This window comes from Oryzibacillus soli (genome assembly GCF_051594765.1).
In the GTDB taxonomy this organism is placed as follows: domain Bacteria; phylum Bacillota; class Bacilli; order Paenibacillales; family NBRC-103111; genus Paenibacillus_AR.
The window spans coordinates 288,358-346,028 of record NZ_JBPPGJ010000002.1 but is presented as its reverse complement, the minus strand read 5'-3'; the positions used below and the strand labels follow the sequence as shown (position 1 = coordinate 346,028).

The following is a 57,671-nucleotide window of genomic DNA, read 5'->3' as shown; positions in this document are numbered from 1 at the left end:
ATCGATATGGCGACCATCGCCAAGGAAGTGGAGCTTCGCCATAAGAAGGCCTACACCGCCCAGGAAGGTCGCGACCGTGTCCTGGAGAGCGGCGGCCAGCTTCAATGGCGTGCCGAAGGCGAGGAGCACATGTACAACCCGGAGACCATCTATACGCTGCAGACCGCCTGCCGCACCGGGGACTACGGCTTGTACAAGAAGTACTCCAAGCTGATCAACCGCGACGACGAAGTGAAATATACCCTCCGCAGCCTGATGGAGTTCAAGAAAGAGCGCCGTTCCATTCCGCTGGACGAGGTGGAGCCGCTGGAATCCATCTTCAAGCGCTTCAAGACCGGCGCCATGTCCTTCGGCTCCATCTCGAAGGAGGCGCATGAGGCGCTGGCCATCGCGATGAACCGCATCGGCGGACGCAGCAACACCGGCGAGGGCGGCGAGCATCCGGAGCGCTTCATTCCGGACGCCAACGGCGATTCCCGCCGCAGCTCCATCAAGCAGGTGGCTTCCGGACGCTTCGGCGTGACGAGCAACTACCTGGTGAACGCGGACGAGATTCAGATCAAGATGGCGCAGGGCGCCAAGCCGGGTGAAGGCGGACAGCTGCCGGGCCGCAAGGTGTATCCTTGGGTTGCGGAAGTCCGCGGCGTAACCGCAGGCGTGGGCTTGATCTCGCCGCCGCCGCACCATGACATCTACTCCATCGAGGACCTGGCGGAGCTGATCCACGACCTGAAGAACGCCAACCCGCGTGCCCGGATCAGCGTGAAGCTGGTATCCGAGGTGGGTGTAGGCACCATCGCCGCAGGCGTGGCGAAGGGCAAAGCGGACGTCGTGCTGATCTCCGGCTATGACGGCGGCACCGGCGCATCGCCGCAAACCTCCATTCACAACGCAGGTCTTCCGTGGGAGCTCGGCCTGGCCGAAACCCATCAGACGCTCCTGCTCAACAACCTGCGCAGCCGGGTCACGGTGGAAACCGACGGCAAGCTCCTGACCGGCCGCGACGTCGTCGTTGCAGCACTGCTGGGCGCCGAGGAATTCGGCTTCGCGACCACGCCGCTGATCGCACTGGGCTGCGTCATGATGCGCGTGTGCCACCTGGACACCTGTCCGGTGGGCATCGCGACCCAGAATCCGGAGCTCCGTGCCAAATTCGCCGGCGACCCGCAGCATGTCGTCAACTTCATGACGTTCATCGCCGAAGAAGCGCGCGAGCTGATGGCGGAGCTGGGCTTCCGGTCCATCGAAGAGATGGTCGGACGCACGGACGTGCTGGAGACCGCCCATGCGGAGAATCATTGGAAAGCCAAGGGCTTGAACCTGTCCGCCCTGCTTCACCAGCCGGAGGTTCCGGCCGATTATGGCAGCTATTGCCAGATGGAGCAGGACCACGGCCTGGAGAAGTCTCTCGATATGAAGGAGCTGCTGTCTGTATGTAAGCCGGCTCTGGAGAATAAAGAGAACGTCCATGCGATCATGCCGATCAAGAACGTGAACCGCGTCGTCGGCACGATCCTGGGCAGCGAAGTGACCCGCCGTTACGGGCTGGAGGGCCTGCCACACGACACCATCCGCCTGCACTTCAACGGCTCCGCCGGACAAAGCTTCGGCGCCTTCGTACCGAAGGGCATCACCCTGTCCCTGGAAGGCGACGCCAACGACTACGTGGGCAAAGGCCTCTCCGGCGGCAAAATCGTCATCTTCCCGCCCGAGCGCTCCTCCTTCGTGCCGGAAGAGAACGTCATTATCGGCAACACGGCCTTCTACGGCGCCACCGACGGGGAAGCATACATCCGCGGTGTGGCCGGCGAGCGGTTTGCCGTTCGGAACTCCGGCGTGCGCGTTGTCGTCGAGGGTGTAGGCGACCACGGCTGTGAGTACATGACCGGCGGACGCGTGGTCGTACTGGGCCCGACCGGCCGCAACTTTGCCGCAGGGATGTCCGGCGGTGTGGCGTTCGTGTATGACGCCGACGGCACCTTCAAGAGCAAGATCAACAAGGAAATGGTCTTCGTCGAGAGCCTGACCGAGCAGTATGAGGTCAACGAGGTCAAGCTGATGATCCGCAACCATGTCAAATATACCGGCAGCTCCGTAGGCCACCGGATTCTCGACAACTGGGAAGAGAGTGTCTTCAACTTCGTCAAGGTCATTCCGCAGGATTACAAGCGGATGTTCGAGTCCATCGAGAAGGCGAAGCTGACCGGCTTGAACCAGGACGAAGCCATCATGGCCGCATTCAAGGAAAACATGAGCAGCGCCGCCCGCGTCGGAGGCAACTAAGCCCAGCATGGCTTGGAGCGGATGGAGAGCCGATCGGCTCTCCGGCCGTTCCGGGCGTATAACCTTAGGAGGAGAATCATGGGAAAACCAACAGGTTTTATGGAATACAAGCGTGAACTCCCGGCTGACGAAGCTCCGTTGTCGCGGATCGGCCATTTTGGGGAATTCCACGAGCACATGTCAGAAGATAGTCTTCGCACCCAGGGCGCACGCTGCATGGACTGCGGCATTCCATACTGCCACACCGGCAAGCTTCTGAACGGCATGGCAGCCGGCTGTCCGGTTCACAATCTGATTCCGGAATGGAACGATCTGGTGTACCGCGGCATGTGGCGCGAAGCGCTGGACCGTCTGCACAAGACCAACAACTTCCCGGAGTTTACCGGCCGCGTCTGTCCGGCGCCCTGCGAGGGCTCCTGCACCGTCGGTCTGAACGACAGCTCCGTGACCATTAAGAACATCGAGTACTCCATCATCGAGCACGGCTTCGAGCACGGCTGGGTTAACGCCGAGCCTCCGAAGACCCGCACCGGCAAGAAGGTGGCGGTGATCGGCTCCGGTCCCTCCGGCTTGGCTGCGGCGGCCCAACTGAACAAAGCCGGGCACACCGTCACGGTCTTCGAGCGTGCGGACCGCGCCGGCGGCCTGCTCATGTACGGCATCCCGAACATGAAGCTGGACAAAAAAGTGGTTCAGCGCCGCGTAGATCTGCTGGCCGAGGAAGGCGTCACCTTCGTGACCAATACCGAGGTGGGCAAGGACTACCCCGTTGAGAAGCTGAAGGCCGAATTCGACGCCATCGTGCTCTGCGGCGGTGCCACCAAGGGCCGTGACCTTCCGGTGGAAGGCCGCGACCTGAAGGGCATCCACCTGGCGATGGAATTCCTGCACAAGAACACCAAGTCCCTTCTGGATTCCAATCTGGAGGACGGCGAATACATCACCGCAGCCGGCAAGGACGTCATCGTCATCGGCGGCGGCGATACCGGTACGGACTGCGTGGGCACCTCCCTGCGCCACGGCTGCAGCTCCGTGTACCAGTTCGAGATCATGCCGAAGGCTCCGGAAGGCCGGGCCGGCAACAACCCTTGGCCGGAATGGCCGAAGGTGTACAAGATGGATTACGGCCAGGAGGAGGCTGCGGCCAAGTACGGCGGCGATCCCCGGCAGTATCTGATCTCCACGAAGAAGTTCGTGGGCGATGAGAATGGCCACGTGAAGGAAGTTCATACCGTTCTCATCGAGTGGAAGAAGGATGCCAACGGCCGGTTCGCACCGGTCGAGGTTCCGGGCAGCGACCGTGTGTTCCCGGCGCAGCTTGTGCTTTTGGCCCTGGGCTTCACCGGTCCGGAGAACCAGCTCTTGGACCAGCTGGGCGTCGAGAAGGATGAGCGCTCCAATGCCAAGGCTGCTTACGGCAAGTATGCCACCAATGTGGAGGGTGTCTTCGCTGCCGGCGACATGCGCCGCGGCCAATCTTTGGTCGTCTGGGCCATCAACGAGGGCCGTGAGGCGGCACGTGAAGTGGACCGCTTCCTGATGGGCGCCACCAACCTGCCGTAATCGAATCTGTTGCAACTGACTGTCCTTTCGCCGTGGATTCGGCGAAAGGGCATTTTTTTTGTATAATGAACCCATCGGATGATAGCGGGAGGGTACGAACAAGAATGGACAAGCTGAAGGAATTGGCGGAACGGCTGTGCGGCGAGGGTAAGCTGGTGCAGGCGGTATTAAGCGGTCCCCGGTCGAAGACGCCGGAGGCGCCGAGCAAGATCAAGATCAAGCCGCTCTTGCTTAAGGGCGATCGGGTATATCAGTTCGAACGTACGGTGGGGGCTAAGGTCTTCCACGAGAACGTGGCGCCGGAGGAAGCGGGAAGCAGGCTGGCGGATTGGCTGGCCGGGGCCTTCAAGCAGGGGCTGCTGCAGACCGCGGAGGCGGACTACCAGGTGCTGGTGGACAAGAAGGGCAAGGTGTCCATCCTGGAGCGGGGCGCCACCAAGCAGGAGGCGGAGCTCACCCATAACCGGAAGAAGCATTACGTGCTGGAGGAAGGCACGCCCGTGCCGTTTCTGGTGGAGCTGGGAGTGATGAACGCCCAGGGCAAGGTGCTGGCGCAGAAGTATGATAAGTTCCGCCAGATTAACCGCTACCTGGAGATGATCGGAGACATCGTTCCCCATCTGAAGAAGGACCGGAAGCTCCGGATCGTGGATTTTGGCTGCGGAAAATCGTACTTGACCTTCGCTCTGTACCACTATCTCGTGTACATCCGCAAGCTGGATGTAGAGATTATCGGACTAGACCTGAAGGAGGACGTCATCACCCATTGCTCCGCCTTGGCCGGACAGTTCGGTTACGCAGGACTTCGCTTCCAGGCGGGGGACATTCAGGATTACCGCGACGAGCAGCCGGCGGATATGGTGGTGACGCTCCACGCCTGCGATACGGCCACGGATGCGGCGCTGGAGAAGGCGGTCCGGTGGAACGCCGACGTCATTCTGTCCGTGCCCTGCTGCCAGCATGAGCTGAACCGTCAGATCAAGAGCGAGACCCTGTCTCCGATGCTGAACCACGGGATCATCAAGGAGCGTCTGGCGGCGCTGGCCACCGACTCGATCCGGGCCCATCTGCTGGAGCTGGTCGGCTACAAGACCCAGCTGCTGGAGTTCATCGACATGGAGCATACGCCCAAAAACCTGCTGATCCGTGCGGTCCGCCAGACCTCGGCGCCTTCGCCGAAACAACAAGAGAAACTGTCGGAGGCCTATAAGACCTTCAAGCAGTTTCTCCATGCGGATCCTTATCTGGAACGGGCCTTGCAGGACAAGCTGGCTCCAATTCTCGGCACTCCCGCCGGCAGGGAGTAGATTGGCTTCATCACAGCATACCTTCATCCTGGGCCTTCTTCGTAGCCTGGATGCGGTCGCGCACGTCCATCTTGGAATAGATGCTAGAGATATAGTTCTTCACCGTGCCCTCCGAAAGGAACAGCTTCTCCGCAATCTCCCGGTTGTTCAGTCCGTCGGAGATGCAGTGGAGAACCTGGAGCTCGCGGTCGCTTAAGCCGTAGGCCGAGCCCCCGCCGCCCCGGACCGCTGCTTCCTCGGCGGGACCGCCGGATGCTGCGGGGGCGCTGCTTTCCTGCCGGCCGCCCTGAAGGCGGTTGACCAGCATCTTGGCGATGTCCTGGGGGATGAGCGTCCCGCCTCGGTTCACCCACTTGATCCCGGCAGCCAGATCCCGGGGATGGATCGCCTTCAGCAGATAGCCTTCGGCGCCTGCACTCAAGGCGTCCACCACATAGGCGATCTCCTGGAACGTGGTCAATATGATCACGCGGATGTGGGGCCACTGCGCCTTGATCCGGCGGGTGGCTTCCACTCCGTCCATCTCGGGCATATGGATATCCATCAGCACCACGTCAGGCTGGTGCTCTGCGCACAGCTCCACGGCCATCCGGCCGTTCTCCGCCAGGCCGACCACCTGGATATCCGGATCCATGTCGAGTACGATATGCAGACTTTCCCGGATCAGGTCCTGATCATCCGTTAAGAGCAGCTTAATTTCCTTCATCCTGCATCCTCCTTCGATATGCGAATTCCATCTGCAAGCGGCTTACCGGCGGATCGGGATCCGGCAGCGCACCTCGGTTCCCCGGTCCCTGGAGGAGGTAACCTCCAGACTGCCCTGGAGGGCATCAAGACGCTCCCTCATGGAGTTCAGGCCGAAGCCGGCCTCCAGCTGCTCGGAGCCGATGCCGTCATCGGATACCGTGAGCCGGACACCTCCCTCGAGATACGCCAGCGTCACGTAGACCGTTGCGGCCTGCCCATGGCGCTTGGCATTCGTCAGCGCCTCCTGCAGGCATCGGATCAGCGTCAGCTGCACCTGCTTGGGCAGCTCGAACTCCGTTCCTTCCTGCTGGATGCCGATCTTGGTGCCGGTATGGACGGCGAACTCTTGAGCCAGGTGGGAAAACTGCTGCAGGAAGGTTCCTTCCTCTTCCTGGGGAGCGATCTGGTGAATGCTGCGCCGAACCTCCTCCAGGCCGTTGCGGGTCACCTGGCGCAGCACCTCCAGCTTATCCTTCGCCTTGTCGGGAGCCGTATCCATCAGATAGGACACGGCATCCATGCCCATGACGACGGAGGTGAACGTATGTCCCACCGTGTCGTGAAGCTCCCGGGCCATCCGGTTCCGCTCCTCCAGAAGCGTCAGCTTTTCGACCTGGTTGGCATACTGCTCCAACGCCTTATTCTGCTCCTGGATGAGCCGGTACTGCCGCAGATTCTCCTCATACAGCTTCTTCACCCCATGGGTGGAGAGCCACATCCGCTGGATGCCGTAGCCCAAGGCGAACAGGGAGCCCAGGCTGACCATATGGTTGAAGAGATGGGCGAATTCGACCGGTTCGTCCATGAGCAGCAGATTCTCCGCAACGGGTAGCGCAACGAGGAACAGCACCATATTGAAGGGAAGCAGCTTGCCCCTGGAGTGGAAGGCGATCAGGAGCAGCATGACCGTGACGATTCCGATGAATTCGCGGCCATTCAGGTAGATCAGGTACATCTCCAGAGAGCCGCAGGTGGCAAGTACGACGAAGGGCAGAGCCAGCCGGTTCGTATAGTAGGGCCGCCAGACGGCCAAGGTCGCGAAGTAGGAGACCAGGACCCACCCGGCCACCAGAAATCTCATCCCCAGACTTCCCATTCCGGCCTCGGTGAAGATGAACAGGATCCCCATCCCCAGCCAGGAGGTTAAGATGCCGAACAAGGCCCAGTCCACCCACTGCCATGCCCTGCGTTCGATGACCATATGACGCCGTTTCCCCTCTCGATTGAAACCTATGGATTCGAAAACCCGTTATAATGGTAATTGTCCATTTCATTGTACTTCAGAACGGCTGAATCCTAAAGTGATTACAGTCATGTGACTCCGAGCATGACCCGGCGAAGAGGCCTTCATATGACTTGACGTGTCAGATTAATGACCGGAGGGACTATGCAAACCGCTTCAGAAAAGCTATGATGAGTGACAGGAATTGGGATTTGGAGGGGAAGAAATGAGCGAACCCATCGTTCAGCTTCACAACGTGACCAAACGGATCGGCTCCAAAACGATTATCGACAAGCTCAGCTTCGAGGTCCCCCGGGGAGAGGTGTTCGGCTTCCTTGGCCCTAACGGAGCGGGCAAGACGACCACCATCCGGATGATGGTCGGCCTGATGTCCATTACCGAAGGGGATGTGCTGATCGGAGGTTACAGCATCACGGATCATTTCGAGAAGGCCATCAAGCAGGTGGGGGCCATCGTCGAGAATCCGGAGATGTACAAATATTTGTCCGGGTGGAACAACCTGAAGCATTTCGCCCGGATGGTGCCCGGGATTACCAAGCACCGGATCCAGGAGGTTGTCGCTCTGGTCGGCCTGCAGAACCGGATCCACGATAAGGTGAAGACCTACTCCCTGGGTATGCGTCAGCGCTTGGGGGTAGCTCAGGCCCTGCTGCACAAGCCTGCGCTCTTGATTCTGGATGAACCGACCAACGGCCTGGATCCTGCGGGCATCCGGGAGCTGCGGGATTACCTCCGGCGTCTGGCCAAGGAAGAAGGCATCTCCGTCGTCGTCTCAAGCCATCTCTTGTCGGAGATGGAGCTGATGTGCGACCGGGTGGCCATCATCCAGAACGGCAGGCTGGTGGACGTACGTTTGATCAAGGACATCATGCAGGAGGAGCAGCGGTCCTCCGTCGTATTCGAGGTATCCGACGTGGAGGAGGCCCGGCAAGCGCTCTCCCAGAATCCGGGCGGATTCCCGGCGGAGGTTCAGCAGGGCGGCATCATCCTCCAACTGGACCGGGAGGAGATCGCCGAGGTTACGGCGCTGCTCGTTCACGCGGGAATCAAGATCTATGCCATCAAGCCCGTAGCGAAGTCGCTGGAGGACAAATTCTTGGAAATGACGGGAAGTGATCAGATTGCTTAATCTCATCCAGAATGAGAACATGAAGATCTACCGCCGTCTCCGGACTTGGATCCTGGCCGGCATCCTGGTGACCCTGGTGGTCGGGACCTCCCTGATCACCAGGTCTACCGCCAACCGACACAACGAAGGCTGGGAGGCCGAGGCTCGGAGCAGCATCGCCTTGAGCGAGCAACGGTTGGCCGACCGGGCGGATATGCCGGACCTGGCCAAGGAGGAGATGCGGCGGACCATCGCCGTCAACCAATACCGATTGGACAACGGCATTCCGCCCTCGAACCAAACGCTCTGGGGCGTGGTACTGAGCATGTCCGAATGGATCCAGATCGTGACCATCTTCACGGTGGTGGTGGCGGCGGATATTGTGGCGGGCGAGTTTACGGCAGGCACCATCAAGCTCCTGCTCATCCGACCGGCCAGCCGGTCCAAAATCCTGATGTCCAAATATTTGGCCACCATCGGCTTCTCCATTCTGCTGCTGGTCACCCTGTTCGGCACCACGTTCATCTTGAACGGCTTCCTGTATGGCTTTACGGATGTGGGCTCGCCCTATCTGCACGTGGACGCCTCCATGAAGGTGCAGGAGAGCAGCATGCTGCTGCACGCCTTGAATACCTATGCACTGAAATGTGTGGAGCTGATTATGGTCGTAACCCTGGCCTTCATGATCTCCACGGTGTTCCGGAGCAGCTCCTTGTCCATCGGCTTGTCCCTGTTGATGCTGTTCCTGGGTCAGGCGATCACGCTGTTCTTTAGCCAGTGGAGCTGGGGAAGGTTCTGGCTGTTCTCCAATACGGACCTGACTCAATACCTGGAGGGGAAGCCTATGTTCGACGGCATGACCATGTCCGCCTCCATCGCCATCCTGCTGGTATATTTCATTGTGTTTAACCTGCTGAGCTGGTCCATCTTCAACAGACGTGACGTGGCGGCTTAGGAAGAATCCCCGTTCGGGGGTTCTTTTTCATATCCGTTGATTCTTAGCGGCAGAGAGATCGGAGGGTGTTATGGGAAGACAGACGAAGAAGATCGCAGAGATTGTGGGCAAGGTCGTGCTCCTCCTGGTCATGGCCTTCGCGGCAGTTATGGCGGTTATGCTGGTCATCGGCGTGGTCGTGGCGCTGCAGCATGTTCGCTCGGGCGGAAGCGTGGGAGACGGGGGAATTAACCTGTCGCCGGGGAGATGGTCGACCTTCGTCCAGCCCGTGTGCTTTATCGCGGCGCCGCTGCTGATGTACCTGAGCTTCGAGCGCAAGAGAGGCTGGAGCATGGGAGTCAAGCAACCGCTGCCCTTGGCTTGCCGGAGGTTGGGGGAAGGAATGGGATGGGGCGTCTTGCTCATCACGATATCCTTTGCGGGGATCGGTGCGGCGGGAGGCTACCGGCTCATCGATGCGGGGGTCCGTGCCGGAGAAGGAGGAGGGCTGGCAGTCTGGTTCCTGCTCTTCATCTTCGTCGCCATCAACGAGGAGCTGATGACCAGGGGCTATGTCCAAGGGCTGATCCGGTACCATTACGGCCCCTGGCCCGCAGTGGCGGTGACCTCGCTGCTCTTCGCCTCCTTGCATCTGGGCAATGACGATATTCTCCAGAACCCGGTTCCCCTCTTGGAGCTGTTCGCAGCCGGCGTTCTGCTCGGCGTCTCGAGAGAGGTGTCCGGTGGGCTGTGGATGCCTATCGGGCTGCACTTGACCTGGAATTTCTTCCAGGGGAACGTCTACGGCTTCGCCGTCTCCGGGAAGCCGGTGGAATCCTTCATCCGCCTGGAGGCACGGGGGGCCGAATGGTTGTCCGGAGGAGGCTTCGGCGCGGAGGGAAGCCTGATCACCCTGCTGGTTACGGCTGCAGGCACCTGGATGGTGTACCGGTGGTACTCCCGACGGACTGTAGGGAGGAACATGGGCCAGGAGAGGGGCTTCTACTGAAAACGGCGGTTTCGGGGAACAATGGTAATCCGGAGGACCCCATTCCAGCATGAGCTGCATGAAGGAGGGAGCTGGCCCATGGTTTGGATCGTTGTCATCCTGATTCTTTTCATCTTCCAGATCATCACGATACTGGTCTCGGAATTCCGCCATCCGGAGAAAACGGTGGCCTGGCTGGCCGTCCTCTTCATTCTCCCCGTGATCGGCTTCGTCATGTATTATTTTCTGGCCAAGAGCTACACGCGGCGCCGGATCGTGAAGCGCAAGACCCACCGGCTCATGATGGAGATGCGGAGGGATCTGCAGCGGCTCTCCCGCCTGTTGAAGAAAGGCTCCCGGGGCTCCAGGGCCATCGAAGGGGACGAACGGCTATTCGGCCTGCTCAGCAACCTTCCGGGAGCACCCATAACCAAGTGCAACGAAGTGGAGTTCTACTACAACGGCTGTGATACCTTCGAAGCTATCCTCCAGGCTATGGAGGAGGCGCGAGATCATATCCATATGGAATATTACACCTTCCGGAACGACGAGACGGGACGCCGCTTCATCGATCTGATGACCAGGAAGGCCGCGGAGGGGGTGAAGGTCCGGTTTCTCTACGACGGAATCGGCTCCTTGGATATGCCGGACCGGACCGTCCGCTTGCTGGAGGACGCGGGGATCGAGACGGGCTGCTTCCTGCCGCCGCTCTTCGCCTTGGCCGATAAGCGCTTGAACTACCGCAATCACAGGAAGATCGTGGTGGTGGACGGACTGACCGGCTTTCTCGGGGGTATCAATGTCGGAGATGAATACGTGGGCCGGAACCCCAGATTGGGCTACTGGAGGGACACCCACATGAAGGTGGTGGGGGATGCCGTGTATTACCTGCAGAACACCTTCATTCAGGACTGGTACTTCGTCAAGGGGGACCTGCTGCACGACGGACGCTACCTGCCGGAGCACGAGTGCATGGGCGAGGATCTGGTCCAGATCGTCAACAGCGGGCCGGACGCCCATTGGGACACCATCCTGGAGGTGTATTTCTCCGCTGTGGCCACGGCGAAGAACAGGCTGTACATCACGACCCCTTACTTCATCCCGGAGCCGGGCATCCGTCTCGCCCTGAAGACGGCGGCCATCAGCGGAGTGGATGTCCGGATCATTCTGCCCAAGATCCCCGATACGCGGATCGTACACTGGGCCTCCTTGTCCTACCTGGAGGAGCTGCTCCAGTCAGGGGTCCGGTTCTACATGTATGCCAAGGGCTTCATTCACAGCAAGATGCTGATCGTCGACGACAAGATGGCCACGGTGGGCACCGCCAATATGGATATGCGGAGCTTCTTCAGCAACTTCGAGCAGAATGCCATCCTGTTCGACCGGCATCTGATCCAGAAGCTGGAGCGTCAGTTCCGGCTCGACCTGAAGGAATGCGAGGAGGTGGCCTTGTCCGAATTCGAGCGCCGCTCCCGGCTTCAGAGAGGCAAGGAGATCCTGGGCCGGATGCTGTCGCCGCTGTTCTAAAGGCCCCCGCTCCACGCCAAAACGTCCCGGTTCCCCCGCATTCAGCGCGGAGCCGGGACGTTTTGGCGTGGGGGGAAGACCGTCCTGTGACGGTCCCATACCCTTACCCTTGCCCGAGAATAGCCAACACCCGGTCCAGCGATTGGGGAGGCACCCGGTCGATCAGGTCGCCCATGCGGGCCAGCCGCTCCTCGATGTTCAGGAGATGGAAGTCCCGAGGATCGCAGCCGGACTCCACTTCCTGCCATAGAAGCGGGGTTGACAGGGTGGCTCCGGCCCGAGCCCTCGGAGTATAAGGAGCGGAGAGGGTCTTGCCGAACCAGTGCTGGAGGTAATCCACGTAGATCAGATCGCCCCGGTTCTTCTTCAGACGCTCGATGGTGAAGAGACTCGGGTGGGTCTCCACCAGGTAGTGTCCGACAAAATGCCCTACCGCCCTCAGCTGCTCGAAGGTGTAGCCCTTGCGGATCGGGACATAGATCTGCACGCCTGTGGCACCGGAGGTCTTGGGCACCGATTGGATCCCCATCTTGTCGAGGGCCTCGCCGACCAGACGGGCGGCCTGCATGATTCGGGGCTCCTCCTCCAGGCTCGGATCGATGTCGATGAGCCATTCGGCCGGAAGCTCTTCGCCGATGTAATGCAGCGACGGGTGGAACTCCAGGCAGGCCAGATTGCCCAGCCAGACCAGCGTGGGGATGCTGTCCAGGACCACATAGTTAATGCCCTGGAAGGGAGCCGTCCGGACGAAGGGGGGGAGGGGATCCGGCGCGTTCTTCTGGTAGAAGAACTTCGGGTCTCCGGCTCCGTGCGGATACCGGATGGTGGTCAGATACCGGTTGCGGGTGTACTTCAGCAGATACGGGGCCAGAGCGATGAGCTTCTGCAGGTAGAGGAGCTTCGAAATCCCCATCTCCGGGAAGAGCGGCTTATCCGGATTCGTAATGGTCAGCTCGTGGCCTTCGATGACAACCGTGCCTTTGGTGGTGCGGGGCTTCACACCGGTACCGGCCATGCGGGATCCTCCTCTCTTATCGCATCATGCTTCGTCACCGGGCAGCTCCACCAGCTTCGGATGCCTCAAGAGGCCGGCGTCCGTCACCTCGAGACCGGTGACCCTGCAGCGGAAGGGCTGCGCGAGCCAGCCCAGCTTCACGCCCTTCAGGTCGGAGGGGAGCGTAGCGAACGGCCGGTTCCCCGGTCCGTCCTCCTTCAGCTCCCGCTCCATCAGACGGCGCTTCGAGGCCTCGGTCAGCCCCAGGGACACCCGCCCGAAGTAGTAACCGTCGGACGCCATGACGAGGCTGGCCAGACGGCCTTCGTTGAAGGTGTAGCCCAGAATCTCGACGTCCAGCACCAGAGCGGTCTTCTTCTTGAACCAGTCCTTATGCTTCTTGCCCTCGCGGTAGGGGCCGGACAGCCGCTTGGCGACGATGCCCTCCCAGCCCCGTTCCTCCACCCATCCCCACAGCGCGCGATGGTCCGGGAATAGATCAGTAACGAAGAGCCGCTCCCGCTTCTCGGGAAAAAGACGCAGGAGCTCCTCATGACGCTCCCGGTACGGACGGTTCCGCCAATCCTTCCCTCCGGCGTGGAGCACGTCGAAGAGCACGAACTGGACGGGATCCGCGGTCCCGGCCTGTTGAATGGTGGCTGAGGTCCGAAGCCGCTCCCGCTGGAGCACCTTCTGGAAGACGGGCCGCCCCTTGGCCGTATCGAAGACGACAACCTCTCCGTCCAGGAGGAAAGGGCCCTCCAGCTCGGACAGCACCCGGACCAGCTCCGGGTAAGCGCTGTTCTTCGGCAGGAGCCTCCGGGAGAAGAGCTCCACCTGCCCCCGGTCGATCCGGGCCAGCATGCGGACGCCGTCCCACTTCAGCTGATAGCCCCAATCGGGTCCCTCCGGGACCTCGTCTACGGCGATGGGCTTCATCGGATCTGTGGGCAGAACCATATGGGTTCGGTGTAGGATGGACATGCCGCGCTACACCGTCTCTTTCACCTTGCGGGGCCGGCCGCGCTTCGGTTTGGCCTCGTCCGTGCCTGTTGCAGGGGCCGCTTCGTCCGCTCCACTGGCTGCAGCAGCCTTGCGTTCCGTGCCTCCGGCTGGCTTCTTCCCCGCAGCCGCGGGCTCCGGAGCGGCGGATTTGACCGCATCCAGGCTGGCCTGCAGGGCGGACATAAGGTCGATGACGTTGGTCTTCTGCGGGGTGTCGGGGGCCACCCGGATATCCTCGCCCGCCACCTTGTGGCGGATGGCCTCCAGGACGGCGTCGCGGTATTCGTCCGTATATTTTTCCGGTTCGAAGGGTGTGGACAGCTGCTCGATGAGCATCTTGGCCATGGTCAGCTCCTTCTCGTTCACCCCGGCATTCTCCGGCAGGTTGGGCACCTGGGAGACGGGCCGGATCTCATCGGGGTAGAAGATGGTTTCCATGGCCAGGCAGCGTTCGATAACCCGGATGGCGGCCAGACTGCTCTTGGAGCGGATGGATACCTTGGCGATGCCGATCTTGCCGGTTTCGGTCAGGGAGCGGAGCAGCAGGTTGTAAGCATTGGAGCCGGTATCCGCGGGGGCCAGGTAGTAGGTCTTCTGGAAGTAGACCGGATCGATCTCCTGGAGGTCCACGAAATCCAGAATCTTGATCTCCTTATTAGCTTCGCCGCCCAGCTGCTCCAGCTCCTCCTTATCGAAGAGGACGAACCGGCCCTGCTCGTATTCATAGCCCTTCACGATGTCGTTCCACTCCACCTCCGTGTCGCACGTTTGGCACTTGCGGACGAAGTTCAGCGGGGTGGAGCAGGCTTTGTGCAGCATCCTCATGGAGATGTCCTTATCCTCCGTGGCACTGAACATCTTGACCGGCACATGGACAAGCCCGAAGCTGATGGCGCCTTTCCAGACGGTATGCATGGAGTCCGTCCTCCTTTTTTTAGGCGGCCGAGGGGCCGCAGGAATGGGTGAAGCACGATTATCCTGTTCATTTTATGAAGCCGAAGCCGCGATCATGAATGAGACTTTCGCATTTCGGAGAAAACTGTATGGGAAGTTTATGCAGCCCTGCAAATATCCGTTGGTAACAGTGTGGCCAAATGAGGCGGATATTAAAAGTTGAGGAAGAGGAATGGGAGGAGGGGAACCTATGGATGTGACACGCGCCAAGGAGATCATCGGCCTGGATCAGACCATCGACGTGAAGCTGGACGGCGTACCGGTCTGGATTGACAGCGTAGACACGGGCAGCGGCAGCGCGACGGTGCATGTGAAGAACAACCCGAACAGCAAGAAGACCGTATCCGTTCAGGAGCTTCAAGAGATTTAACCCCGTATGGGTACAAAAGTGGGCTGTCCACCGCAAGCGGAGGGCAGCCTTTCTATTTGCCGCGGGCCGGGAACCGCTCGGCAGGGTTTTATTCTATGAAGGCTGTGCTATAATAGGTTGAATAAGGATCGGAGGGATCGCCATGCCCGGGCTGGATGAATTCGGGTTAATCCGCATGCTGACGTCCGGCCGGACTCCGTCGGGTGCCGATACCGGAAGCGGCGTGGCTGTGGGCATCGGCGACGATGCGGCGGTGCTGAACGGCCGGCCCGGCCGTCAGTGGGTCGTCTCCTGCGATACGATGGTGCAGGAGATCCATTTTAAACCGGAGACCATGACCTACGGCGCCATCGGCTTCAAGGCCATGGCATCCAATATCAGCGACATGGCGGCGATGGGGGCTGAGCCCCGGTTCGCCGTCATCGCCCTGTCGGTGCCGAAGGAAGTACCGGAGGAGCGGCTGCGGGAGCTGTACGACGGACTGTACGAATGTGCGGACCGGTACGGGGTAGCCATCGTGGGCGGCGACACGACGGGGCATCCAGGCGGCTTGACGGTCACCGTTACCGTCATCGGCGAGGTGGAAGCGGGACGCGCGCTGCTGCGCTCCTCCGCCAAGCCCGGTGACACCGTATTCGTCACCGGACCGTTGGGGCTGTCGGCCGGAGGCCTGGATGCACTGCTTCGCAGAGGCGGCAGCGCCTATGATGCTTCGGGCATGCCGGAGCATTGGATTCCCCTGGTGCAGGCGCACCAGCGTCCGCTGCCGCAGGTGGAGGCCGGCCGTATTCTGGCGGAGAGCGGACTGGGGCGGGCGTTGAACGATGTAAGCGACGGGCTGGCCAGCGAAGCCTGGGAGCTGGCGGAGGCCTCCCGCTGCACGCTGCTTCTGGAGGAGGCGTCCCTTCGGATCACGCCGGAGCTGGCCCGGTACGGGCAGGAAGCCGGCAGGGATCCATTGGAGTGGATGCTCTACGGGGGCGAGGACTATCAGCTGGTCGGTACGGCGGTAGCCGCCGATTACGTCCTGCTGGAGGAGCTGTTCGCCGAACGGGGGCTTGCGCTCCATGCCGTCGGACAGGCTCTTCCCACGGAGAACGGGGAACCGGGCGTGCTGCTCCGGAGGCGGGACGGCAGCCTAACCCCGCTGGGCAAGCGGGGATACAATCATTTTCAATAACGGGCCACCATAGATTGGAACGAGGAGGAGACCGGCGTGGAACAGAAGCCGCATTCCTATCAATTTGATTCCCGGGGCGAAGCGGATACGTACCGCTTGGCCAAGGAGCTGACCCGGCTGTTCGTGCCGGGCTCCATCATCGGCCTGGACGGCGACCTCGGGGCGGGGAAGACGACCTTCTCCAAGGCGGTGGGCGAGGCGCTGGAGGTGCAGGAGACCGTCAACAGTCCCACCTTCACCATCATCAAGGAATATGAAGGACGGACCATGCCGTTCTATCATATGGACGTCTACCGCATTTCCTTGGAGGAGGCGGAGGACATGGGCTTGGACGATTATTTCTACGGCGACGGCGTGACCTTGGTTGAATGGGCCTCGATCATCGAGGACCTGATCCCGGAGGAGCGGCTGTCCGTCTATATCGAGAACACCGGCTGGACGGAGCGGCGGTTCCATCTGGCGCCTGTAGGGGCCGTCTACGAGAAGTGGTGTTCGGTACTGAAGGAGCAGGGACTGATCCATGAAGAGCATGAATAGAAACAGGGAAGAAGGCGGTCTGCGCCTGCTTGCCTTGGATACGGCTACGGCCAATATGTCGGTGGCGCTTCTCGAGGGAGGCGTCACGAGGAAGGAAATCGATACGGCGGCGGAACGGAACCACTCGCTGTATCTGCTCCCCTCGGTGCTGGAGGCGTTGGAGGATCTGGGCTGGACCACGGAGGAGCTGCAGGGTATCGTTGTCGGCCGGGGGCCGGGCTCCTACACGGGGGTACGGATCGGCGTTACGGCGGCGAAGACGCTGGCTTGGGCGCTGCGGGTGCCGGTAGCGGGCGTATCCACGCTGGAAGCTATGGCCGGCGGCGCTTGTTCGGCATGGAGCCGGGAATCGTCCCGGGTCAGTTCCCGCGAAGACGCCGGCTCCGGAGTAGGCATGGCAGACCTGGGCTGTTGGGTCGTTCCGCTTATGAATGCCCGTCGGGGGCAGGCTTTTACCGCATGGTTCGAGAAGTCCGGAAGCGGAGAAGCCGCCGAAGACGTGTTCGCCTCGGGCTGGTCCCGAAGGCAGGAGGACGGCATCCGCTTGATGGAGCGCTGGGCCGGAGAGCTCCTGGAGGAGCTTCGGCATGCGGACCGGAAGCCGGACACTGTGCTCTTTACGGGGGAGACGGAATGTTTCGCCGAGCTCCTGTCGCAGTTCGCCGCTGAGGCGGAGGAGTTGGGGATCCGGACGGCCGTACTGCCGTATGGGGTGCAGGCCCGGTATATCGGACAGCTTGGGGCGCTTCGGTTTGCCGCAGGAGATGTGGACGACGTGCACGGGCTGCTGCCGAATTATACACAGCTTCCGGAGGCCGAGGTCCGTTTGCTTGCCGCGACGGGCGTGAAGAAGTAGGACGACTTTACAGGGAATCAGGAGGGAGCGGTATGGAGCTTCCGGTTAGAGGCTTGGCAGACGCGCAGGATCCGTCCTTTCGCCCCATGCGGGTGGATGATATCGAGACCATATGCGAGATTGAGGTGGAGGCCTTCCCGACGCCGTGGACGGCAGGGGCGTTCCATAATGAGCTGACGAACAACCATTTTGCCCATTACCTGGTGATGGAGATGGAGCGCCGCATTGCGGGTTATGCCGGCATGTGGATTATCATGGACGAGGCCCATATTACGAATATTGCGGTGCGCTCTCCCTTCCGCGGCCGGGGCTGGGGCGAGCGTCTCCTGACGGAGCTCCGGGCGAATGCCAAGAAGCTGGGAGCCCGGCGCATGACGCTGGAGGTCAGGGTGACCAACCGGGTAGCCCAGAACCTGTACGAAAAAATGGGCTTCCGCTCCGTCGGAGTGCGGAAAGGCTACTATACGGACAACAACGAGGATGCCCTGATCATGTGGACGGACATCCTGTAGGGAACGGTGGAATCGAACATGACAGACCATAATGGACGGGAGCCGCAACCGCGGCCCTGCCTTCTCTTAGCCATCGAGACCAGCTGCGACGAGACCTCTGTCGCGGTGGTCGAGGACGGACGGACCATCCGGTCCAACATCATCTCCAGCCAGATCGAGACGCACAAGAAATTCGGCGGCGTGGTGCCGGAGGTGGCGTCCCGCCAGCATGTGGAGAGCATCACCTGGATCATCGAGGAAGCGGTGGACCGGGCGGGCATCACGCTGGCGGATGTGACGGCCATTGCCGTAACCCAGGGACCCGGGCTGGTGGGCTCGCTTCTGGTGGGTCTGGTGGCAGCCAAGTCGCTGGCGCTGGCGCTGCGGGTTCCCTTGATCGGTGTCCACCACATCGCTGGGCATATCTACGCCAACCGCTTCGTGGAGGAGATCCTCTACCCCAGCCTGGCGCTGGTCGTCTCGGGCGGCCACACGGAGCTGGTGGTGCTGGAGGCTCCCGGCCAATTCCGGATCATCGGGCGGACCCGGGATGATGCAGTGGGCGAGGCCTATGATAAGGTAGCCCGCGCCTTGGGGCTGCCCTATCCCGGCGGCCCCCATCTGGACCGGCTCGCCCACGAGGCGGACGGGGCGCTGAAGCTGCCCCGGGCCTGGCTCGAGCCGGAATCCTACGATTTCAGCTTCAGCGGGCTGAAATCGGCGGTGCTGGCCGCGCTGAACCAGGCGCGGATGAAAGGGCAGGACCTTGCCCCGGCCCACGTGGCAAGGGGGTTCCAGGACTCCGTCATCGACGTATTGACGGAGAAGGCCATGCGCGCCGCCACGGAGTTCGGCGCGAAGCAGCTGCTGTTGGCCGGCGGCGTGGCGGCCAACAAGGGCCTGCGCACAGCGCTGGCGGAACGGTGCGGGAGGAGAGGCCTCCCGCTGGTGGTTCCGCCGCTTGCGCTGTGCACGGACAACGCGGCGATGATCGCCGCCGCGGCGCACTTGAAGTGGGAGAGAGGCGAATTCGCCGATCTCTCCCTGAAGGCGGAAGCCCTCGTGTCCCTCGAGGGCTGGTCGGTGAAGTGAAGCGGCACGGCGTTGCGGGTACGCGGACAGTGGGGCCTACCCCGTGCGGGTACGCTGTCCCATTTTGGGAACACAACGATGCCCGTGACCTGGAGAAGACGCTTGGGAGAGAACGCTGCCCAAGCGTCTTTTTTGATGGGGAGGTACGGCGCAGACTTCTTCTACTAACCGAGGGGTTGAAGAAGATATTAACAGGTATCGGTATCTTTTTGTGGATACAGTTATGCACAGGGTGTGTTGATATTGTGGATATGTGGGGAAAAGCCGCGATTTTCAAGGAGCAGTTACCCACTTTCCTGCGCGAAACCTGTGTAAAACGCAATGGTGGATACTGGGGATATTGGGGATAATATTGTGAAGAACTCCAAGGACTCCACTTGCAGGTTGTGGAAAAGTTCAGACAATTCAAACATTAGCTATGTGGATAAGACGCTTTTGGACGAAGTTATCAACAAGGGACAACTCTCATTGGTTTGATAGCACCCTTTGTTTGGTTCACACACCTTAGGTTCTCCGGATCGCACCACACCCGACGCTTCACCGAAGAAATGAAGGCCGCCGATGGCCTTCATTTCCCAAGGACCACGCGTCCTCTCGCTGGAAGGCCCTCCATGGCCTTCATCCCCAGCACCGTGCTACCCCAGACGTCTCCTCGCCGAATGAAGGCCGCCGATGGCCTTCATTCCTCCAGGACCACGCGTTCCTCTCGCTTGAAGGCCCTCCATGGCCTTGAGCCCTCGGCCCTGCGTGCCATCTCAGGACCTCCGCCCATAAAGACGCCAAAAAGCCGGACTCGGATAACCCAAGTCCGGCCTTCGCTTATTCCATCATGCCCTCCCAAGCCGCGTAGGCTTGCTCCAGCTCCAGCTTCCGCTTGTCGATGGCCTCGTTCTTCTCCTGGACCAGGACGTAGTCCTGATACACCTCGGGCCGCGTCAGCTCCTCCTCGAGAGCGGCGATCTCGCCCTCCAGCCGGGCGATGTCCTGCTCCAGCTGCTCGAGACGCCGCTGCCGGTTCCGCTCCTCGCGCTTGGCCTGCTTGTCGGCCTCATAGCTGCCCTTACCGGCAACCGCCGCCGATGGGCCGCCCGCACCGGCCGACTCTGCAGCCGCCGCTCCTCCGGCAGCCGAACCCGGGGCGCCGAGCCCTCCGGCACCCTTCGATGGGCCGGGAGCACCGGCTCCTCCGGCGGTACCGCCTCCTTCGGCCAGGAACTCGGCCTGCTCCAGCTTTTTCTCCAGATAATCGTCGTAGTTGCCCAGGTAACCCGTGATGCCGTCGGGTGACAGCTCCAGGATCCGGTCCGCCATCTTGTTCAAGAAGTATCGGTCGTGGGAGATGAAGAGCAGGGTGCCCTCATAGTCCATCAGGGCGGCTTCCAGCACCTCTTTGCTGTAGAGATCCAAGTGGTTCGTCGGCTCGTCCAGGATCAGCACGTTGGCATTCTGCAGCATAAGCTTGGCCAGCGCGACCCGAGCCTTCTCTCCGCCGGAGAGGGAGGAGATCCGTTTGAACACGTCCTCGCCGCTAAAGAGGAAATTCCCCAGTACGGTCCGGATCCGGGCCTCCTCCAGATGGGGATACTCGTTCCAGACCTCGTCGAGCACCGTATTAACCGGGTTCAGGCCCGATTGCTCTTGATCATAGAAGCCGATCTGAACGTTGGTGCCCCAATAGTACGTTCCCATGGCCGGCTTCAGCTGGCCGGTGAGCACCTTCAGCAGGGTGGACTTGCCGATGCCGTTGGGACCGATGAGAGCGGCCGTATCTCCGCGCGACAGCTGGAAGGTGGCGTTGCGGAAGAGCATCGGACCGCCGTCGAAGGAGACAGCCAGGCTGTTGGCGTCCAGAACGTCCCTCCCGGATTTCTGTCCGGCCTCGAAGCTGAAGGAGGCCCGCTTCAGGTCTCCCATCGGCTTGTCGATCCGGTCCAGCTTCTCCAGCGCCTTGCGCCGGCTCTGGGCCCGCTTGGTAGTGGAAGCGCGTACGATGTTCTTCTGGATGAAGTCCTCCATCCGGGCAATCTCGTCCTGCTGCTTCTCAAACTGCTTCATTTGGCTCTCATATTCCGCTGCCTTCAGGTCCATGAAGCGGGTGTAATTGCCGGTATAGCGCTTGGACTGGTGCCTCTCGATCTCGTAGATGACCGTGACCAGAGCGTCTAGGAAATACCGGTCATGGGACACGACCAGAATGGCACCGGGATAGGAGCGCAGATAGCCCTCCAGCCAGGTCAGCGTTTGGATGTCCAGGTGGTTGGTCGGTTCGTCCAGCATCAGCACGTCCGGCTGCTGGAGCAGCATCTTGGCCAGAGCAAGCCGAGTACGCTGTCCGCCGCTCAACGTGGAGATCACCGTTTCGGGAGGGAAAGTCCCGAAGCCCATGCCGTGCAGGATACTGCGGATCCGGGATTCCATCTCGTACCCGCCCTTCTCCCGGAACCATTCCTGCCGCAGGGAGTACTTGTGCAGCAGCTCCTCGTAAATTCTCTCATCCTCGTGGATCTTCGGGTAGGCCATGGCGGCTTCCATCTCCCGAAGCTCGCGTTCGGTCTCCAAGAGGGGAGTGAACACATCGAGCATCTCCGCCCAGATCGTACGGTCGGTATTCAACCCGCTGTTCTGGGCCAGATATCCGACACGAACCTCTTTGCTCTTGAAAATTTCGCCGCTGTCATATGACATTTCCCCGGAAATGATCTGTAATAATGTCGATTTGCCGGCTCCGTTGACGCCGACTAGACCGATGCGCTCCCGGTCTTGAACTTGTACGGTTATGTTCGACAGCACCGCGCGGGTGCCGTAGCTTTTGGTAATATTCGATGCCTGCAGCAAAATCGCCATTACGTTATTCCCTCCAACATGCTGACCCTATCCTATGATTCCGTTCCTATATCAGTGTACCATATCCGGCCTTCTTCCTCACTACGGAGTACGGCTATAACCGAACATTCCGGAGATGGGGCTGTTGGAATGGCCATCGTGCACCCTTTTTTCACACTCCCGAAGTTATGTTACAATAGAAGGAAGACATTTAGGAACAGCTGCGGACAACGGTCATCCGGCAATGGCCCAAGGAGGGAACCCAACATGGCACCGGACAAAAGCGTGCTTCGCCGAAGCGTTCTGAAGCTGCGGGAGAGTCTGGACCCCTCGGAGCGGCGGTTGAAGTCCGAACGCTTATGCGGACGGCTCCTGTCGGTATTGGCGGATCATCCCGGCTTGGCCGGCGGAGGGGGCCTGTTCATGTACATGCCCTTCGGTCATGAGCCGGATATTTTTCCGGTGGCGGAATGGTGCTGGAAGCAGGGAATTCCTGTCATCGTGCCGAAAACCATACGGGAGCCCCGCCGGCTCCGGCTTCACCGGATCCAGGGCCCGGAGCTGCTGGCTCCCGGCACCTGGGGCATTCCGGAACCCCTCGCAGGGGCTCCGGAAGCCGATGCAGGGGACATCGTGGCGGTGTTGGTTCCGGGAGTTGCATTCGATCGCTCCGGCGGAAGGCTTGGTTACGGAGGCGGGTATTATGACCGTTTCTTCGCTGAGCTTCGCCAGGCGGGGAGGAAGCCGCTGAAGCTTGCTCCGGCCTTCGAGATCCAGCTCGTGGAGGAGGTTCCGATGGAGCCGCACGACGAGCGGATGGATCTGATCATGACGGAGACGGGGCGTTACGAACCGGATTCAACCGGACAGGAGGAACAACAGGATGGCGGAGCAGGACAACCTGACGCATTTTAACGATCAAGGCCGCGCGCGTATGGTGGATATCTCGGACAAGCCGGTGACGGAGCGCTCCGCCACGGCGGAGACCACCGTGAAGATGAAGCCGGAGACGCTGGCCCGGATCAAGGAGGGCGGCATCGCCAAAGGGGATGTAAGAGCGGTCGCCCAGGTAGCCGGCATCATGGCCGCGAAGAAAACCTCCGATTGGATCCCCATGTGCCACCCGCTGGCATTGACGGGCGTCAATATCAGCTTCTCGGATAACGGCGTGGATGAGCTCTATATTGAAGCCACCGTCCGAATCACGGGGAAGACCGGGGTGGAGATGGAAGCTTTAACGGCCGTAAGCGCCGCCGCCTTGACGGTGTACGATATGTGCAAAGCAGCGGATAAGGCTATGGAGATCGGGCCGACCCGTCTCATGGCCAAGAGCGGCGGGAAGAACGGAGATTTCCAGAGAACGTAGAGGTCACCATAAGAACCGCTGGATCGGATAGAGCGGGATGAGACGAGTTTGACGGTAGGGAGGAGCTTTCCATGCATTTTCGAGTGGGCATACTGGCAACAAGCGACCGCGGCGCCCGCGGGGAACGGGAGCATACGAGCGCACAGGTCATCCGGGAGCTGGTGGAGGAAGAGCTGATGGGGGAGATTGTGGAATACCGCATCGTCCCCGATGAGAAGCCGGAGATCATGGCGGCTTTGATTGAGATGACGGATTATTATCAGGCCAATCTGATTTTGACCACCGGCGGCATCGGCTTGAAGCCCCGGGATGTGACGCCGGAAGCGACGCTGGAGGTTGTGGATCGCCTGGCACCGGGCTTTGCCGACGCGATTCGGAGCGCATTGCTGGCCAAGACTCTGCCGCATGCCATGTGCATGCGAGGCATCTCGGGTCTTCGGGGTCAAACCTTGATCATTAACCTGCCTGCAGATCCTAAGGGCGTGCACGAGAGCTTCGCCGCTATCATGGATTTCCTTCCGGAGGCGCTGAGCCAGCTGCATGGCTTCGACGTCGGTTTCGACTAGAACATCCGATTGATTGGCAGCACCATTAGCAGTACAATGGAATGGATTCTATCTGATAGAAGCTCTATGGAACGGGTGAGCCGTTCCCAAGACGAATAAGGAGATGGCATTATGTTGAACGGCATCGGTCCTACTGGTATTATCCTGATTATTCTCGTAGCCCTGCTGCTATGGGGGCCGAACAAGCTTCCCGAGCTGGGCCGGGCCTTCGGCCGCACCCTCCGGGAATTTAAGGAAGGCGCCAAGGACATCATGGAGGATGACTCCTCCAAGTCCCGCAAGGATGTCCGCCAAGACGAGCCCAAGCTTTCCGAGTCCCGTTCGGAGAAGTCCGAGGACACCAATCGCCGTCTGCCGGACTAATCGAGTCTTCAACTTAACGACGACAGCCGGGTGGGTGTAGGTATGGAACAAGAATCCATGGCGCTGGTCGATCATCTGACAGAGCTTCGCAAGCGGATTATCTGGGTGATGCTCGTCCTCGTCATCAGCTTGATCGGCGGTTTGATTGCCGCCACGTATGTGCTCGATTATCTGAAGAGCGTTCCTCCGGCGAATACGATTCCGTGGCACGCGTTCTCCCTGTGGGACGGAATCCGGATCTATATGCAGTTTGCGTTCGTCCTGAGCTTGGTCGTGACGCTGCCCTTCACCATGTATCAGCTGTGGGCCTTCATCAAGCCGGGGCTGAAGGAGCATGAGCAGAAGGCAGCGCTGCGCTTCGTTCCGTTCTCCCTGCTGCTGTTCGTAGTGGGGTTGGCTTTTGCATATGGGGTCGTGTTCAAGATGGCCGTCTACTTCACCTCCAAGGTGAACAAGAGCATGGGTCTGACGGAGACCTACGGCATCAGCCAATATTTCAGCTTCATGTTCAACATCGTGATTCCCGTAGCCCTCTTGTTCGAGCTTCCGATTCTGGTCATGTTCCTGACCCAGCTTCGGATCCTGAACCCCGGACGCCTCCGCAAGATGCGCCGGGTCGCCTATCTGATCCTCGTCATCGTTGGCACCATGATCACGCCGCCGGACTTTATCTCGGATCTTTTGGTGGCGGTTCCGCTCATTCTGCTCTACGAATTCAGCGTGCTGCTGTCTGCCCGGATCTACCGCAAGCAGCTGCAGAAGGATCAGCAGTGGGAAGAGGAGTTCTACGCCAAGGAAGCACGCTAAAATCAAGCTCCTCCGGGATGGCCGGAGGAGTCTTTTTATGTCGTTCGGCTAAGACTATGTCCAGGGCGATGGCTTGCGAAACGTGGATTTTGCTGGAATAAATTCGCTGCGGGTGGAGAGAATGAAGAAGGTGTTTTGTTTTGGGGTTAAGGTCTGGAAGAGTGGTAGAAAAGGTGGGCGAACATACATTTTTTTCACGTAAAGGACTTGCAAAAAGATCCCAAACTGATTATCATAAGAATTGTTGTTAGCACTAACCATGTTCGAGTGCTAACAAGGTGAACAGAAAGTTCCTTCCACCAAACCAATCCAATTATCAAGGAGGCAATTGATCCATGATCAAACCGTTAGGCGACCGCGTAGTGATTGAAGCCATTGCGAAGGAGGAGACCACGGCGAGCGGCATCGTACTTCCCGATACTGCGAAGGAAAAGCCGCAAGAGGGCAAAGTCGTTGCTGTAGGCAGCGGCCACCTGAAGGATGGACAACGCGTTGCGTTGGAGGTTAAAGAAGGCGACCGCGTTCTTTTCTCCAAGTATGCCGGTACCGAAGTGAAGTACCAAGGGCAAGAGCTGTTGATCATGCGTGAGAGTGACATCCTGGCCGTACTGGGCTAATATAGAGCACCGAAGGCTTGTGCCGTACCTTTAATCTAACAATTTCAGGAGGTTTCCATACATGGCGAAAGATATCCGTTTCAGTGAAGAAGCCCGCCGCGCAATGCTCCGCGGTGTGGACACCCTGGCTAATGCTGTCAAAGTTACTCTCGGTCCGAAGGGCCGCAACGTGGTGCTGGAGAAGAAATTCGGCAGCCCGCTCATCACCAACGACGGTGTGACCATCGCGAAGGAGATCGAGCTGGAGGACGCGTTCGAGAACATGGGCGCTCAGCTGGTTAAAGAAGTCGCAACCAAGACCAACGATGTAGCGGGCGACGGTACCACCACCGCAACCGTTCTGGCTCAAGCGATGATCCGCGAAGGCCTGAAGAACGTAACCGCCGGTGCGAACCCGATGGTCATTCGCAAGGGCATCGAGAAGGCAGTACGCGCTGCTGTAGAAGAGCTGAAGGCTATCTCCAAGCCGATCGAAGGCAAGCAATCCATCGCGCAAGTGGCTTCCATCTCCTCCGCTGACGAAGAGCTGGGCCAACTGATCGCCGAGGCTATGGAAAAAGTGGGCAACGACGGCGTCGTAACCGTTGAAGAGTCCAAAGGCTTCGTCACCGAGCTGGAAGTCGTTGAAGGTATGCAATTCGACCGCGGCTACCTGTCCGCTTACATGGTTACCGACAGCGACAAGATGGAAGCGGTTCTGGACAACCCTTACATCCTGATCACCGATAAGAAGATCACCAACATTCAAGAGATCCTGCCGGTTCTCGAGAAAGTGGTTCAACAAGGCCGTGCGCTTCTGATCATCGCAGAAGACGTAGAAGGCGAAGCACTGGCAACCCTGGTGCTCAACAAACTGCGCGGCACCTTCACTTGCGTAGCCGTCAAAGCTCCGGGCTTCGGCGACCGCCGCAAAGCCATGCTGGGTGACATCGCTGCCCTGACCGGCGGCCAAGTGATCACCGAAGAGCTGGGTCTGGATCTGAAATCCGCCCGCATCGAGCAGATGGGCTCCGCCCGCCAAATTCGCGTCACCAAGGAAAACACCATCATTGTCGACGGCAACGGCGACAAGAAGGACATCGGTGCCCGCGTACAGCAGATCCGCGTTCAATTGGAAGAGACCACTTCCGACTTCGACCGCGAGAAGCTGCAAGAGCGTCTGGCTAAGCTGTCCGGCGGCGTAGCCGTCATCAAGGTCGGCGCCGCTACCGAAACCGAGCTGAAAGAGCGCAAGCTGCGCATCGAAGACGCCCTGAACTCCACACGCGCTGCTGTGGAAGAAGGCATCGTCTCCGGTGGCGGTACCGCCCTCGTGAACGTATACAACGCTGTAGCCGCTGTTCAAGCAGACGGCGACGAGAAGACTGGCGTGAACATCGTGCTGCGCGCTCTGGAAGAGCCGGTACGCACCATCGCTGCCAACGCGGGCCAAGAAGGCTCCGTCATCGTTGAGCGCCTGAAGAAGGAAAAAGTAGGTGTAGGCTACAACGCCGCCACCAACGAGTGGGTCAACATGTTCGAAGCCGGCATCGTCGACCCGGCGAAGGTAACCCGTTCCGCTCTGCAGAACGCGGCATCCGTCGCAGCCATGTTCCTGACCACCGAAGCAGTCATCGCCGACAAGCCGGAAGAGAAAAAAGCCGGCATGCCGGATATGGGCGGCATGGGCGGCATGGGCGGTATGGGCGGCATGATGTAAGAAGTACCGCATCAAAAGGAAGAACCCTCGAGCGATCGAGGGTTCTTTTCTTTATTTCGGACCCGATTTCCCTCCTTTAACGAAAATGTCGATGTAAAGTGCCTCTAGGGATTCTGGTCTATGATATACTTAAACCTAGTAAATGGTTGTATTTGTGAGCGGCGAAGCAGGGCGAAGAAGAACGGTAGCATTGGTGTAAGCGGATATCACGTAGGACATCCATATGGCCTGAATAACAAGTGAGGGGCTTGAAACAATGAAGAATTCAGGGCAAGGGGATACAATGGTTCCATGTAATATGAATTGATTGGAGGCGTACAAATGATCGATATTCATAGCCATATTTTACCCCAGATAGATGATGGCGCCCAGGACTTGGCCGAGTCCGTCGAGATGGCCAAACTGGCTGTTTCGGAGGGGATTACCGACATTATCGCGACTCCACATCATGCTAATGGAAAGTGGATGAACGAAGCCGATCAAGTGGTGGAGGCTGTGCAGCTGCTTAACCTGCACTTGGCTGATGAGGGAATTCCATTAATTGTTCATCCCGGTCAGGAGATTAGGGTCTATCCGGATCTCATCGACGATTATCAAACAGGGAAGCTGCTTCGTCTGAATCATTCCCCATATATGCTGCTCGAGCTGCCTTCCTCCAATGTTCCCACATATATGGAGGATTTGTTGCATGAATGCAGCGTAGCAGGAATCATACCGGTCATTGCACATCCCGAGAGGAATAGAGAACTAGCAGCGAATCCAAGAATGCTTCACAATTTTATTGAGTTGGGAGCGTTAACTCAAGTTACATCCCACTCCATTAACGGATTATTCGGTTCGACAATACAAAAGCTGTCTCTTAGTTGGTGCAGATCGAACTTAGTACATTTTATTGCTTCAGATGCACACAATTCGAAACAGAGGAATTTCCAGCTAGGGGCTGCTTACCGTAGAATTGACAAGGAATTAGGGTCATTACATTCACGGATGTATCAAGAGAATGGAAAATTGCTCCTTCTAGGAAATCAGATTGAGGTTCACAAACCAATTATTAGAACAAAGAAATGGTTTTTTTTCGGGCTTAGATGACTATTATATCAGAAGGTTGTGACATCCATTGAAGCTTATACTCTTATCAGGAGGCTCAGGCAAAAGATTGTGGCCTCTCTCTAATGATTCAAGGTCTAAACAGTTCTTGAAGGTGCTTCCAAGCCCGCAGGGGGAGCCGGAATCTATGGTGCAGCGAATCTGGAGGCAATTAACGGAAGCACGTTTAGAGAAGCATACTTACATTGTTACGGGTAACGATCAAAAAGAAATGATCTATAACCAATTAGGGGATCATAATAACCTAATCATTGAACCGGAACGTCGGGATACATTTGCTGCCATATTATTATCCATGAGTTATTTACATACATGTACAGATATAACTGAGGATGAAACCGTAGTGGTTATGCCAGTAGATCCCTATGTGGATACGTCCTTTTTCTCAGTTTTACACCAATTGAATGATATCGTTCAACAAACAGATGTGACCCTTGCCTTAATGGGTGCCAAACCAACACATCCGTCCGAAAAATACGGCTATATCGTTCCAGAAAAAGATAACGAACTTCTATGTTATCATGCAGTCAAACAATTTATTGAAAAGCCGGCGGAAGCAGTGGCTAATCGGCTTATTTATGAAGGGGCATTATGGAATTGTGGAATTTTTGCTGGAAAGCTGAAATTCTTCCTTAACTTAATCACGAACCGGAATTTACCGCTTTCATACCATGAACTGCTTCAGAAATATGGTATTATTCGCAAAGTTAGCTTCGATTACGAAGTGGTGGAGCGCCAGAAGAATATTGCGGTTGTTCCATATATCGGGAATTGGAAAGATCTTGGAACTTGGAATACATTAACCGAGGAAATGCAAAAACCCATTGTAGGGAAAGGAATTTGCAGCAGGGATTCCTTGAACACCCATATTATTAACGAGTTAGATATACCAATCGCGGTGCTTGGTGTATGTGATCTTGTGATTGCGGCAAGCCCGGATGGAATCCTGGTCGCTGATAAAGCTCAAAGCCCGCGAATAAAGGAAGTGTTGGATTCTTCCGTAGAGCGTCCGATGTATGTTGAGCGATACTGGGGATGGTATAAAGTACTGGAATACGGCAAGAATCAACAGGAACAGCAAGTGCTCATCCGCCGCGTATGCATAATGGAAGGGAAGTCGCTTAGTTACCACAAACATCTGAAGCGGGAAGAATTATGGACATTCACCTCGGGAAATGGGGTAGTCATACTTGAAGGGGAGACTATTCCTGTTCAGGCTGGTTCTCAAATCCGAGTATCCCGCGGCATGTGTCATAGTTTACAAGCACTGTCAGAAGTACAGTTGATCGAAACTCAGTATGGAGAGGAAATATTGGATGAGGATATTTATAGAGTTGAATGATTTATGGGAGTACCAATATTTGTATTGAGGTTGATCCTAGATATTTATATCGTTATACTACAAATAGAGAAAAACGATGAGTATTGTCTATTTATCATAGGATAGGAGTTAAAATCCGACATGAAAAGAGATTTAACGATATTAGATTTTATCCAAAGCGTATATAAAGCTAGATTATTCATTGTAGTTACGGTTCTATGTGTGGTCTCTGCGACGTCCATAGTGAATTTCATCTTTATTAAACCCAACTACGAAGCCGTTTCTCTGGTGAAGGTTAATTTTGATGAAAAAGGGCAAAAGGGATTTATTTCCCTACCCGAAGAGATTCGAAGCGATATTGTTATTACTAAAGTGATTAAAGTATTGAATCTTAGTGATTCCTATGACATTAATCGATTAAGAAGCAATATGGTGATTCAAGAATATAAAACCTCCAACTTAATTATGATCAAAGTTAGAGGAGAGAATAAAAAGCAAATTACAGACATAACCAATGCTTTAGCTTCTGAACTCGCTGCCAAAATTGAATTGACAGATCGATTGGATAAAAACGCGGCATATAACAACAAATCGTTAGATCTTAAACAGACAATCGCTGCAACTGCGAGTGAAAAAAACACCATTGAAAAGGAATTGTCTCAAGTACCAGAAAAATTAGTGAATGTAAAAGCTGTAGCGGATGAACCGTATATGCAATCCATTTTAAATGACCAATTAAATATAACTAATAAAAATACAGGTGCATTAAAAATATCGTCTGAAGAAAGTAATCCTTTATACTTTAATTTGAAGGCAAAGCTAGCTGAACTTACTGCATCTTTAGCTAAATTAGATGCAGAAGATAAAGATATCAATGCCAAAATTAAAGAAAATACCGAAGTTGTAAATCAACTAATTAACGGAAATAACGAACTAAATAATTTAACATCGTTAACTTACAATACTGGGTATAAATCAGTAATTATTAATCCTGCCTTGGAGCCTAATTTACCTATAGGTTCATCAAAAGTAGTAAATATTATTTTGTCGGGAATTATAAGTGCATTTTTGTCGGTTATTGCCGTGATTGTATGGGCGCAAATTCGTCGATTGAAGGCTATGCTTCAGCAATAGCTTGCGGAAGAGAGGTTACTCTATGAATAAAATACAAAGAACCATAACGATTCTTGTTTTCGATACATTGATTATTGCACTGTCTGTTATCGCTGCCTATTTGTTGCGATTTGATTTTACCATTAACGAATCATTTGTTGGAACCATTCCATATGTGACGGGTTCATTAGTATTATTTACATTGTGTTTCTTAGCATACAACAAAATTTATAAATCCTTATGGAGATATACCAGTGTAAGTAATGTACTTTCTATTGCTAAATCTATTATGTTTGCGGCATGCGCCTTTTTTGTACTACATAATTTTGTAGTACATTATTTTTATGTAGATCTTGTAGTACCGCGTAGTATTTATTTGCTGTACTGCATGATAGCGAGTATTACATTAGGTGGTTCCCGTATCTTCTGGAAAGCGATAAAAGATACTCACTCAAGAAAATCCCCGCATCAGCTAGAAACCATGATTGTCGGAGCTGGTGATGCAGGAGCATTGGTTCTGAAGGAACTCAAAACAGAGAAATCTGATTTTTACCCTGTTTGCTTTGTTGATGATGATCCAAAGAAACAAGGCATGGAGATTCTTGGGATACCTGTTGCAGGGCATCGGATGAATATTGAATCGATTGTTCAACAACGCAAAATTAAGATTATCATTTTGGCTTTACCCTCTGCCAGCAAAAGTGAGATTGCTGAGATTCTTGAAATTAGCAAGAGAACAGGCTGCAGTATAAAAATACTGCCTCGAATAAATGATATCTTCAGCGGAAAAATCTCAATTAATATGATTCGGGATGTGGATGTTGAGGATTTATTGGGAAGAGAACCGGTTAAGGTTGATTTTCAAGAAATTAAACACTATATTATTGGGCAAACTGTCCTGGTAACGGGTGCCGGAGGATCGATAGGGTCTGAATTGTCCAGACAAATTGCATCATTTTCTCCAAAAAAGCTGCTTTTATTGGGTCATGGGGAAAATAGTATCTATGATATTGAGCTGGAACTTCGAAAGAAATATCCAGACTTAGCAATAGAGCCGATTATCGCTGATATACAAGACTTTGACCGGATAGAGCACGTTTTCAGTACGTATTCACCTAAAATAGTTTTTCATGCAGCCGCTCATAAGCATGTCCCGTTAATGGAGAAAAATCCGATTGAAGCTATCAAGAACAATGTATTCGGTACAAAAAACGTTGCGGAGTGCTCACATTTGTATGGTGTAGCTCGTTTTGTCATGATTTCAACAGATAAAGCCGTTAATCCAACAAATGTAATGGGAGCTACAAAGAGAATTGCCGAAATGTTAATTCAATCCATTAATGCTATAAGTGAAACCCAATTTGTCGCAGTAAGGTTTGGAAATGTACTAGGAAGCAGAGGAAGCGTTGTCCCAGTATTCAAAAAGCAAATTCAAGAGGGTGGTCCTGTCACCGTCACCCACCCAGAGATGGTGAGATATTTCATGACTATCCCAGAAGCCGTACAATTGGTTCTTCAGGCCGGGACCCAAGCAGAAGGTGGAGAGATTTTTGTGCTGGATATGGGTAAACCAGTGAAAATTTCAACCCTCGCCACCGATCTAATCCGACTTTCAGGCTTAGAGCCTAATAAAGATATTGATATTGTGTACACGGGAATCAGGCCCGGCGAAAAGTTATTTGAGGAAATATTGACGAGTGAGGAAGGAACGGGTGTTACTAAGCATGACCGAATATTCGTCGGTAAAATTACAGGAGTTCCTGCAAAGGAAAGTTTGGATTTCCATTTGAGGAAATTTGATAAATTTTTCAACAAAAAAGATGTAAATGAAGAAGCATTGCTGGAGATAAAACGTTTATTGCATCAATTAGTTCCTACTTATAAATGGAATATGGAATCGGCAGGCAGTGCACGAACACAACAGGAAGCTCTTCAAGCTTCACTTGAAATCGTAGCATCAATTGAACGAAAGTTCCAAAAAGGGTAGAGAGGACGCTAAATAACGATGGCTTATAGCAAATTACATGGTGTTAAGAAACAGCAACCTATTACTTGGTTGTCCGGAATGCAATTAACATTCACATTAGTTATATTATTGGCCTTTCCTTTTTACAAAGGCTTATTTAATGGATTACAACCTAGTTTTGATAAGCCAATACTTGTGTTTTGCGCGATAGGTTCCGTAGCGTTATTGACTCTCTCTTATGCGTATTTCCAGGTTAAGATGAAATTCAATCGCAATAACATATGGATATATATCATTTGGCTTTTGCCGCTTTGGTATTTAATTTCGGCTCTGTGGTCGCCTGCTTCCTTCTATTCGGCTATTCTCTCTACATTATTACAAATTAGTTATGCCACTACTTTTGTTGTTGGATTTATTTTATTCAGTAACCAAACGTCTCAGAAAATTATTACCTATGCACTATTATCTTCCAGCTTGATGGTAATGATTTTCGGTTTATGCAATTGGTATGGGTTTTCCAATTATACAGATGCCGTACTTCAAGGCACACGCTTATCAAGTGTATTTCAATATCCCAATTCATATGCAGCCTACTTAACGGGGCTAGCCTTAGCTCTTTTGATCTTTATCATTCATGCAAGAAATCCTATTCGAATACTATTGGGTTCATTCTTTATTACACCCACTTTGTTATCTATCTTCCTAACCGGTTCGCGGGGAGCAATTGTTTTATTGCCTTTTATTACGGTGATATTGCTCGTATTTCTTAACAGACGCAAACAATTGTTACTGTTGGCTTATTTGCTTCTTGCTCTGGGTGGTACACTCACTATTTTTACCACCCATACGAATATACGAACAGTAACAACATTTATGAAGGAACAGGTTAGTACTAGTTTGCTGCTGTTACTTCTTGTTTCAGCAGTTATAGCAGTATTATTCTATTTACTTCATAAATTTACGCTAACTGCTAAAAAAGAAGACATTTCTATTGGGTTTAATAAAAAGCAACTTATGATCCCATTAATCCTATGTCTTATTTTTGGGATCGGTGCTGGACTAACCTTGACCAAGAATACAGGATTCTTAATATTGCCTGATATAGTGGAATCAAAATTCACTGATATTAATTTCGAACAAGATAGCGTTCTTTCACGAGCTTACATTTTTAAAGATTCAATAAGCATAGCAAATGATTATCCTATATTTGGTGCGGGTGGGGGAGCTTCTGGGAAACTATCAGATCAATATTCCAGTTATCCATATATAAGTAAGCAATCGCACAATTACTATTTACAGCTATTGGTTGAAGTGGGATATCCGGGTTTTTTAATTACATTGGCATTACTTATTACTGTTTATTGGGTATTAGCTACTGGATACCATAAAAAAATGGAGAAGGAATTTTATCCCTACTTGATTGTTTTCATCTTTTCTTTTTCCATATTGGTACACAGCCTCATTGATTTTGATATGAGTTTTGCTTACTTGTCTTTTATAGTGTTTCTATCATTAGGCTGTATTTACGCAATGAGCAATCATGTAAAAGCTCGGTCAGACAGTCCCGATCCATCCACTGTCTCGTCTTTCATAGCAAAATGGCATAATAAAAGTCTTTCTGCTTCGTTGGTCGTAGTAGCGATACTAGTGTTATTTGTATCCGTTCGATTTGTCTCTGCCAGTAATCATTTCGATAAGGCAAATAAAGCTTTAACCCAGAATCAATTGCAAGACTTTATTACTCATATTAATAGATCGATAGATTTGGTTCCTTCAAACTCTTATTATTCTTATTTAAAAGGTACGATATTCATGCAAGTCTTCAAACAAACAAAAGATAATAAATATATCCAAGAGGCTGGAAATACACTTGATAAAGCCACCAGGTACGACCCTTTCGATAAGCAAATATACGAAACGAAGTTTCAAGCTTCAATCGCTCAAGGTGACCTTAATAAAGCCCTTCTGTTGACTAGTGAATATCTTCCCCATGATAAATGGGACATTAAACTGTATGAACGGCTTGTTTCTCTGAATTATGAAATGGGTGTGCAATCGAAAAATGGTGGGAAGGATCCTAATTCTTATTGGAAAAAGGGTATCGATGTTTATAACGATGTTAACATAAAGACCAAGCAATTAATGGAGTTTAATAAAAACATTGTTATGATCAGACCGTTTTACTTAACACCAAGTATCATATACGCAGCAGGAAGTACTTATTATGCCATGGGGGATTATGCTACTGCAGCAAGAGTGTATCAGTTTGGAGTTGTAGATGATATGAGTAACGAATTAACCAAATCAATAATTAGACAGTATTTGATCTCCTTGAAGAAAAGTAACCAAAGCGATCCAGTCTGGTATGATAAGTTTGTTAAGATATATCCATCTGAGGTTCAGGAAATCGAAAAGTATACTAAGCCATGATAATAAATTATTGCACCAAATTATTAGTGAAAGTGAAATTGATGCTGTCCCAGCCTTTGTTACGATCCATTATATCTGTAACACTAATTACAATCGTGGCAAAAGTTGCCTTCACAATTAAAGAGTTAGTAGTGGCAGGTTATTACGGCACCAGTGATGAGCTTGATGCTTTTTTAGTAGCATTTGTCGTTCCGTTATTTGTTCTGAATATATTGACGTCATCATTTAATGGTTCTTTAATACCGACATATATCCGAGTTAAAATGCAGGAAGGATTAGTGCCTGCTAAGAAGTTACTGGTTACATTTATAATTGTTAATTTCATCGGGCTCGCTGTAGTAGTTGCACTGCTCTATTTATTAGGAGCGCCGATGATTCACCAGCTCTATTCAAGCTTCTCCGAAGAAAAATTGGAGTTAACGCTAAGATTATATTGGGGGCTTATTCCGGTTATCTTTTTTAGCGGTATGGGATCTTGCTTCACTGCAGTACTGAATGCGAACGAGCATTATAAACTTGTCAGCTGGGTAACAATAACAAGCCCCTTAGTAATTATTTCGTTCCTACTATGGAAGGGAGCGAATGTAGACTACCTAGTTTATGGAACTCTCATAGGAGTCATATTCGAAACCTGCTTGTTGTTTTTATATACGCTTAAATTGAGGTTGCTTGCGCCTTTGAAGTGGTACGGATTAGATCATAATATCCGGGAAGTTGCAAAACAGTATTTCCCCATGATTGTAGGTTCCATTCTTCTTGGAAACATGACTATAGTGGACCAAACTATGGCGGCAACATTAGACGAAGGCAGTGTAGCAATACTAAGCTATGGGGGAAAGATCATTAGTTTAGTTGCAGGTGTATTCGCTTTGGCCTTAAGTTCGGTTCTTCTTCCGCATGTTTCGAAGCTAGCCGCCAATAAGGAATGGATATCGCTTAAAGAAGCGGCGAAAAAACATACATTGTATATTTTATTATTCTCAATTCCGATTATGTATGCAATTATATTAAGTTCGGATTGGATAGTAAGAATCCTATTCGAAAGAGGGGAATTTGCCGCGGCGGATACCAACAGAGTTTCAATAGTTCAGCGCTGCTTAGCTGTACAAATTCCATTTTATATTGCAGGAATTTTCGGTTCCAGATTGCTAAGTGCGTTAAATCACAATAGTCGCATGATGTGGATCAATATTGGCAGCTTAATATTCAATATTGTCCTAAACTACATTTTTATGAGACCATTAGGAGTTGCAGGGATTGCGCTTTCAACTTCGTTTGTTTACTTTATATCTTCAGTACTTATCTTTACGAATGTATTTTTGATTGTTCAAAAGAAATCTCAAGAAATGAAAGGACAAATATGAGAATTGCCTTTCTAATCAGGTCTCTTCACCGTGGCGGTGCTGAAAGACAACTCGTGGCACTGGCCAATGAATTGAACAAATTAGGTCACCAGATCACGATATACATTTTTTATTCTGGTGGGGAATTTGAAAGGGAGATTGAGGGAAGAGGTATACAACTCGTCAATCTGCGAAAGAAGGGGACATGGGACCTTCTATTTCTGGGTAGGTTTATCCGGGAAATAAGAAAATTTAAGCCGGATTATTTGCATGGCTATTTGACAACCTCGAATATTATCTGTAGTTTATTAAAGTGGCTATGGCCTAAGACTAAGATTGTATGGGGAATTCGTTCATCTCATATGGATTTAAAACAGTACAGTTGGCTCTCTGCAGTAAATTACTATATTGAAGCGAAAATTTCAAGATTGCCAGACTTAATCATCACAAACTCTCATGCTGGGAAATTAACTTGTATCCAAAAGGGATTTCCTGCTGAAAAGATAGTTGTAGTATCCAACGGGATTGACACTTCACACTTTTATCCCGATGTAAGGGATAAATCGGTCTTGAAAGAGCAATACAAATTAAGGTACAAGGTCATTGGTATTGCCGGACGGATTGATCCAATGAAGGACCATTTTACCTTTTTTGATGCTGTGAAACGGCTTTTCGAAAAAGGGAATATCTGCAACGTGATCTGTGTGGGAGACGGCCCATCGGATTATGCACTCAAATTGAAAGAATATGTTACATCAATCGGTATGGAAGCTCATGTCACATGGACCGGTGCTCAAAGCCAAATGAAAATGTATTATAACACCATGGATGTTCTTGTATCTTCATCCTATGGAGAAGGCTTCTCCAACGTAATTGGTGAAGCAATGGCCTGTGGTGTACCATGTGTCGTGACTGATGTCGGGGACTCTGCATTAATTGTTCGCGAGTCAGGAATTGTAGTAAAGCCTAAAGACGCTGCTGCAATGGCTGACGCTATCATCAAGATTTTAGATAACGGTAGTCATTATTCTAAAATGGCAAGAGAACGGATTGAAGAACATTTTAGTCTTACTGCATTGGCTCAAAACACAGAGAGAGCTCTTAAGAGCATTAGGTGAGCTATCATGATATGGTTTTATTATTTAACGGTCATTGTAACATTAGGATATTTTTTATTTGCGAAGAGAAGATTCGATTTGTTCTCTATCGCTTCTTTTTCATCAATCGTATATTTTCTTCCAGGCTTGTTCGGTTATGTGATGTATCCGTTAAGCACTGCGGTTGATGAAGAAGTGAAGTTTGATGTCGTTCCGATTAATGATAAGACTTATATTGTTTTTATTATGGTTTTGTTAATCACACTGATATTTGCAATGTTACAAGACTATTTTTGGACAGTAAATCATCCGAAAATAACCGTCCCCGTTAATAGTATGGAATTTTTTGGCCGAGCTATCTTTCTATTATTGGTTGGGAGCTTTATTCTTAGTCTACTTACAACCAATATTCATTTTTTCAACTCTGATAAAACAGAAGTAATGAAATATTTAAACCGTTTTTATACCTTATGGACTTCCTTGGCGATCGTATACGCTACGACTTCTTTCCTTAACAAGCACTGGAAGGGAGTCGTGATTTCCATGGTTCTGTTATTATTTGATGTATTTGTCGGATTCAGAACCTCTTTTTCTATCGCAGTAATCGCTTTGTTTTTATTATGGCTTCATAGTAAAGGGAAGCAAAGACTCCTAATAAATAACTTGCCACTAGTAATAATTGGGGCAGGTTGTGCAGGATTTATCTTTTTATATAAGAATCTTATGGTCTTAATGAAACTTGGGCGATGGAATGATGTTATTCAATCGATTTTTTCAACGGATATCTATGTGAAATCAATCGTAAGATCAGAGCCGTTTGTTACTCAGGCGATCCTTAACCGAGTCATAGAGAATCATTTTTTTACTGGTTTGGGCCATTTCAAATATGTAGCTTACCAATTTATTGTCTTCTCACCGAGCTTAGGAGTGCAGAGCAAATCATTCAATGATCTATTTCAACCGGTTTTGTTTCCGGACCTCTCTTTTGGTATGGCCAATAATATTTGGGCTGAAATGTATAGCAGCGGTGGTTGGCTTCTGGTAATACTATTTTCTTTAGTTTTCTGTATGTTGATTTCTGTAGCATGTCATTTCATGAAACATCAGAATCATCATGTCGTTTCATTTACTACGGTAATTGCTGTTTATTGGGCATTCTACATTCATCGAAATGATCTTCTATACCAGATTAATATCGAAAAAAACATTGTTATGTTCTTGGCAGTTGTATATATCTTGAGTGTCATTCTTCGATGGTGGGAGAGAGGGAAAACACGAAGTGGCTCATAAAAAGAAGATTGTACATTTAATCACAAACTTAAACACGGGTGGAGCGGAAATGATGCTCTATAAGCTCTTGCCAAAACTTAACACGGAATTCGAGTGTGTAGTGATTACGATGATTAGTGGAGGCCCCGTAAAAGATAAAATAGAAGCACTAGGTATTGAAGTCCAAGAATTAGGCATGAGTCGGAGTATTCGCTCCATCACTTCCGTACTGAAATTGATTCGGCTATTGAATAAGATTGAGCCTGATCTAATCCAAGCATGGATGTATCATGCGAATGTACTGGCATCACTCATAGCTCCTTTTCTAAAAAAACGTGTAACCGTTGTTTGGAATGTGAGAGGCTCCCATTATAGGCTCAAAGAAGAAAAGTGGACAACGGCTTTAACCGTCTGGTTGAGCGCGAAACTATCCCGCTATCCCAAAGCGATCATTAATAACTCTAATGATAGTGCCAAAATGCACACTGAGTTTTTGAAGTATCCTAACGAAAAAACACGTTTGATCCCTAATGGGTTTTACACGGACCGTTTCATACCTTCCGATGCGGCACGTAAACAGATTCGGGTTGAACTAGGTGTAACTGAAGACGCTGTCTTGATCGGTCTGATCAGCAGGTACGATGTTGTAAAGGACCATGCTAATTTTTTTGCAGCGGCTGAACGGTTAAAGCGACATCCCGCCGCGGGAAAAATATATTTTCTGTTCGCAGGCAGAGGGATGGATCATGATAATCAGATTGTGAGTTCTCTCGTTGAAAAACATGGCTTGAAGGACTCCGTATTTTTATTAGGTGAGAGAGAAGATATGGAGAAGGTGATTGCAAGTTTATCGATCAGCTGCAATTCCTCCTACAAAGAGAATTTTCCAAACGTAATCGGGGAATCCATGTCTTGTGGTATCCCTTGTGTTGTGACGAATGTTGGTGATTCTGCTTGGATCGTAGGTGATACAGGTCTTGTAGTGCCTCCAAAAGATTCAGAGCAACTTGCGTCTGCTTTGACCCAATTAGTGCTTATGGAAGAAACAGCACGTTCAAACCTGGGAAGAAGAGCCAGGGATAGAATTGTTGAGCACTATTCAATGGATGGTGTCGGAAGGATGTATCGTAATTTGTACAACGAGCTGTTGTAATGAAAGGAGCTTCTTATGTGTGGAATCGTAGGTTTTCTGAACAAGAATTATAGCCACTCGGATAATCTGGCTTCGGTACTAAGAACGATGTCGGCTTCTATCGCTCACCGAGGACCAGATAGTTTTGGAGAATGGTTCAGTCCTGAACATGGACTTGCGTTAGGCCATCAAAGACTAGCTATACTTGATTTATCGCCAGAGGGACACCAACCGATGCATTCACACTCCAACCGGTATGTGATCGTTTTTAATGGGGAGATCTATAACTTTCAAGAGCTTCGGGATGAATTGCATGCTAAAGGCTACACATTCAAAGGCCATTCCGATACGGAAGTGATGTTAGCTGCTGTAGATGAATGGGGCTTGGAAAAAGCCGTTCGTAAATTTGTGGGAATGTTTGCTTTCGCCTTATGGGATCAAGCTCAGATGACTCTTTCACTTGTTCGGGACCGTGTAGGGGAAAAGCCATTGTACTACGGGGTTGAAAACGGGACTTTCATCTTTGCCTCCGAATTAAAACCCTTTTTGAAGAATCCAAGCTTTACCGGTGAAATCAATAGGAATTCACTCCCGCTATACTTACGCTACAATTATATCCCTGCTCCATATACCATATATCAAAACGTCAAAAAATTAATGCCGGGGACCATATTGACTCTTAAGCTCCATTCGGATTGGACCCATATTCCCGATCCGGTGCCGTATTGGTCCGCTATGGAAGCTGCATTGAACGGGGTATCTAGCCGGTTCACACTTTCGGAGGAAGAAATAATTGAAGAACTCGATACAATGCTCAAAGGCATCATCAGTAAACAGATGATTGCTGATGTACCGTTAGGGGCTTTCCTATCAGGGGGAATCGACTCCACGACAGTCGTCTCACTTATGCAAGCGATAAGCAGTAAGCCGGTTAAAACCTTCACCATCGGATTTCATGAACAAGGTTATAACGAAGCTGTCCACGCTAAGATGGTGGCAAAGCATCTGCAGACGGATCATACCGAAGTATATGTAACTCCCAAAGAATCAATGGATGTAATCCCTATGCTGCCTCGTCTATATGACGAGCCCTTTGCAGATTCTTCACAAATCCCGACATATTTGGTCTCAAAATTGGCAAGGGAACATGTTACAGTTAGCTTATCGGGCGATGCTGGTGATGAATTGTTCGGTGGATACAATCGTTACGCATGGGGGGAGAATATCTGGAATCGGATCGGTAAATTTCCGAGACCTGTCCGCAGGCTTGGATCAAGTGTATTAACTAGCTTGTCAGCCCAAACATGGGACACCATCTATAAGTGTTTCATGCCAGTTCTCCCCTCTAAGTATCAAGTGAGGCTTCCGGGGGACAAACTTCACAAATTGGCTCATGTTATCGGAGTGCGATCACCAGAGGAGTTATATTATAATCTTGTATCAAGTTGGAAAGACCCTACTTCTGTTGTTTTGCAGTCTCTTGAGCCAAGTAATGTGTTGAAGGATGCTAATTCACGGTTAACTATGGAGTCGTTTTCCGAAAAGATGATGTATCTAGACATGGTCAGCTATCTACCAGACGATATTCTTGTGAAAGTGGACCGGGCTAGTATGGGAGTTAGCCTTGAATCCAGAGTTCCGTTCTTAGACCACAGACTTATTGAATATGCTTGGAAGATTCCGCTCCATATGAAGATCCGGAACGGACAAGGAAAGTGGATTTTAAGACAGGTATTGTATAAGTATGTACCGCGAGAACTAGTTGAACGACCCAAGATGGGGTTTGGCGTTCCGATTGATCTATGGCTCCGTGGACCCCTGAAAGAATGGGCAGAAGAACTTCTTAGTAAGGGTCGTTTAAAAAGCCAGGGCTATTTCAATGAAAATGAAATTCATATGAAGTGGGAAGAACATAAAACAGGAAAAAGAAATTGGCAACATTATCTTTGGAGTATACTCATGTTCCAAGCTTGGTTGGAAAAGTAGAGGAGTGACAAAATGAAAAAAAAGAGCATATTAGTTACGGGTGCCGCGGGATTTATTGGATTTCACTTGTCGAAAAGGTTGATTGCAGAAGGGCACGAGGTTGTTGGGATTGATAATATTAATGATTATTACGATCCCAAGCTTAAGCTATCCAGATTGGATATTTTGAAGCAGCAGAGCTCCTTTACTTTTATCCAATGTTCTTTAGAAGACCGAAATGAAATAGAAAGAATTTTCAAGGAGTATTCCTTTTCTACAGTAATCAATCTTGCTGCCCAAGCGGGGGTGAGATATAGCCTTACCAATCCGTATGCATACATTGACTCTAATATCGTGGGATTTATCAATGTGCTTGAAGCCTGCAGGCACAACAATATCGAGCATCTAATCTATGCTTCGTCAAGCTCGGTTTATGGTGCCAACACATCTATGCCGTTTTCCATACATCAAAACGTAGACCATCCACTGAGCCTTTATGCTGCTACAAAAAAGTCAAATGAACTTATGGCACATACTTATAGCCATTTATACGGATTACCGACGACAGGGCTTCGATTCTTTACCGTTTATGGCCCTTGGGGACGACCGGATATGGCGTTGTTCCTCTTTACCAATGCGATAATCAAGGGTGAACCAATCAAAGTATTTAATAACGGCAAGATGAGACGGGACTTCACTTATGTCGATGATATAGTTGAGGGAATTTACCGTTTAACACAGAATCCGGCGAAACCGAATCCACAATGGACCGGTGAAGTTCCGGATCCGGGAACAAGCAATGCTCCGTATCGAATTTACAATATTGGAAATAATAATCCAGTTGAGCTGATGGATTTCATTCAAGCTATCGAGAATGAGCTGGGGATAGAAGCCATTAAGGAATTCCTGCCGCTTCAAGATGGGGATGTTCCATCCACTTACGCTGATGTCAACGATCTTATGGCGGATGTGGGCTTCAAACCGCAGACCCGAATCAGTGATGGAATTAAGCATTTCATTCATTGGTATAAAGAATACTATAACGTTACCATCTAAGGGGTATGAAAATGAACAGAACAATTGGAATCGTAGGCTTGGGTTATGTCGGGCTACCTGTTGCTGTAGCCTTCGGACAAAGGCAGAGGGTACTTGGTTTTGATACTAATCCTCGTCGAATTGATACCTTGATGAAGTTTGAAGATTACACTGGAGAAGTTACATCTGATGAATTGAAAAGCTCGCAGATTGACTTTACCAGTGACGCCAGCCGGTTGTCGGAGTGTAATTTTATCATAGTCGCGGTTCCTACACCTATAGATCAGGCTAAGAAACCCGATTTGGTTCCGTTGGTCAAAGCTTCTGAAACTGTGGGTAGGAATATGAAGAAGGGTGCTATCGTCGTATATGAATCCACGGTTTATCCTGGAACGACGGAAGAAATCTGCGTACCCGTACTCGAGAAGTACTCTGGCCTGAAATGTGGAGAAGATTTCTTTGTAGGTTACTCCCCGGAAAGAATCAATCCAGGCGATAAGGAACATACCTTTACAAAGATAAGGAAGGTCGTTTCCGGACAGAATGAAGACATTGCTAATATTGTTGCGGATGTATATGGATCTGTAATCGATGCGGGTGTTTATCGCGCGCCGTCTATTAAAGTGGCTGAAGCAGCAAAAGTTATCGAGAATACTCAAAGAGACATAAACATTGCTTTTATGAATGAATTAGCCATCATTTTCAACCTGTTGGATATTGATACCAAAGAAGTTCTAGCTGCAGCCGGCACAAAGTGGAACTTCCTGAACTTTACTCCTGGATTGGTAGGGGGCCATTGCATAGGTGTTGATCCGTATTACCTGACTTATAAAGCGGAGAGTATCGGTTATCATCCTGAGGTAATCTTGGCTGGAAGAAAAATAAATGACGGTATGGGCATATTCGTAGCGACATCAATCATAAAAAAAATGATTGCCGCGGGGTACAATCTGCAGAATTCCATCGTTACTGTACTGGGAATTACATTTAAAGAAAACGTACCTGATATTCGTAATTCTAAAATCGTGGACATTATTAATGAACTCAAGGATTTTGGAGTTAAGCTTCAGGTTACTGATTGCCTGGCTGATCATGCAGAGACCGAGGAAGAGTACGGCATTCAGTTGGTACCCTTTGAAGCTTTAGAGAAATCCGATTGTATTCTGTTGGCTGTTCCTCATAAACAATACGTAGAACTCGGTTGGGACGGCATGCAAAAGCTCCTTAAGAATGAGACGGGGGTCGTCGGTGATATTAAGAGCATTTTAGGCAAAGAGCCTCCTAATAACATCACACTCTGGAGATTATAATGGCTAAGATTTTGCATGTATGTGCAATTGATTTATCTGTTGAAGCGTTACTAAAACCCCTAATTGATAAGTCCATGGGAGCAGGTTATATTGTCCATAATGCTTGCTCCCAGCAGGGACGCTTTGATCGACTTCAAGAACAAGGGTTAACCATGATTGATATTCCAATTGCAAGGCAGATCCATCCTATAAAAAATATAAAATCCATATACCTTCTATATCGGCTAATGCGCAAGGAAAAGTACGATATTGTACACGTTCATACACCTGTAGCAGCTATTCTCGGAAGAATAGCTGCTAAATTTGCTGGTACTAAAAATATAGTTTATACCGCTCACGGCTTTTATTTCCATGAAGACATGCCCAGATGGAAGTATTCCATCTATTTTTTAATCGAATGGTTTTTTGCTAGATTTTTTACAGATGTTTTGCTTGTTCAAAGTAAAGAGGACTTTAATTTATGCTTGAGAACCAAATTTAAACAGCCGGAGCAAATAATGCATCTTAGCAATGGCGTAGATGTTAATGAGAAATTTACTCCACATATCATTGATGAGGTTAAAGCGAGGAATCTACGGTCCAGTCTGAAAATTGAATCGGATGATATCGTGTTTGCTTTTATCGGAAGATTTGTGAAAGAAAAAGGAATATGCGAGTTAATTGACGCATTTGAGCTTCTTCAAAAGGAATTTAATCACGTCAAGTTACTCTTGATCGGTGAATTGCCAAAGAGTGAACGGAACCATGAGCTTCATCAATTGGCGGATACCTTAAAGGGCAACTCTAATATTATCGTAACAGGTTACAGAAAGGATGTTGCAGAGCTCTTAAGGATCTCGGATGTATTTGTTTTGCCCTCTTACAGAGAGGGATTGCCAAGATCCATAATTGAAGCGATGGCCATGGAAAAACCTGTAATCGCCACGAATATCAGAGGGTGCCGCGAAGAAGTCATTAATGGGCATAACGGGTATCTGGTGAAAAAAGGAGATCCTAAGGATCTATATCGACGCATGCGAGACCTGGTCATTCATCCGAAGGACAGACATGACTTCGGTAAGGCAGGGAGAGAAATTGCATTGGAGCTATTTAATGAAAATAAAGTAATTGAGAAGCAACTGCAGTTGTACAAAAATCTATACAAGTAGGTGTTCTTCAGTGAAACGCCTGATTGACCTTATGGGGAGTTTGTTTTTATTACTCCTGTTGTCTCCCGTGTTCGTAGCGGTTGCCATTATCATAAAAGTGTTTATTGGATCACCTGTTTTATTCATTCAGGAAAGGCCTGGCTATCGTGGTAAACCATTTCATATATATAAATTCCGCACAATGACGGACCAGAGAGATTCAGAAGGAAATCTTCTTCCCGATGCAGTCAGGTTGACCAGAGTCGGAAAAATCATTCGAAAACTTAGCTTGGATGAGTTGCCCCAGTTACTAAATGTAATTAAAGGTGATTTAAGTTTCGTGGGTCCAAGGCCCTTATTAATGTCTTACTTGGACAGATATGATGAAACGCAAATGCGAAGACATGATGTGAAACCCGGAATTACCGGATGGGCCCAAGTAAATGGGCGGAATACGGTGTCGTGGGAAAAAAGATTCGAGTTGGATGTCTGGTATGTTGAGAATCACTCGTTATGGTTAGATTTCAAGATCGTTCTGCTTACCTTCATCAAGGTACTCAAATCAGAAGGAGTAAACCAAAACGGGCATGTGACGATGGAGGAATTTGTAGGTAACCAACCCGCAAAAATTGCTATTATTGGTGCAGGTGGACAAGGCAGAGAAGTACTACAGCTCATCCTCGACATTAACCGCAACAATAAAAGACCTGTCTGGTCCGTTATAGGATTTTATGACGATAATGTTGCATTACACGGTCAGTTAATTCACGGCTATCGTGTCAACGGCGGAACAGATTCAATTCCATCGGATATTTGTGTCATTATTGCTATAGGAAACTCCGTTGTTCGGAAACGGATCTCTGAGAAAGTTAATAACATAGTACCGGGAGTACACTATGTCAGTCTCATCCATCCATCGGCCGTAATAGGTCAGACGGTTACAGTTGGGCAAGGAGTCATTATTGCGGCTAATTGTACTGTAATGTGTGATGTGAAAATTGGAGACCATTCTTTGATAAATTATAATTCGTCAATAGGTCATGACAGTATTTTGGAAGAGTTCAGCACTATTTTGCCCGGATGCAACATTTCGGGCAATGTTACAATCAAACGTTGTTCAGAAGTCGGAAGTGCAGCTTCAGTCATACCAGGTATTACGGTAGGAGAGGGGGCGAAAATTGGTGCGGGTGCAGCAGTCGTGAGAGATATACCAAGCTTTTGCACGGCTGTTGGTGTACCAGCCTCCCCCATAAAATTCCACAAAACATAACTATTTTTCTGGAGAGATGAAAATGAAACAGCCGAGGATTTATCTCTCGCCTCCACATATGGGGGGGGAGGAAGGAAGATATATCGAGGAAGCATTTCGTACCAACTGGATCGCTCCACTAGGTCCGCATGTCGATGCATTCGAAAAGGAAGTTGCACAGTATGTAGGAACATCTTCAGCATTGGCTCTGAGCTCGGGAACTGCGGCAATACACTTGGCTCTTAAGCTTTTAAAGGTTGGAGAAGGAGATACTGTATTTTGCTCCACTTTAACATTTGTTGCAAGTGCAAACCCGATTCTATACCAAAATGCGATCCCCGTTTTTATCGATTCGGATCCCGATACTTGGAATATGTCCCCCAGAGCCCTGGAACATGCTCTTTCTCAAGCAAAGGGAACGAAAAAAATGCCCAAGGCCGTTATTATTGTAAATCTATACGGTCAGAGTGCAGACATGGATGCTCTGCTTGAAATCTGCGGACATTACAAAGTACCCGTCATTGAAGATGCGGCGGAGTCACTTGGAGCAGAATATAAAGGTAAAAAAAGCGGCAGCCTGGGATTGTATGGTATTTATTCCTTTAACGGAAACAAAATCATTACAACATCCGGTGGGGGCATGCTCGTTTCCAACGATGAAGAAGGGCTTGATAAAGCAAGGTTCTGGGCGACACAAGCACGGGATCAAGCAGTACATTACCAGCATAGTGAAATGGGATATAATTATCGGATGAGCAATGTACTGGCTGGTATCGGAAGGGCACAGTTGAAGACATTGGAGGACAAAGTCCAAGCAAGACGAAGGAATTATCAGATATATTATGATGAATTAGGTAAGCTGCCTGGGGTATCATTTATGCCAGAAGCATCATTCGGAAAAAGTACGCGATGGCTTACCGTATTAATGCTTGACCCCTCGAACACCTCCATTTCTCCAAGCACGGTCATTGAGGAATTAGCCAAAGATAACATTGAGTCGAGGCCAGTATGGAAGCCCCTGCATTTACAGCCGTTATTTCGAGATAACAGTTATTATATGCATTCGGATGAGAGTACTTCAGACATACTTTTTAATCAAGGCATATGTTTACCTTCCGGATCCAGTCTTACCATGAACGAGATGGACAGAATAATATCCACGATTTATCAATTATTTAGCAGATAATCGGTTTATCCCATAGCATACTGGAGCATACTGACTTCTAGTTAATAACGTCTTCTAAAGGGGCTGGAAGCGATGCTGGAGCAGGATGACTTGTATGGAGAGGAAACATACCGGGTAGGCCGAGGGATTGTTTTTGGGGCTGCTCTGGGGCTTCTGCTATGGGGTGTGATTATTGGCTGTGTCTATCTCTTGTTCTTCTGATGCAGATATGGTATATTTTAGGTAGTAAATAGTTGATGTCCATAAGTAACGTGCAGAAGCACTGCCGGGACCACGCGGCGGAAGCGATTAACGCTTTCCGCCGCGGAGGTCCCTTTTTGTTATGTAAAAAGTGGAATGAAGCGTCATGTAAGGAGGGAGGAAAGCGTTTATTATATATGGAAAATGTGTATATTGTGTGAATTCATAGGATTTTTTTGTGATATTCCCATTAATTTTGGTGTCTAACCTAACAAGAGGGTTTTTCTAGGGAAAAAGGAGAGGATCGGGTTGTTGAGATCAATGTCATTGCCGCTTCAGGTGGATATGCTTCTGCGTGATCTGCAGGAAGAGCTGTGCGGACTTACGTCGGGAACTGTATTTGTTCATATCATGAATGGGTGGGTTGTGAACTATGGGGTCCGGCACCGGTTGGAAAATCGGATTACTCCGAATCCGGACGGCAGTTATCCAATCGATTGCGTCTCTATCGTACAGGTCGGATTTTTTCGGGAGCTGGCCTCTGACCTTATAGGTCAAAAGGAGCAGTGGAACAGAGGTACAGTGTCGTACAAATTCCAGATGAAAAGCGGATGTCTGCAGGTCTCTGCCAGCTACAACAGCTTAGATGATGAATGTATTGTTGAATAGGCAAAATTCGACAAAATATATACAAGTTGTGTAAATTTTGAGAACTATGTAAAAATATGTTGTAAGAACTATAGTAATCATGCATAATAGGACTCAACTCACATACAAGGCACACGGATACATGGGACGGAATCACATTTTGGGAGGAAGCTGATGAATCTGGAAACAATGCCCTTAGTAAATCAGTTAGAGATGGTCATGCGCACTTTATCGAATGAACTGCGCTATTTGGACTCGGGTACCGTGTTTGTCCAAATTCGAAACGATGTGGTGGGGAAGTTCGGGGTAAAGCATGAGCCCATTGATATGAAGGTTGAAGGGACTCTTCCGAAGACCGAAGTGTACATGGATGATGAGAACCTGAAGTCATTCCGGCAGCTGGTTATCGGTTCGCTGGATCACAAGAAGAACTGGACCCACGGCGAAATATACTATGAGTTTTCCATGAAGAAGAATGCACTGCATGCAAACGTCCAGTTCGAGACGAATTATAATATGGCGAACTTGTTGGGTAAACCGAATTCGAACAAAGGATAAGCCGTAAGCAAGAAGCACTTATATCATACATATTATTCCAGGGAAGAGCGGCTTAGGCTGCTCTTTTTTTATTGGCGTGGCGTGCAGGATAAGAGGACGGAAGGTTTTTTGTGGCTTGTCATGCTAGTCTGCATAATGGTCCAAGTCCCCTCATAGGTATGTACTAAGTGTGATTACAAGGTGCAAAGGGGATGATGGTGGATGCGTCGTCGGATGTGGGGCTTCGCGGCATTGGTAATCTGTGTCGTACTGATGGTGGCTGGCTGCGGGGCCAAGGATGCAGGATCGGTTGTAAAAGGATTGGACAAGAAGGTCGGGAATTTAACTAGCTATTCCACGTCGGGAACCATGGTCTTGAACACGGGGATCGAGCCGCAGGAATACCAGGTGGAGGTCTGGTACCAGAAGCCGAATTACTACCGGATTGCGCTGTCGAGCGCGAAGAAGGACATCTCCCAGATCGTGCTCAAGAATGACGAAGGGGTCTTCGTGCTGACGCCCCATCTGAACAAGAGCTTCCGCTTCCAGAGTGATTGGCCGGAGAATCAAGGGCAGGTGTACCTGTTCCAGTCCCTGGTGCACAGCATCAGCAAGGACGATGCGCGGCAGTTTGCGAAGGAGGAGGATTCCTACGTCTTCGACGTACAAGCCAACTACTCCAATGCCTCGCTGGTTCGGCAGAAAATCTGGGTGAACCAAAAAACGTTCGCACCCCAGCATGTGGAGATTTACGACAAGAACAATACCGCGCTGGTTGTGATGAATTTCAATGACTTCAAGTTCGATGCGGAGTTCGAGAAGGATTCCTTCGATATGCAGCGCAATATGACCGGCGGAAAAATGGTGCTGCCGACACTGGGTCAAAGCGGCACCGGCAAGTCGGACAGCAAAGCGGGGGCATCCGGGGCAACCGGCAGCAAGCAGGGCGCCAACGGCAGTACCTCCGGCAGTACGGCAGCCTCTAAGGAACTGACAATTATTGAACCGTCTTACGTGCCGAAAGGCGTCAATAAACCCCAAATGAGCCAGACCAAGCAAGGGGATGCCCAAGCGGTTCTGCTGAAGTACACCGGCGCTTACAACTATACGCTGATGGAGTCTCAGCCGACGGACAAATCCGCATCCTTCCAGGACGGCAAGCTGCTGGATCTGGGATATGGATTCGGGGTGCTGACGGGAACGGACAAGAAAACGCTCGTATGGATGTACGAAGGTACGGAATTCCGCTTGTCTTCCGGTGACCTGCCGGTGGATGAGATGGTTAAGATTGCCGTCACCGTACAAGGACAATCGGCCAAATAAGTGCCTAAAGTTCATTGACACCGTCTCCGGCTCACGGTACCATTAAGGTTATCGGTTTCGAAGACACGGTCTCGAATCGGATGTGGGGTTACTGTGGCAGGGGGACGATACACCTGCTGCGGGGCCCCTATCGATTTCAAAGAGGGTGAGTGGCAGTGGATTCCTTTTATCGCCCGACATGGGTGGAGATTTCTCTGGATGCGCTTCGGCATAATCTGCGCGGGTTCCGGAAGTGTTTGCCGCAGGAGATGAATCTGTTGGCGGTCGTGAAGGCGGATGCTTACGGGCACGGGGCTGTTCAGGTCGCCAAGGTCTGCATCGCGGAGGGGGCGGCCTACCTGGCGGTGGCCTTCATGGATGAGGCGCTTGAGCTCAGGCGGGCGGGCATCACCGCTCCCATATTGGTTCTGGGATACACTCCGGCGGAGGCGGTGCCTCTGGCGGTTCAATATGATATTACGCTGAACGTCTATAGCTTGGATGTGCTGGAGGCCCTCGAAAAAAGAACCTCCGAAGAGCGTCCCGTCCGGATTCATATTAAAGTGGATACGGGCATGGGGCGGCTCGGGCTTCACCGGGAGGAGGAAGCCGTCGCTTTTATTCATAAGGCGCTGACGCTCCCGGGGGTGCAGGTCGAAGGACTGTTCACGCATTATGCTTGCGCTGATGAGACGGACAAAAGCTATACTCTGGAGCAGCACGGACGGTTCTCGAGGATCGTGGAGCACTTCCGCAGCCAAGGAATCGGGTTCCGGTACCTGCATTGCGGCAACACGGCCACGGGCATCGACAATCCGGAGCTGAGCTATAACATGGTGCGCCTCGGCATCGGCATGTACGGCCTCTATCCGTCCGAGGATGTGAAGCGGGAGCGGGTGGAGCTGAAGCCCGTCATGAGCCTGAAGACCAAGGTCGTCATGCTGAAGACGATGGAAGAGGGCGCAGCGGTCAGCTACGGGGCCTTGTACCATGCGGCGGCGGGAGAGAGGATCGCCACGCTGCCGGTCGGCTATGCGGACGGCTTCTCCCGCATGTTGACGGGGAAGGCGGAGGCGTTGGTCCGCGGGGTCAAGGTGCCGGTGGTCGGCCGAATCTGCATGGACCAGTGTATGGTCAGCGTCGATGCGGCGCCGGCTGCGGAGTTGGACGACGAGGTGGTTCTGTTCGGCGAACAGGACGGCGTGGTTTTGCCGGCGGAGGAGCTGGCGGCCAAGCTGGGGACCATCAATTACGAGATCGTCTGTATGATTTCACACCGGGTCCCGAGGGTCTATGTCGAAGGGGGCAGCGTCGTCAATACGGTAAACCCGCTGCAGCATCATTTTAATGAAGAGCGGTAATCGGATTGCTCCTTCGCACCGTCACCACACCTGTCTGGGAAAATGTACTATGGGAGTTTTGGCCGAAAAAGCAAAGGATTTTCCCTGCTTCTGCCGAAATAGGTAGTACAGGGTTTCCAGCCGGTTCGGTAGGGCAGAGTGGTTTATAACATACCTGATATACGCGGGGCATATATTAGGTTTTGTATAATTTTGCTTCTTATGAACCATACTGGGGAATATGGGCAGGGTTACGTTGTGGGGGTGCGAAGGAAGTGTCCAATGTCAATACGAAACGAATCATGATCAGTTTGCCGGATCAGCTGCTTCAAGAGGTGGATGGGATCGTCGAGCAGGAGAACTCGAACCGCAGCGAGTTGATCCGGCAGGCGATGAAGCTGTATCTGATGGAGCGGAAGAAGCGTCAACTCCGCGATTCCATGCAGCGCGGCTATATGGAAATGGCGAAGATCAATCTTCATATCGCTTCGGAGGCTTTTCATGCGGAAGAGGATGCGGATACGACGCTCAACCGCTTGGTTAGCGGGGTGTAACGGTTGATTGTAAAACGTGGCGATGTGTTTTTTGCGGATCTGTCACCCGTAGTCGGATCAGAGCAAGGAGGCGTCCGCCCCGTGCTGGTGATCCAGAACGATATCGGAAACCGTTTCAGCCCGACGGTGATCATTGCGGCCATAACGGCGCAAATTCAGAAGGCGAAGCTCCCCACTCATGTGGAGATCGACGCGGAATCCCACGGCTTCGACCGGGATTCGGTCATTCTTCTGGAGCAGATTCGGACCATCGACAAGCAGCGTTTAACGGATAAGATTACACATCTGGATGAAGAAACGATGCGCAAGGTGGACGATGCACTGCAGATCAGCGTCGGCCTAATCGAGTTCTAGCCCATGAGAGACGACGAAGCGAGGGAAGCGGCCCTCGTTTTTTTGTTGTGTTCGGGGGCAGGGATTCGGTATAGTCATAGCAGGACATTACGATCAAGGGAAGAGGATGAACCGATGGCAAAAGAGACGAAGCAGCCGCTGGACGAAGCTGATGAGAAGGAAGGGCATGCCCTAACACCGGAGGAGAAGGCGAAGGCCGAGGAGCGGATCCTGAAGCAAATCGCAGCCGAGCTGTCGATTCCGCCCGGGAAGGTCAAGACGACCATCGGTCTCCTGGACGAGGGGAACACCATTCCCTTCATCGCCCGGTACCGGAAGGAAATGACGGGGGAGCTGGACGAGAACCAGCTTCGGGACATCGAAGAGCGGCTGCAGTACATTCGCAACCTGGAGGAGCGCAAGCGGGAGGTCATCCGCCTGATCGATGAGCAGGGGAAGCTGACCGGTGAGCTGCGGGAGGCGATCGTGCAGTCGGGCAAGCTGCAGGAGGTCGAGGATCTGTACCGACCGTACCGGCAGAAGCGGAAGACCCGTGCCAGCGTAGCGAAGGAAAAAGGCTTGGAGCCCTTGGCCGATTGGCTTATGAGCCAGCCGAGAACAGGCGTGGCTGTGGTGGAGGCCGCCAAGTACGTGAACCCCGGCAAAGGGGTAGGCACTGCAGAGGAGGCGCTGCAGGGAGCTGCGGATATCCTCGCGGAGAATATGGCGGACGACGCCAAGCTGCGGGCCTGGGTACGCAAATATACCCATGACAACGGGGTGGTGGTGACCGAAGCCAAGGACAAAGCGGCGGAATCCGTCTATGAGATGTACTACGAGTACAGCGAGCCGGTCCGCAAGCTGCCGCCGCACCGGATTTTGGCCATCAACCGGGGCGAGCGGGAGGAGATCCTGAAGGTCCGCCTGGAGGTGCCGGCGGAACGAGTTCATGAGTACATGGCGCGCCAACTGCTGAAGCGGGAATCTGCGGTTCGGGAGATCCTTCTGGCCGTGATCGAGGATGCCTATAAGCGCCTCTTGGCGCCGTCCATCGAGCGGGAGGTTCGCGGAGAGCTGACCGAGAAGGCGGAGGAGCAGGCCATTAAGATCTTCGGGGAGAATCTCCGGAATCTGCTGCTGCAGCCGCCGGTAAAAGGGAAGCGTGTCTTGGGCGTGGACCCGGCATACCGGACCGGGTGTAAGCTGGCGGCGGTAGATGACACCGGCAAGGTGCTGGAGATTGCGGTCACGTACCCGACCCCGCCCAACAACAAGGTGGCGGAAGCGAAGGCCGTGTTCAAGCGGCTCATCGAGCAGTACGACATCGAGCTCCTGGTCATCGGCAATGGTACGGCCTCCCGGGAGACGGAGCAGTTCGTCAGCTCGCTGATCGCAGAGCTGAAGAAGCCGGCGCTGCAGTACATCATCGTCAGCGAGGCGGGAGCCAGCGTCTACTCCGCGTCCAAGCTGGCGCAGGAGGAGTTCCCGCAGCTGGATGTGGCGGAGCGCAGCGCCATCTCCATCGCCCGGCGGATGCAGGACCCGTTGGCCGAGCTGGTGAAGATCGAGCCGAAGGCCATCGGAGTCGGGCAATACCAGCACGACGTCCAGCAGAAGCGGCTCGAGGAAAGTTTGAACGCCGTCGTGGAGTCGGCGGTCAACCATGTGGGCGTGGAGCTGAACACAGCCTCGCCGTCTCTTTTGCAATATGTGGCGGGGGTGAATGCGACGACGGCGAAGAACATCGTCAAGTTCCGCGAGGAGAACGGACGCTTCACGAGCCGCAAGCAGCTCCAGAAGGTGCCGCGCTTGGGGGCGAAGACCTTCGAACAGTGCGTCGGCTTCATGCGGATCGGTGAGGCGGAGAGCCCGCTGGATAATACGCCGATTCACCCCGAGTCCTACGGGGTGGTGGATCAGCTGTTCCGGGAGCTGGGACTGAAGCTGTCTGCCATCGGCACATCAGAGCTGAAGGACAAGCTGCAGGGCGTGAAGGCCGAGGAGTTGGCCGCTAAGCTGGGAGTCGGCGTACCGACGCTGCGCGACATACTGGACAGCTTGCTCCGTCCGGGCCGTGATCCGCGGGAGGAGCTGGCGCCGCCCATCTTCCGGACGGACGTGCTGAAGCTGGAGGACTTGGCCCCGGGAATGGAGCTCCAAGGGACGGTGCGGAACGTAATCGACTTCGGAGCCTTCGTGGACATCGGGATTAAGAACGATGGCTTGGTCCATATCAGCCAATTGAGCGACCGCTTCGTCAAGCATCCGATGGATGTGGTTTCCGTCGGAGACGTAGTGACCGTATGGGTGCTGGGCGTCGATCTGAAGAAGGGACGCGTCAGCTTGACGATGAAGAAGCCCGAGTAGCGGCAACTTGTAAGGGGGACGTTAGCCTCCGTAAGTATCTCTTGGCTTCCAGCGGGACATGGCCGCAGGCTGCAGCTCACATTTGTGCGGATGGCCTTACGCTAACGGTTCTGACGGGTGCTAATCTGCGTTTGGAGGAAACGTGGGTTGGCTAACGGTTGTGACAATCGTTATTTGTGTGTTTGGGCGAATCAGATCGCCCATATTCAAGGAATAAGCGCTGTCGCAACCGCTTGAATACGAATCCTTCTCCAATCGGGTCAATAGCGTTTCTAGCAACCGTTACACCGGATTGGAAAGGCCAAGGAGGCCCGACAGCCGTGTGAGTCAGTATGTGGTGGCTGGTATGCCACCCCGCCCACGGCGCGAACCTGATAAAAGCAAGAGCAGCTCACGCGGAAGCGTTGGAGCTGCTCTTTTAGTTGGGGGTGTTCATGGCTTCTGTTGTTTCCTTCCTTCCATAAATCCACGGTCTGACTTATTGCGGTAGAAGAACCAGCAATCGTTAAGCATCCGGATCTGCCTGCGGTTCTTGTTGTGAAACGCCCGCATCAATTGGTTGCACAGCCATTGCGGCATGCTGTCAGCTCCTTCCCCGTGAAAAGGTAATGGTGTACTTTTACCATATGGGGCAGATGCCCGTTCGGTGCAGGTCCACGTGAAAAACGGGGAGGAAAAGCTGAATCGCCGAGGCTTACACGCTCTCCTGAGCCTCTTCGTACCATTGCTCCAGCTGAGCCTGGAGCGCACGGATCTCCGTCAGCAGGGAAATCAAGGGATAGGACGATTCCTCGATCGCTGCGAAGGCTTGCTCCAACTGGTTGATATACTCCAATCCGTTCAGCAGCGGATAAGCCGGATCTACCAGCTCCAGAGACTCGCATTCGGCAATCAGGTGCGGCAGCTCCGGCGTGTTGGCGGCGGTGAGCTTGCCGATCTCCTTGTGCAGCCGCCGGTTTAAGGCGGTCAGCTGGTACATATGGGATTCGGGCATCTCCACAAACTCCAGACGCTCCCCCAGCTTCAGTACTCCATAACGTTGTTTCTCCACAAGTTTCCCCTCGTTTCTCTGTTGGCAGCGGTGTTCCGAACGCAGGATGCCGTCCGAGAAAATAACCGCAATCAGATTTTCTTACTTGACAGTTTATATGCTGGAGGCTTTAAATTCAAGATGGGGATTAGGAAGACATTTCGAGGAAAGGCCCTCGAGTTGGCTCTGCCGAATTCGAGGCTTCCATCATGAGGTCCGGTATCGGACAGCATATGGAAGGATAGGGGGACGCTCATGAATGACAAGGAACTACAAGCTTGGGTCGAACGGGTCTCACTGGAGTTCTTCCAGATTCCCTTCCGGCATCAAGCGGTATTCAACGGGCGGCTAAGGTCGACGGGAGGAAGGTACTTCACCAAGTCCCACAACATCGAGATCAGCCGAAAGCATTACGAGGCCCATGGGCACGAGGAGATGGAGAAGATCATCAAGCATGAGCTGTGCCACTACCATCTTCATCTGGCCAAGGGAGGCTACCGCCATATGGACGCGGACTTCAAGAAGCTTCTCCGCTTGGTCGGAGGGGCCCGGTATTGCAAGCCTCTTCCCGAGGGCAGGAGGAGAGAGGCCTACAAGTATAGGCTGACCTGCACCAGCTGCCGGATGGAGTATCTGCGCAAGCGCAAAACGGATCCGCGGAAGTACGCCTGCGGCCAATGCCGTGGCAAGCTGGAGCTGAGCTCCATTCCACCGGCCCTTGACTTGACGGGAACGGAAAGATAAAATAGGGATACTTGGCCAAGGAGAGATACCCAAGAGGCCGAAGGGGGCGCTTTGCTAAAGCGTTAGGGTGTAACAGCCGCGAGGGTTCGAATCCCTCTCTCTCCGCCATACCACGTATATGACAGCCGCATCCGCCGGGAACCCGGGGATGCGGTTTTTTGTCATGATGCCGGTTGTCTACATCCATTTCTTGCGCTTGAAGAACCAGAACATGCCGCCGGAAACCGCGATCATGAGCAGCCAGACATACCCGTAGCCGAAGCTCCAATCGAGCTCCGGAATTCGGCGGAAGTTCATCCCATAGAGACCGACAATGAAGGTGAGGGGCAGGAATAAGGAGCTGATGAGCGTCAGCGTCTTCATGATTTCGTTCATTCTGTCGGATTTCATGGCCATCTGAAGCTCCAGGAGGCCGGACAGGGACTCTCTGAACATGTCGATGGAGTCGATTACCCGGGAAATATGATCGTATACGTCGATGAAGTAGACGTCCTTATCTTGGCTGATGTAGGGAAGCTGCTGATGGGACATGGCCCCCAGCATCGTCTTCTCATCGAGGAAGACCT

General features: G+C 52.0%; 52 protein-coding genes, 1 tRNA gene and 1 pseudogene (2 of these 54 only partly in view). 45 read left to right on the top strand and 9 right to left on the bottom strand.

Features of this window, described 5'->3' with window-relative positions; all coding sequences use genetic code 11:
- From gltB to ACSEXW_RS03490, 3 genes are all read left to right on the top strand, one after another.
- Positions 1–2,283, top strand: partial view of a glutamate synthase large subunit gene (gene gltB, locus ACSEXW_RS03500; protein ID WP_438444840.1) — the 3' portion only. 2,310 nt of this gene lie to the left of the window's left edge; only the last 2,283 of its 4,593 coding nucleotides appear in the window; its start codon lies off the left edge, out of view; it ends in the stop codon at positions 2,281–2,283.
- Positions 2,284–2,361: 78 nt separating this feature from the next.
- Positions 2,362–3,846 (top strand): glutamate synthase subunit beta, encoded by a 1,485-nt coding sequence (locus tag ACSEXW_RS03495; RefSeq protein WP_438444704.1) that lies wholly within the window; start codon positions 2,362–2,364, stop codon positions 3,844–3,846.
- 104 nt (positions 3,847–3,950) lie between these two features.
- Positions 3,951–5,153: a class I SAM-dependent methyltransferase gene (locus tag ACSEXW_RS03490; protein WP_438444703.1), complete on the top strand. Its 1,203-nt coding sequence runs from the start codon at positions 3,951–3,953 to the stop codon at positions 5,151–5,153.
- A gap of 10 nt (positions 5,154–5,163) precedes the next feature.
- Here the strand turns inward: ACSEXW_RS03490 and ACSEXW_RS03485 are convergent, their stop codons facing one another.
- Both ACSEXW_RS03485 and ACSEXW_RS03480 read right to left on the bottom strand, forming a co-directional pair.
- Positions 5,164–5,859, bottom strand: a complete 696-nt coding sequence (locus tag ACSEXW_RS03485; protein ID WP_438444702.1) for a response regulator — start codon at positions 5,857–5,859, stop codon at positions 5,164–5,166.
- Positions 5,860–5,901: 42 nt separating this feature from the next.
- Positions 5,902–7,101, bottom strand: coding sequence for a sensor histidine kinase (locus tag ACSEXW_RS03480; RefSeq protein ID WP_438444701.1), 1,200 nt, complete (start codon positions 7,099–7,101; stop codon positions 5,902–5,904).
- Positions 7,102–7,348: 247 nt separating this feature from the next.
- On the opposite strand from ACSEXW_RS03480, the gene ACSEXW_RS03475 reads away from it, so the two are divergent.
- From ACSEXW_RS03475 to cls, 4 genes are all read left to right on the top strand, one after another.
- Positions 7,349–8,272 carry an ABC transporter ATP-binding protein gene (locus ACSEXW_RS03475; protein WP_438444700.1) on the top strand — a complete coding sequence of 308 codons (924 nt, stop codon included), beginning with the start codon at positions 7,349–7,351 and terminating at the stop codon, positions 8,270–8,272.
- On the top strand, positions 8,265–9,206 hold the full coding sequence (locus ACSEXW_RS03470) for an ABC transporter permease (RefSeq protein ID WP_438444699.1): 942 nt from the start codon (positions 8,265–8,267) through the stop codon (positions 9,204–9,206). The genes ACSEXW_RS03475 and ACSEXW_RS03470 overlap by 8 nt, the downstream gene beginning before the upstream one ends.
- Before the next feature lie 70 nt (positions 9,207–9,276).
- Complete coding sequence (locus ACSEXW_RS03465) at positions 9,277–10,194, top strand: CPBP family intramembrane glutamic endopeptidase (RefSeq protein ID WP_438444698.1); 918 nt, start codon at positions 9,277–9,279, stop codon at positions 10,192–10,194.
- Positions 10,195–10,272: 78 nt separating this feature from the next.
- Entirely contained in the window at positions 10,273–11,700 is a 1,428-nt protein-coding gene (cls, locus tag ACSEXW_RS03460) for a cardiolipin synthase (RefSeq protein ID WP_438444697.1), read from the top strand.
- Positions 11,701–11,803: 103 nt separating this feature from the next.
- On the opposite strand, the gene ACSEXW_RS03455 is transcribed toward cls, so the two are convergent.
- Genes ACSEXW_RS03455 through ku form a run of 3 tightly spaced genes read right to left on the bottom strand, consistent with a single transcriptional unit; the run spans position 11,804 to position 14,614 of the window.
- The gene (locus ACSEXW_RS03455; protein WP_438444696.1) at positions 11,804–12,715 is read right to left on the bottom strand and encodes a DNA polymerase domain-containing protein; all 912 of its coding nucleotides are present in this window, start codon (positions 12,713–12,715) and stop codon (positions 11,804–11,806) included.
- 24 nt (positions 12,716–12,739) lie between these two features.
- On the bottom strand, positions 12,740–13,678 hold the full coding sequence (locus tag ACSEXW_RS03450) for an ATP-dependent DNA ligase (protein WP_438444695.1): 939 nt from the start codon (positions 13,676–13,678) through the stop codon (positions 12,740–12,742).
- Positions 13,679–13,684: 6 nt separating this feature from the next.
- The gene (gene ku, locus ACSEXW_RS03445) at positions 13,685–14,614 is read right to left on the bottom strand and encodes a non-homologous end joining protein Ku (RefSeq protein ID WP_438444694.1); all 930 of its coding nucleotides are present in this window, start codon (positions 14,612–14,614) and stop codon (positions 13,685–13,687) included.
- 229 nt (positions 14,615–14,843) lie between these two features.
- On the opposite strand from ku, the gene ACSEXW_RS03440 reads away from it, so the two are divergent.
- The 6 genes from ACSEXW_RS03440 (at position 14,844) to tsaD (ending at position 19,179) form a co-directional block, all read left to right on the top strand.
- Positions 14,844–15,023, top strand: coding sequence for an H-type small acid-soluble spore protein (locus ACSEXW_RS03440; RefSeq protein WP_438444693.1), 180 nt, complete (start codon positions 14,844–14,846; stop codon positions 15,021–15,023).
- A 142-nt stretch (positions 15,024–15,165) separates the two neighbouring features.
- Positions 15,166–16,203 carry a thiamine-phosphate kinase gene (gene thiL, locus ACSEXW_RS03435; protein ID WP_438444692.1) on the top strand — a complete coding sequence of 346 codons (1,038 nt, stop codon included), beginning with the start codon at positions 15,166–15,168 and terminating at the stop codon, positions 16,201–16,203.
- A gap of 36 nt (positions 16,204–16,239) precedes the next feature.
- A complete protein-coding gene (tsaE, locus tag ACSEXW_RS03430; RefSeq protein ID WP_438444691.1) occupies positions 16,240–16,740 on the top strand; it encodes a tRNA (adenosine(37)-N6)-threonylcarbamoyltransferase complex ATPase subunit type 1 TsaE in 501 nt (166 codons plus the stop codon).
- Positions 16,724–17,596, top strand: coding sequence for a tRNA (adenosine(37)-N6)-threonylcarbamoyltransferase complex dimerization subunit type 1 TsaB (tsaB, locus tag ACSEXW_RS03425; RefSeq protein WP_438444690.1), 873 nt, complete (start codon positions 16,724–16,726; stop codon positions 17,594–17,596). The genes tsaE and tsaB overlap by 17 nt, the downstream gene beginning before the upstream one ends.
- A gap of 32 nt (positions 17,597–17,628) precedes the next feature.
- A complete protein-coding gene (gene rimI, locus ACSEXW_RS03420; protein ID WP_438444689.1) occupies positions 17,629–18,108 on the top strand; it encodes a ribosomal protein S18-alanine N-acetyltransferase in 480 nt (159 codons plus the stop codon).
- Positions 18,109–18,126: 18 nt separating this feature from the next.
- Complete coding sequence (tsaD, locus tag ACSEXW_RS03415; RefSeq protein WP_438444688.1) at positions 18,127–19,179, top strand: tRNA (adenosine(37)-N6)-threonylcarbamoyltransferase complex transferase subunit TsaD; 1,053 nt, start codon at positions 18,127–18,129, stop codon at positions 19,177–19,179.
- 819 nt (positions 19,180–19,998) lie between these two features.
- Here tsaD and ACSEXW_RS03410 read toward each other — a convergent pair.
- A complete protein-coding gene (locus tag ACSEXW_RS03410; RefSeq protein ID WP_438444839.1) occupies positions 19,999–22,017 on the bottom strand; it encodes an ABC-F family ATP-binding cassette domain-containing protein in 2,019 nt (672 codons plus the stop codon).
- 252 nt (positions 22,018–22,269) lie between these two features.
- Between ACSEXW_RS03410 and ACSEXW_RS03405 the strand changes: the two genes are divergently transcribed.
- From ACSEXW_RS03405 to ACSEXW_RS03260, 30 genes and pseudogenes are all read left to right on the top strand, one after another.
- Entirely contained in the window at positions 22,270–22,917 is a 648-nt protein-coding gene (locus ACSEXW_RS03405; protein WP_438444687.1) for a 5-formyltetrahydrofolate cyclo-ligase, read from the top strand.
- Complete coding sequence (moaC, locus tag ACSEXW_RS03400; RefSeq protein ID WP_438444686.1) at positions 22,886–23,368, top strand: cyclic pyranopterin monophosphate synthase MoaC; 483 nt, start codon at positions 22,886–22,888, stop codon at positions 23,366–23,368. The genes ACSEXW_RS03405 and moaC overlap by 32 nt, the downstream gene beginning before the upstream one ends.
- A 71-nt stretch (positions 23,369–23,439) precedes the next feature.
- Entirely contained in the window at positions 23,440–23,934 is a 495-nt protein-coding gene (locus ACSEXW_RS03395; protein ID WP_438444685.1) for a MogA/MoaB family molybdenum cofactor biosynthesis protein, read from the top strand.
- Positions 23,935–24,045: 111 nt separating this feature from the next.
- A complete protein-coding gene (gene tatA / locus ACSEXW_RS03390) occupies positions 24,046–24,297 on the top strand; it encodes a twin-arginine translocase TatA/TatE family subunit (protein ID WP_438444684.1) in 252 nt (83 codons plus the stop codon).
- 42 nt (positions 24,298–24,339) lie between these two features.
- On the top strand, positions 24,340–25,104 hold the full coding sequence (tatC, locus tag ACSEXW_RS03385) for a twin-arginine translocase subunit TatC (RefSeq protein WP_438444683.1): 765 nt from the start codon (positions 24,340–24,342) through the stop codon (positions 25,102–25,104).
- Between the two features lie 335 nt (positions 25,105–25,439).
- On the top strand, positions 25,440–25,721 hold the full coding sequence (gene groES, locus ACSEXW_RS03380) for a co-chaperone GroES (protein WP_438444682.1): 282 nt from the start codon (positions 25,440–25,442) through the stop codon (positions 25,719–25,721).
- A gap of 61 nt (positions 25,722–25,782) precedes the next feature.
- Positions 25,783–27,420, top strand: coding sequence for a chaperonin GroEL (gene groL / locus ACSEXW_RS03375; protein WP_438444681.1), 1,638 nt, complete (start codon positions 25,783–25,785; stop codon positions 27,418–27,420).
- A gap of 321 nt (positions 27,421–27,741) precedes the next feature.
- Positions 27,742–28,509: a tyrosine-protein phosphatase gene (locus ACSEXW_RS03370; RefSeq protein ID WP_438444680.1), complete on the top strand. Its 768-nt coding sequence runs from the start codon at positions 27,742–27,744 to the stop codon at positions 28,507–28,509.
- A 28-nt stretch (positions 28,510–28,537) separates the two neighbouring features.
- A complete protein-coding gene (locus ACSEXW_RS03365; RefSeq protein WP_438444679.1) occupies positions 28,538–29,869 on the top strand; it encodes a sugar phosphate nucleotidyltransferase in 1,332 nt (443 codons plus the stop codon).
- Positions 29,870–29,989: 120 nt separating this feature from the next.
- Positions 29,990–30,982, top strand: a complete 993-nt coding sequence (locus ACSEXW_RS03360) for a GumC domain-containing protein (protein ID WP_438444678.1) — start codon at positions 29,990–29,992, stop codon at positions 30,980–30,982.
- A 22-nt stretch (positions 30,983–31,004) separates the two neighbouring features.
- Positions 31,005–32,948 (top strand): polysaccharide biosynthesis protein, encoded by a 1,944-nt coding sequence (locus ACSEXW_RS03355; protein ID WP_438444677.1) that lies wholly within the window; start codon positions 31,005–31,007, stop codon positions 32,946–32,948.
- A gap of 18 nt (positions 32,949–32,966) precedes the next feature.
- On the top strand, positions 32,967–35,357 hold the full coding sequence (locus tag ACSEXW_RS03350) for an O-antigen ligase family protein (protein ID WP_438444676.1): 2,391 nt from the start codon (positions 32,967–32,969) through the stop codon (positions 35,355–35,357).
- Positions 35,358–35,488: 131 nt separating this feature from the next.
- The gene (gene murJ, locus ACSEXW_RS03345) at positions 35,489–36,721 is read left to right on the top strand and encodes a murein biosynthesis integral membrane protein MurJ (RefSeq protein ID WP_438444675.1); all 1,233 of its coding nucleotides are present in this window, start codon (positions 35,489–35,491) and stop codon (positions 36,719–36,721) included.
- Entirely contained in the window at positions 36,718–37,818 is a 1,101-nt protein-coding gene (locus ACSEXW_RS03340; RefSeq protein WP_438444674.1) for a glycosyltransferase, read from the top strand. The genes murJ and ACSEXW_RS03340 overlap by 4 nt, the downstream gene beginning before the upstream one ends.
- A 6-nt stretch (positions 37,819–37,824) precedes the next feature.
- Positions 37,825–39,087: a hypothetical protein gene (locus tag ACSEXW_RS03335; RefSeq protein ID WP_438444673.1), complete on the top strand. Its 1,263-nt coding sequence runs from the start codon at positions 37,825–37,827 to the stop codon at positions 39,085–39,087.
- A gap of 49 nt (positions 39,088–39,136) precedes the next feature.
- Complete coding sequence (locus ACSEXW_RS03330) at positions 39,137–40,219, top strand: glycosyltransferase (protein ID WP_438444672.1); 1,083 nt, start codon at positions 39,137–39,139, stop codon at positions 40,217–40,219.
- Positions 40,220–40,234: 15 nt separating this feature from the next.
- Positions 40,235–42,184 (top strand): asparagine synthase (glutamine-hydrolyzing), encoded by a 1,950-nt coding sequence (gene asnB / locus ACSEXW_RS03325; protein ID WP_438444671.1) that lies wholly within the window; start codon positions 40,235–40,237, stop codon positions 42,182–42,184.
- Between the two features lie 12 nt (positions 42,185–42,196).
- Positions 42,197–43,219, top strand: a complete 1,023-nt coding sequence (locus tag ACSEXW_RS03320; RefSeq protein ID WP_438444670.1) for an NAD-dependent epimerase — start codon at positions 42,197–42,199, stop codon at positions 43,217–43,219.
- Positions 43,220–43,230: 11 nt separating this feature from the next.
- Positions 43,231–44,508, top strand: a complete 1,278-nt coding sequence (locus ACSEXW_RS03315; protein ID WP_438444669.1) for a nucleotide sugar dehydrogenase — start codon at positions 43,231–43,233, stop codon at positions 44,506–44,508.
- The gene (locus tag ACSEXW_RS03310; RefSeq protein ID WP_438444668.1) at positions 44,508–45,656 is read left to right on the top strand and encodes a glycosyltransferase family 4 protein; all 1,149 of its coding nucleotides are present in this window, start codon (positions 44,508–44,510) and stop codon (positions 45,654–45,656) included. The genes ACSEXW_RS03315 and ACSEXW_RS03310 overlap by 1 nt, the downstream gene beginning before the upstream one ends.
- Before the next feature lie 10 nt (positions 45,657–45,666).
- Positions 45,667–46,251: pseudogene (locus ACSEXW_RS03305) on the top strand (sugar transferase); the annotation flags it as partial.
- Positions 46,231–46,905 (top strand): acetyltransferase, encoded by a 675-nt coding sequence (locus ACSEXW_RS03300; RefSeq protein WP_438444838.1) that lies wholly within the window; start codon positions 46,231–46,233, stop codon positions 46,903–46,905. The pseudogene ACSEXW_RS03305 and the gene ACSEXW_RS03300, both read left to right, overlap by 21 nt.
- Before the next feature lie 22 nt (positions 46,906–46,927).
- A complete protein-coding gene (locus ACSEXW_RS03295; protein WP_438444667.1) occupies positions 46,928–48,070 on the top strand; it encodes a DegT/DnrJ/EryC1/StrS family aminotransferase in 1,143 nt (380 codons plus the stop codon).
- A 489-nt stretch (positions 48,071–48,559) separates the two neighbouring features.
- Positions 48,560–48,919, top strand: coding sequence for a hypothetical protein (locus ACSEXW_RS03290; RefSeq protein WP_438444666.1), 360 nt, complete (start codon positions 48,560–48,562; stop codon positions 48,917–48,919).
- Positions 48,920–49,072: 153 nt separating this feature from the next.
- Positions 49,073–49,456, top strand: a complete 384-nt coding sequence (locus ACSEXW_RS03285) for an O-methyltransferase (protein WP_438444665.1) — start codon at positions 49,073–49,075, stop codon at positions 49,454–49,456.
- A gap of 201 nt (positions 49,457–49,657) precedes the next feature.
- Complete coding sequence (locus tag ACSEXW_RS03280) at positions 49,658–50,758, top strand: DUF4367 domain-containing protein (RefSeq protein WP_438444664.1); 1,101 nt, start codon at positions 49,658–49,660, stop codon at positions 50,756–50,758.
- A gap of 155 nt (positions 50,759–50,913) precedes the next feature.
- Entirely contained in the window at positions 50,914–52,098 is a 1,185-nt protein-coding gene (alr, locus tag ACSEXW_RS03275) for an alanine racemase (protein WP_438444663.1), read from the top strand.
- Positions 52,099–52,352: 254 nt separating this feature from the next.
- Positions 52,353–52,631 carry a CopG family ribbon-helix-helix protein gene (locus ACSEXW_RS03270; RefSeq protein WP_438444662.1) on the top strand — a complete coding sequence of 93 codons (279 nt, stop codon included), beginning with the start codon at positions 52,353–52,355 and terminating at the stop codon, positions 52,629–52,631.
- A 3-nt stretch (positions 52,632–52,634) separates the two neighbouring features.
- Positions 52,635–52,985, top strand: a complete 351-nt coding sequence (locus tag ACSEXW_RS03265) for a type II toxin-antitoxin system PemK/MazF family toxin (protein ID WP_438444661.1) — start codon at positions 52,635–52,637, stop codon at positions 52,983–52,985.
- 114 nt (positions 52,986–53,099) lie between these two features.
- Positions 53,100–55,331 carry a Tex family protein gene (locus tag ACSEXW_RS03260; RefSeq protein ID WP_438444660.1) on the top strand — a complete coding sequence of 744 codons (2,232 nt, stop codon included), beginning with the start codon at positions 53,100–53,102 and terminating at the stop codon, positions 55,329–55,331.
- 432 nt (positions 55,332–55,763) lie between these two features.
- On the opposite strand, the gene cmpA is transcribed toward ACSEXW_RS03260, so the two are convergent.
- Both cmpA and ACSEXW_RS03250 read right to left on the bottom strand, forming a co-directional pair.
- Positions 55,764–55,910, bottom strand: coding sequence for a cortex morphogenetic protein CmpA (cmpA, locus tag ACSEXW_RS03255; protein ID WP_438444659.1), 147 nt, complete (start codon positions 55,908–55,910; stop codon positions 55,764–55,766).
- A 115-nt stretch (positions 55,911–56,025) separates the two neighbouring features.
- Positions 56,026–56,382 (bottom strand): hydrolase/acyltransferase, encoded by a 357-nt coding sequence (locus tag ACSEXW_RS03250; protein WP_438444658.1) that lies wholly within the window; start codon positions 56,380–56,382, stop codon positions 56,026–56,028.
- A 234-nt stretch (positions 56,383–56,616) separates the two neighbouring features.
- On the opposite strand from ACSEXW_RS03250, the gene ACSEXW_RS03245 reads away from it, so the two are divergent.
- Both ACSEXW_RS03245 and ACSEXW_RS03240 read left to right on the top strand, forming a co-directional pair.
- Positions 56,617–57,105 (top strand): SprT family protein, encoded by a 489-nt coding sequence (locus tag ACSEXW_RS03245; RefSeq protein WP_438444657.1) that lies wholly within the window; start codon positions 56,617–56,619, stop codon positions 57,103–57,105.
- Between the two features lie 19 nt (positions 57,106–57,124).
- Positions 57,125–57,213, top strand: a tRNA-Ser gene (locus tag ACSEXW_RS03240).
- 69 nt (positions 57,214–57,282) lie between these two features.
- Here the strand turns inward: ACSEXW_RS03240 and corA are convergent.
- Positions 57,283–57,671: the 3' portion of a magnesium/cobalt transporter CorA gene (gene corA / locus ACSEXW_RS03235; protein WP_438444656.1), read on the bottom strand. It continues 544 nt past the right edge of the window; the window shows 389 of its 933 coding nt (coding positions 545–933); its start codon lies off the right edge, out of view; it ends in the stop codon at positions 57,283–57,285.

What these genes read in the sequence shown, in the direction of transcription:
- ACSEXW_RS03495 (WP_438444704.1), top strand. Translation starts at nt 2,362, where the DNA reads ATGGGAAAACCAACAGGTTTTATGGAATACAAGCGTGAACTCCCGGCT.
- ACSEXW_RS03490 (WP_438444703.1), top strand. Translation starts at nt 3,951, where the DNA reads ATGGACAAGCTGAAGGAATTGGCGGAACGGCTGTGCGGCGAGGGTAAG.
- ACSEXW_RS03485 (WP_438444702.1), bottom strand. Translation starts at nt 5,859, where the DNA reads ATGAAGGAAATTAAGCTGCTCTTAACGGATGATCAGGACCTGATCCGG.
- ACSEXW_RS03480 (WP_438444701.1), bottom strand. Translation starts at nt 7,101, where the DNA reads ATGGTCATCGAACGCAGGGCATGGCAGTGGGTGGACTGGGCCTTGTTC.
- ACSEXW_RS03475 (WP_438444700.1), top strand. Translation starts at nt 7,349, where the DNA reads ATGAGCGAACCCATCGTTCAGCTTCACAACGTGACCAAACGGATCGGC.
- ACSEXW_RS03465 (WP_438444698.1), top strand. Translation starts at nt 9,277, where the DNA reads ATGGGAAGACAGACGAAGAAGATCGCAGAGATTGTGGGCAAGGTCGTG.
- cls (WP_438444697.1), top strand. Translation starts at nt 10,273, where the DNA reads ATGGTTTGGATCGTTGTCATCCTGATTCTTTTCATCTTCCAGATCATC.
- ACSEXW_RS03455 (WP_438444696.1), bottom strand. Translation starts at nt 12,715, where the DNA reads ATGGCCGGTACCGGTGTGAAGCCCCGCACCACCAAAGGCACGGTTGTC.
- ACSEXW_RS03450 (WP_438444695.1), bottom strand. Translation starts at nt 13,678, where the DNA reads ATGTCCATCCTACACCGAACCCATATGGTTCTGCCCACAGATCCGATG.
- ku (WP_438444694.1), bottom strand. Translation starts at nt 14,614, where the DNA reads ATGCATACCGTCTGGAAAGGCGCCATCAGCTTCGGGCTTGTCCATGTG.
- ACSEXW_RS03440 (WP_438444693.1), top strand. Translation starts at nt 14,844, where the DNA reads ATGGATGTGACACGCGCCAAGGAGATCATCGGCCTGGATCAGACCATC.
- thiL (WP_438444692.1), top strand. Translation starts at nt 15,166, where the DNA reads ATGCCCGGGCTGGATGAATTCGGGTTAATCCGCATGCTGACGTCCGGC.
- tsaB (WP_438444690.1), top strand. Translation starts at nt 16,724, where the DNA reads ATGAAGAGCATGAATAGAAACAGGGAAGAAGGCGGTCTGCGCCTGCTT.
- rimI (WP_438444689.1), top strand. Translation starts at nt 17,629, where the DNA reads ATGGAGCTTCCGGTTAGAGGCTTGGCAGACGCGCAGGATCCGTCCTTT.
- tsaD (WP_438444688.1), top strand. Translation starts at nt 18,127, where the DNA reads ATGACAGACCATAATGGACGGGAGCCGCAACCGCGGCCCTGCCTTCTC.
- ACSEXW_RS03405 (WP_438444687.1), top strand. Translation starts at nt 22,270, where the DNA reads ATGGCACCGGACAAAAGCGTGCTTCGCCGAAGCGTTCTGAAGCTGCGG.
- moaC (WP_438444686.1), top strand. Translation starts at nt 22,886, where the DNA reads ATGGCGGAGCAGGACAACCTGACGCATTTTAACGATCAAGGCCGCGCG.
- ACSEXW_RS03395 (WP_438444685.1), top strand. Translation starts at nt 23,440, where the DNA reads ATGCATTTTCGAGTGGGCATACTGGCAACAAGCGACCGCGGCGCCCGC.
- tatA (WP_438444684.1), top strand. Translation starts at nt 24,046, where the DNA reads ATGTTGAACGGCATCGGTCCTACTGGTATTATCCTGATTATTCTCGTA.
- tatC (WP_438444683.1), top strand. Translation starts at nt 24,340, where the DNA reads ATGGAACAAGAATCCATGGCGCTGGTCGATCATCTGACAGAGCTTCGC.
- groES (WP_438444682.1), top strand. Translation starts at nt 25,440, where the DNA reads ATGATCAAACCGTTAGGCGACCGCGTAGTGATTGAAGCCATTGCGAAG.
- groL (WP_438444681.1), top strand. Translation starts at nt 25,783, where the DNA reads ATGGCGAAAGATATCCGTTTCAGTGAAGAAGCCCGCCGCGCAATGCTC.
- ACSEXW_RS03370 (WP_438444680.1), top strand. Translation starts at nt 27,742, where the DNA reads ATGATCGATATTCATAGCCATATTTTACCCCAGATAGATGATGGCGCC.
- ACSEXW_RS03360 (WP_438444678.1), top strand. Translation starts at nt 29,990, where the DNA reads ATGAAAAGAGATTTAACGATATTAGATTTTATCCAAAGCGTATATAAA.
- ACSEXW_RS03355 (WP_438444677.1), top strand. Translation starts at nt 31,005, where the DNA reads ATGAATAAAATACAAAGAACCATAACGATTCTTGTTTTCGATACATTG.
- ACSEXW_RS03350 (WP_438444676.1), top strand. Translation starts at nt 32,967, where the DNA reads ATGGCTTATAGCAAATTACATGGTGTTAAGAAACAGCAACCTATTACT.
- ACSEXW_RS03340 (WP_438444674.1), top strand. Translation starts at nt 36,718, where the DNA reads ATGAGAATTGCCTTTCTAATCAGGTCTCTTCACCGTGGCGGTGCTGAA.
- ACSEXW_RS03335 (WP_438444673.1), top strand. Translation starts at nt 37,825, where the DNA reads ATGATATGGTTTTATTATTTAACGGTCATTGTAACATTAGGATATTTT.
- ACSEXW_RS03330 (WP_438444672.1), top strand. Translation starts at nt 39,137, where the DNA reads ATGATGCTCTATAAGCTCTTGCCAAAACTTAACACGGAATTCGAGTGT.
- asnB (WP_438444671.1), top strand. Translation starts at nt 40,235, where the DNA reads ATGTGTGGAATCGTAGGTTTTCTGAACAAGAATTATAGCCACTCGGAT.
- ACSEXW_RS03320 (WP_438444670.1), top strand. Translation starts at nt 42,197, where the DNA reads ATGAAAAAAAAGAGCATATTAGTTACGGGTGCCGCGGGATTTATTGGA.
- ACSEXW_RS03315 (WP_438444669.1), top strand. Translation starts at nt 43,231, where the DNA reads ATGAACAGAACAATTGGAATCGTAGGCTTGGGTTATGTCGGGCTACCT.
- ACSEXW_RS03310 (WP_438444668.1), top strand. Translation starts at nt 44,508, where the DNA reads ATGGCTAAGATTTTGCATGTATGTGCAATTGATTTATCTGTTGAAGCG.
- ACSEXW_RS03300 (WP_438444838.1), top strand. Translation starts at nt 46,231, where the DNA reads ATGGAGGAATTTGTAGGTAACCAACCCGCAAAAATTGCTATTATTGGT.
- ACSEXW_RS03295 (WP_438444667.1), top strand. Translation starts at nt 46,928, where the DNA reads ATGAAACAGCCGAGGATTTATCTCTCGCCTCCACATATGGGGGGGGAG.
- ACSEXW_RS03285 (WP_438444665.1), top strand. Translation starts at nt 49,073, where the DNA reads ATGAATCTGGAAACAATGCCCTTAGTAAATCAGTTAGAGATGGTCATG.
- ACSEXW_RS03280 (WP_438444664.1), top strand. Translation starts at nt 49,658, where the DNA reads ATGCGTCGTCGGATGTGGGGCTTCGCGGCATTGGTAATCTGTGTCGTA.
- ACSEXW_RS03260 (WP_438444660.1), top strand. Translation starts at nt 53,100, where the DNA reads ATGGCAAAAGAGACGAAGCAGCCGCTGGACGAAGCTGATGAGAAGGAA.
- cmpA (WP_438444659.1), bottom strand. Translation starts at nt 55,910, where the DNA reads ATGCCGCAATGGCTGTGCAACCAATTGATGCGGGCGTTTCACAACAAG.
- ACSEXW_RS03245 (WP_438444657.1), top strand. Translation starts at nt 56,617, where the DNA reads ATGAATGACAAGGAACTACAAGCTTGGGTCGAACGGGTCTCACTGGAG.